The organism is Mesorhizobium sp. WSM4310, from assembly GCF_007003935.1.
In the GTDB taxonomy this organism is placed as follows: Bacteria; Pseudomonadota; Alphaproteobacteria; order Rhizobiales; family Rhizobiaceae; genus Mesorhizobium.
The window spans coordinates 167,586-208,281 of the sequence record NZ_VFTA01000009.1; the positions used below are offsets into that span (position 1 = coordinate 167,586).

A 40,696-nucleotide genomic window follows, 5' to 3' on the forward strand; every position below is an offset into this window, starting at 1 on the left:
AGGATGAAATCTGGCCCGTCCCGGCCGCCCTCGCCTTGGCCGCCATGACGCCTGAGCAGATCCCGCCCTTCCGCCTGGCTGAGACTGTCACCAACGACGACGACATCGATGACTCCGCCCGCCAGCAGCGATTCCGCCTCCCAGGGCTGTCGCGCCTGGCGCACATCATGGCCACGCCGCTCGAGATGGTCGGCAAGTTCGGTCGCGACCACGTCGGCGACGCAAACAAGTGCAATGACGGCTCGTGCAGCCATGTTTTCCAACCGTTCCCTTGCAACCGGATATGAGTGCTGGACATGATGTTTATACCCAATCTACTTTCCACTGAAAGTGGGAGCGAGAGCATCGTGCGGGCAAGAATAGTGATCGTCGAGGACGAGCCCGACCTGAGGGACGCGGTTGCCGAGTATCTCGGCGCCGCCGGCTATGATGTGGCGACCGCTGAAACCGCCGCCGCCGCGCGCAGCCTGATCGAGACCCAAGCCTTTCATCTGGCCATTCTCGACATCGCCATGCCCGGCGAGGACGGGCTGTCGTTGGGCCGCTGGCTGCGCTCGAGAATGCCGATCGGCATCATCTACGCGACCGCCGCCGGCACGGCGCTCGACCGCATCGTCGGGCTGGAGCTCGGCGCCGACGACTATATCGTCAAGCCATACGAACTGCGCGAAGTGCTGGCGAGGGTGCGCAGCGTGCTGCGTCGCGTTCCGCAGCCGACGGAGCTGCTCGACAGGAAGACCAGGACGGACCGCCGTTCCGTCGCCTTCGGCCCGTTCCAGGCCGATCTCGACGGCAGGCTGGTCACCGGCGCCAACGGTACCGTGATCGACATGGCCAAGAGCGAATTCGATGTGCTGGAGGTTTTCCTGACCCGCGCCAACCGGCTGCTGACCCGCGCCGCGATCTCCGAGGCGATCGGCTTCACCGAGGATCCGGAATCATCGCGCGCCGTCGACATCCGCATCATGCGCCTGCGCAAGAAGATCGAGGCGGATCCGGCCAACCCGAAATTCCTGCGCACGGTGCGCGGCGAAGGCTATATCTTCTCGCTGCCGACCGGCGACAGCAACTGAGCGCCAGGCCCACAGGGTCTCGGGTTCACAGCCGTTGCTCGCCGATCGAATGGCCGACCGGATTGGCATACTTTGGAATAACGGCTGAAAATGACGGGCGAAGCAACAAGCAGGGATATGCAGGGTTTCAGGCAAGGTGCTGCGATGGCGGCCGTGCGCGTCGTTCGCCGGCTGCGCGAGGCCGGCGACTGGCAGCGCGAGATGGACGGCATACTGGAAACCCTTTGCCGGGCCATCGAATGCCAGCGTGGCATCCTGTTCCGCTTGCGCGAACTGCCGGGTCAGGGTTTTGCCCAGTCGGTTGCCGCCTACTGGATCGACCCCGACTTTGGCGGCGAACTGGCCTCGCCGACCGTGATCATGCAGTCGATCGTCAATTCGGACCCTCTGCTGGAGCGCGTCGCCGAGGACGAACGGCAGGGCAAGATCTTTGCCGGGCACACGCGCAATCTCGAAGGATTCCTGAGAACCGATTTCGAAAAGCAGAACATCAAGTCGTTCCTGTCGGTGTCGGTCTTCGCCCATGGCCATCTGTGGGGCACGCTCGCCGTCAATGATTGCGTCGACGAGCGCGAGTGGACCGACGAGGAGGAGGCGACGCTGCACATCATCGCGCTCGCCATCGGCGACGCCATCGAGCACTCGCCCTCCGACGCCCATGCCAGCGAAGTGATCCGCCGCACCATGCTGCAGGCTTCGCTCGACGCCATCATCGTCATCGACGAGGCTGGATCGATCATCGAATTCAATCCTGCCGCCGAAAAGATGTTCGGCTTCCAGCGCAGCGACATCCTCGGCAAGGATCTGCTCGACACCGTCGTGCCGGAATACTACCGCAAGGGCTATTCCTCGGGCGCCGACTACATGTCGGGCCGCGGCGCGCCGATGGTCGGCCAGCGGCTCGAGACCGTGACGCAGAATGCCGCCGGCGAGGTGTTTCCGATCGAGCTGACGGCGACCGAGATGCGGGTCGCCGACCGCCGCCTGATCTTCGGCTCGATCCGCGACCTGCGCGACAGGCTGCGTGCCGAGGAAGAGATCAACCGGCAGCGCGAGAAGCTGCACCAGAACGAGAAGATGGCGGCGATGGGCTCGCTGCTGGCCGGCGTTTCGCACGAGCTCAACAATCCGTTGGCGGTGGTGGTCGCGCAATCGACGCTGTTGCACGAATTCGCCTCCGACCCGCAGACCAAGGTCCGCGCCGAGAAGGTGCGCGCCGCGGCCGAGCGCTGCGGCCGCATCGTCAAGAGCTTCCTGTCGATGGTCCGGCTTCACCCCGCGGCCCAGGCCGAGACCGATCTCAACCAGGTGATCCGCGCTGCCCTCGAGGTGACCGCCTATGGCGCACGCTCGAGCGGCATCATCATCGACACCGATTTCGCGCCGGGTCCGCTGCTGGCCATGGCGGACGCCGACCATGTGACGCAGGTGGCGGCCAATTTCCTCATCAACAGCCAGCACGCCCTGGCCGGCATTGCCGGCGACCGGCTGATCAAGGTACGGACCTTCCGCGGCGATCGCGGCAATCCCGGCTTCTCGGTCGAGGACAACGGGCCCGGCATTCCCGAAGCGATCCGCAACCGCATCTTCGAATCCTACTTCACCACCAAGCCGGTCGGTGTGGGCACCGGCATCGGCCTGTCGATCTCGAAATCGATCATCGAGCGGCACAATGGCAATGTCTGGTTCGAGGAAGTGCAGCCCCGAGGCGCGCGTTTCGTTGTCCAGTTGCCAGCCATTTCGGCGGGCATCGCTGCTGCCGGCGAGAGCCAGCCACGCTCGAGCGGCCTGCGCCATGCCTTGATCATCGACGACGAGCCTGATGTCGCGGGCTCCTTGTCCGACATTCTCGAATTGATGGGCATCAAGTCGCGCATCGCGCCGGTCTGGGAATCGGGCACCGCCACCTTGAGCGGCCACATGTCGCCCGACATCGTCTTTTCGGACCTGCGCATGCCCGGCACGTCGGGCATGGCCATCTACCGCGAGCTGCTTGCCGAGCGGCCCGAACTGGCACGGCGTTTCGTGCTGGTCACCGGCGATCTGATCGGCGCCAAGGCGGAAATAGAAGCCTTGCCGGCGCAGCAGCGGCCGCAGATCCTGGAAAAGCCGTTCAGCACGCTGGATGTGCGCAGCGTGCTTTCAACCATTGCCGAGCAGACCGTGTTGAAGGGCTAGAGCGGTTCACCGTTTCATGGAAATGGCGAACCGGCTATAACCCTTTGTTCTGACGCAATTCCAAAGGGAAAGCGCTACGCGCTTTTCCCGGGAAAACCGTTCGCGCTTTTGCTGGAATTGCTAAAAAAGAAGCTCCCGGCCGACTGTGCGGCGGGAGCTGAATGGAGCGCTGGAGGAGCGCTCGGGGAGGTCAGAGCAGGACCCCGAAAGGGAACGGTTCCGGGATCACGCTTCGACGGAAATCAGAAAATGTTTGGCGTGGTGGTCAGCGGCGCGGCATTGGCGATCATCCGGATCGCGCGGGCCTTGTGCGTCCCGGACTGTTGGGCGATGGCGCGCAGGCAATCGACGCTCTCGGCGCCCCATGCCTGCCCCTTGCAGGCAAAGTCGAGCGCCGGCATCGGCAGCCGAGCAGTCTTGACTGTCGTCGGCGCCCCGTCGACCACATTGGCCGGCGGATTTAGCGAGGCGAAGGCCGGCCCGACTGTCGGCGTGAGCGCCATGCCGATGATGGCGCAAGCAGCCAGCCCCATGAACATGGCCATGGGGTGGTCGCTGGCGCGTTGGCGCAGCGCCAGTTTCGGACGGCGGTCAGCGCGCTCTGGAGCCTGGAGGCGGTGTTCGCTGGTGACGATCTCGACTTTCGCATGCATTGCCTTCCCCTTCGCTGTGTTTCTTTTTGATGATGAAACGAACTTAATCGCACTTTGTAACAGCACAAAATTGGTGTGGCTCTGGCAATGTAACGGAATTGAAACAGCGGTATCGGGCAAAACCGGGCAGAATCGGTCATTCCGGCTCACACTTCGCCGAGGCAAGGTAATCCCAGGTCGCCTTCAGCCAGGCAGCGCCACCCCAACGCCTGCCGGACGGCAGATCGACCGCGGCGCAGCGAGCGCTTTTTGCAACCGGCAAGGCGTCTTGTTCGTCTGCTTCCGCGCTTTGTGAAACGACGTCGGACCGACATTTCGGAACCGGGGCTAACACCCGGATTCTCCGCGATTTTTTCGTGCAGTCGCCGCGTCGAAATCATTCGAATTTTCGCAACCCATTGCATTTCAACGCAAAATATGATTTTATTGAATGATTATTCAACAAAAAGAAGAGACGTTTTATGAACCCGCACCTCCGTGACGTGGCGATCCCCAACGGTTGGGACCGGCGGGGACTGCCGGGCTGGAGCTACCATTCCGATGCCCTTCTCGAGCTCGAGAAGGAGCAAGTCTTCCGCAACCATTGGCAGATCGTCGGCCATGTCAGCGACATCCCGAACGCCGGCGACTATCTGACCATGGATGTGGTCGGCGAACGCGCCTTGATCGTGCGCGGCAAGGACGGCGTCGTGCGCGGCTTCAACAATATGTGCCGCCACCGCGGCAGCCGTGTCGTCGCCGACAGCCAGGGCAATTGCAAGAACGCGCTGGTGTGCCCGTTCCATGGCTGGGTCTACAATCTCGACGGCACGCTGCGCGGCGCCGCGCGCCCGCGCTCCTTCCCCGATCTCGACAAGACCGAGTTCGGCCTGATGCAGCTCGACCTCGAAGTCTGGATGGGTTTTATCTTCATCCGCTTCCGCAATGGCGGACCGCAGCCTTCGGTCGCCGAGCTGATGAAGCCGATCGAGCCCGAATTCGCGCATTACAACGCCGCGGACATGGTGCCGTCCTGGGGCATCTGGACCCAGAAGACGCCGGTCAACTGGAAGTCGGTGCGCGATGTCGACAATGAGGGCTATCACGTCGCCATGGCGCATCCTGCCCTGCAGGATCTTTATGGCGCGACCTATTTCGATGAGCCCTTCATCAATGGCGTATCGCGCTCCTTCGCCACCTACAATCCGCATGCCGGCCGCCGCTGGAGCGTCAAGAACTACGTCAAGATCGCGCCGGAGCCGGCGCATCTGCCGGACTATCTGAAAAAGGCCTGGGTCTATTACGGCATCTTCCCCAACGCGGTCATTTCGGTGATGCCGGAATCCGTGCAGTTCTATCAGGAGTTTCCGCTGTCGACGGGCGAGACCCTGCTGCGCGGCGCCATCTACCGCTACCGCGACGAAAGCCGCGAGCAGGCCGCCGCCCGCTACCTCTCCTTCCGCATCGACCGCGACACCATGTCGGAAGATGTCCAGCTGTCGGTGTGGTCGAACGAATCCATGCTGTCCGAAGCCTTCGAGGGTTTTTATCTCTCCGACCTCGAATATGGCGTGCGCACCCACCACGATCATCTGCGCAAGATGCTGCCGGTGCTGGGCCTGGAAACGGCGCCCGAGGAGAAGGACATGTGGAATTTGAACGACGCGCTGAGGTCGCGGCCGTAGCTTCCTTCTCTCTGTCCTACGGGAGAAGGAAGATACTTTACCCCCGCCACACTCCCTCTTTCCTCAGATCATCCATGGTCCGCGAAATGCCCTCGCGCAAAGTGCCGACCATGTCGTCGATCTGCTCACGCGTGATGATCAGCGGCGGCGACATCACGCACATGTTGATCAGCGGCCGCACCAGCAGGCCGAGCTCATGGCAGTGGGCGTCGATGCGTTTGCCGACATCCTTGTCGAGCTGCAGCGGGTCCTTGCTTTCACGATCGGCGACGCATTCGACGCAGCCCATCAGCCCGGCACCGCGCACCTCGCCGACCAGCGGCAGCTCTTCCAGCGTCTTCAGCTGCGCCTGAAAATAGGGCGCGACCGCGCGCGTGTGAGCAAGCACGCCCTCTTCCAGCAGGTCGAGGTTTTTCAACGCCACGGCACAGCCTATGGGGTGGCTGGTATAGGTCAGGCCATGGCCGAACATCGCATCGGGATGGTTCGAACGGCGCAACTCCTGCAGCAGCCGTTCCGAGACGATGACCCCGCCGAGCGGGAAATAGCCCGAGGTGACGCCCTTGGCGAAGGTGATCATGTCGGGATCGATGCCAAACACGTCGCCCGAGGCGAAGACATGGCCGAGCCGGCCGAAGCCCGTCACCACCTCGTCGGAGACATAGAGGATGTCGTTGTCGCGGCAGATCTCGCGGATGCGCTTGAGGTAGCCATCCGGCGGGATCACGACGCCCCCTGATGCCTGCACCGGCTCGCCGACGAAAGCACCTATTTTGTCGGCGCCGACACGGGCGACCGTGTCGCGGAACTGATCGACGAGGAAGTCGGTGAAGGCGGCAAGGCCCATGCTTTGCGGGCGGCGGAACGGATCGGGCGAGGACAGCTTGATCACCAGCTCGTCGGCGCCGTCCATCCAGTCGCGGTCGCGCGGGCGGCCGTTGAGCGAGGCCGACAGATAGGTCGAGCCGTGATAGGCTCCGCCGCGCGACAGGATCAGCTTCTTTTCCGGCCGGCCGCGCACATTGTTGTAGAACTGCATGAAGCGCAGCGCCGTCTCTACGGCGGAAGAGCCGCCGGTGGTGTAGAAGACGTGGCTGAGATCGCCCGGCGCATGGCCGGCGACGCGCATGGCAAGTTCGGCCGACGGCGCGTTCATCGTGTACCAGGGCGTGTTGTAGGACAGCGCCATCGCCTGCTCGTACATCACCCTGGCGAGTTCCTCGCGGCGGTGGCCGATATTGACGCACCACATGCCGGCAGGCCCGTCGATCAGCCGCTTGCCGGTGCTGTCGGTGATGTAGATGCCGTCGCCTTCGCCTATCAGCGCGCGGGCTTCCGTACCGACGGAACCGGCATAAGGCCAGGGCTGGATGAGATGGCGCTTGCCCAGTTCAATGGCATCGTCGCCGCCGGACGCCGCCATTTCGGTCGCCTTCAGGTCCCTCACCGCAGCCATTGTCGCCTCCACATCTCTGTCGATTTTTTCTTGAGCTTAGAATTCGGCGGCAAAGGCCGGAAATGACGGCTTTCCTCACCTAATTTTGAATGTCCGTTCAATCAATATCTCAGAAATAGCGCTTGATTTCAATCCACGGATGCGCGCAAGATGAAAGAAAGCCGGCAAGCTAGGAACGCGACCAGAACAAGCGGTCACCGGTTTTGTGTTCAATCGCGTTCCAAGGATAAGTGGGAACAAACGGCCGGCGTCAGCACAATGGGATGCGCATGGCGGAACAGTCCAGGCCAGCAACCGAGATCACGCCCGGAGCCCTGCCCCCCGGAGTCTGGCAATGACGGCGACCGTGGAAGGGTCGCCCCCGTTGCGCATGACGCGGGCCAGACGAAATGCCCTTCTGCAATCCGAACCTGTCCAGGGCTTTGCCCTGATCAGCCCGACCTTTCTCTACGCCCTCGTCCTGCTGGTCCTGCCGATCCTGGTGGTCATCGCCCACTCCTTCTGGACGCAGCACTACCTGACAATCGACCGCACCTTCACGCTGGAAAACTACCGCGTGGCGCTGACCGAGCCGATCTACCGCGATCTGTTGTGGCGCTCGCTCTACATCTCGCTGACGGTGAGCCTGTTTACCGTCATCCTCGCCTACCCGATCGCCTACTTCATTTCCTTCCATGGCGGCCGTCACAAGAGCCTGTGGCTGTTCCTCATCACCATCCCGTTCTGGACCAGCTATCTCCTGCGCGTCATGTCGTGGAAGGTCATCCTCGGCTACAATGGCGTGCTCAATTCCGGCCTGATCGGCCTCGGCATCATCGACGAGCCGTCGACGGCGCTGCTTTACAATTCGAGCGCCGTCATCATTACCCTGACCCATGCCTGGGCGGCCTTCGCCATCCTGCCGATCTTCGTCTCGCTGGAAAAGGTCGACCGCACGCTGGTCGAGGCAGCCACCGATCTCGGCGATGGTCCCTTGCGTTCATTCCTTCGCGTGACCTTGCCGCTGTCGGCGCCGGGCGTCATCTCGGCGGCGCTGATCGTCATGATCCCGACCGTCGGCGACTATGTCACGCCGAAGCTGGTCGGCGGCAAGGACGGCGTGATGATCGCCAACGCCATTCAGGCGCAGTTCGGCAAGGCGGCCAACTGGCCGCTGGGGGCCGCCCTTTCCGTCACCACCATGCTGATCGTCACCCTGATGGCCGGCGCCACGGTGCTGATCATCCGCGCACTGCAGAGGCTGGCACGATGAGGGCGCGGCGCCTCCTGTCGGGCGGCTGGCTGTCGGTCTATGCGTTTCTCTATATCGTCTTCCTCTATCTGCCCGTCATCTTCTTGCCGATCTTCTCGATCAACACGGCGCCGACGCCGAAATTCCCGCTCACCGGCTTCACCCTGCAATGGTATGCGGACCTGCCGCACACGCCGGCGCTGCTCGACGCCGCCTGGAACAGCCTGAAGGTCGGGGTCTGCGCGTCGGTTCTCGCCACCGTGCTCGGCATCCTCGCCGCCCGCTCGATCACCCGCTACCGCTATCCCGGCCGCCGCGCCATCAACGGCCTGATAATGGCGCCGCTGGTGCTGCCCGAGGTGATCGTCGCCATCTCGATGCTGCTGGTGATGCTGCAGCTGGGCTTGAGCCTCTCCCTGTTCACCGTCGTGCTCGGCCATGTCCTGATCTGCATTCCCTATTCGATGACGGTGCTGACCTCCGGCTTCGAGGGCTTCGACCGCAGCCTGGAGGAAGCCTCCGCCGATCTCGGCGAGAGCGCCTTCGGCACCTTCCGCCGCGTGACGCTGCCGATGGTGGCGCCGGCCATCATCTCCAGCCTGCTCGTCTGCTTCACCATCTCGCTCGACGAGTTCATCATCGCCTTCTTCCTGACCGGCACCGAAGCGACGCTGCCGATCTACATCTGGGGCCAGTTGCGCTTCGCCTCGAAACTGCCCGGCGTACTGGCGCTGGGCACACTGCTTCTGGTTGCCTCTTTCGTTTTGATGACCGTCGCCGAAATCCTGCGTCGCCGCGCGGCCAGACGCACCCAGAACGAGGGAGGCCTCTATGCCTGAACAGCCGCCGATCGAGCGCCCCCAATCCGATCCAGCCCAATCTGATCGGTCGATGATCGAGATCCGAAACGTCACCCGCAGCTATGGGTCGTTCAAGGCGCTCGACGACGCGTCCCTGACCATCAAGGAAGGCGAATTCTTCTCGCTGCTCGGCCCGTCCGGCTGCGGCAAGACCACGCTTTTGCGCATGATCGCCGGTTTCGACAACCCGACCAGCGGTTCGATCGCGGTCGGCGGCCAGCCGATGGAAGGCATTCCGGCCAACCGCCGGCCGACCAATATGGTGTTCCAGAGCTATGCGATCTTCCCGCACCTCAATGTCGAGCAGAACGTCGCCTATGGGCTGAAGCGGCTGAGGCTGCAGGGCGGAGAGGAGAAACGCCGCGTCGAGGAGGCTCTGGCGCAGGTCTCGCTGACCGGGCTTGGCAAGCGGCTGGCCACCGAACTGTCCGGCGGCCAGCGCCAGCGCGTAGCACTCGCCCGAGCGCTGGTCATGCGGCCGAAGGTGCTGCTGCTCGACGAGCCACTGTCGGCGCTCGACAAGAAATTGCGCGAGCAGATGCAGGTCGAGCTGCGCCGCCTGCAGCAGGCCGTCGGCATCACCTTCGTGCTGGTCACCCACGACCAGTATGAGGCGCTCGCAATGTCCGACCGCATCGCGGTGATGTTCGGCGGCAGGATCGCGCAGGTCGCCTCGCCCAAGGAAATCTACCAGCGCCCGGTCAACCGCCAGGTCGCCGACTTCCTCGGCGGCATGAACTTCGTCAAGGCCGAGATCGTCGAGGAGAACGGCGCCTCGCTGATCGTCGACACGCTGGGATTCGGCCGTGTGAAAACCGACAAGCCGAAGGCCTTCATGCGCAATGGCGGCGCGGCCACGCTGGGGATCCGCCCCGAGCGTCTGCGCGTGCTGTGGGACAATGCGACAGCTAAATTCGAGGTTGCCGGCAAGGTGGTCGAACGCCACTATTTCGGCGAGATCACCCATCTGATCGTCGAGATACCGGGGCTGGAAAAGCCGCTGTCGGTGACCGAGACCAACGATTTCGGCGCCGACGACATTCCGGTCGGCACATCGATCCGCCTTGCCTACGATCCCGAGGCGCTGGTGGCGATGGGGGATTGAAGCATGATCCCCAAAAGTGGAAACCGGTTTTCTTGGACAAACGGGAAACCGTTTTGTCCAGAGATCATGCTCAGCTAACAAGCTCAGCAATTATGTTTCTCGCTGCGATGCGCCCGGCGACGATCGCGCCTTCGACATAGCCGGGGAATGACGGCGACAGTTCCGAAGCGGCGAAATGCACCGGCGGTGCACCCGCGAGAATCGTCCGCTCGGCATCCCTTGCCGTCGCATCGACGATGAGGTCACTGTAAGCGCCGCCGCTCCAGCGGTCATGGATCCAGTCGCGCTGGCTGAAATCTTCACTATCGGCCGCGCCCGGACCAAGAGCAGCCACCAGCCTTGCCGTCACTTCCGCGCGCAACGCCGCATCGCTGAGTGCACGCCATCGAAACGCTAGCGGTCCGCCGACAAAGACGACGAGCGCGGCATGCTCCGCGTCCCTGCTGGCGTCGCAGGCAAACAGCCCCGGCAGGTCGCGCCACATCACCATGCCGCTCAAACCCTGCTCGCGCCAGAATGGCTTGGGATAGCGCACCAGGATCTTGATCACCGCGCCGCTCTCCCAGACGCCAAGTGCCTTCGCGAGTGTCGCCGGCAAGGCCGGCGCGAAAGCGAGCTTCGCGGCCGTCGCCGGCGGCAGGGCGACCAGCACCCGGCGCGCTTGGGTCACGCCATTATCGGTGACGACACGAACGCCTTGCGACCCATTTTCGACGCGAGTGACCGGTTCGCCAAGCCGCACCCGGTCGCCGAGATCGCCAGCCAGATCCTCGGCCAGCGATTGCATGGTCTCGCGCAGGGAATACTGCAGCTCCGGCACTTCATTGGTGATGCGCCGGTCATTGTCGATCAGGTGCCAGAGCGGCACCTTGTCCATTGGCAGGCACCAAAGGCCTTCGATCATCGAGCGGAAAGCCGTCTTGGCATCGATGGGATCAGGCTGCTGTTCCAGCCAGGTCGCGACGCTCATGCCGGCGATCGACGGGTCGTCCGGCTCGACGCCGTTCATGCGCTCGCGGATCGCCATCGCGCCGTGATAGGTCTGCTTGGCGTCCTTGGGCCGCATCGACGGATGTGTGGTGAAGTCGCCCTCGACATAGGTTTCGACGAATGTCTTGCCGCGCGCCTTCGCCAGCGCCATCACTTCGGGCATGTCCTCGCACAGGAATTGGCCGCCGCTGTCGATGCGCTCGCCAAGTCCATTCCGAACGGCTTCCACCCGCCCGCCGACACGATCGCGCGCCTCGAGCAGCACGAAATCGATGCCAGCCTGCTTCAGCTCAAGCGCCGCCGACAGGCCGGTGAAGCCGGCACCGACGATGACGACGTCGGTTCTTTCCAGTTCGTCAGTCAATAGCCGGCCTTGATCTTCTCGAATTCGTCGACCATGCGCTTCTTCAGCTCGGGCGCGACCGGTTGCTGGAACAGCGTCTTGTCGAGGAACTTGTCGATATCGTCGAAACCGCGCTCGGCCAGCACCTTGTGGTCGATCGCGGCCATGCCGGCGCTGTTGCCATGGCCGTAGCCGAATGTCGTGACCATGTATTTCGAAATGTCGGGCGCATTGACCGCGTTCAGGAAATCATAGGCCTGGTCAAGCTTGCCCGGCGCGTCCTTCAACAGCACGTAGCCGCACACCCAGGTGGACATGCCTTCCCTGGTGTCGCGGTTCATGGCGATGGGAACACCTTGCCCGCTCATCGCGATCAGTGTCTGGCCCCAACCCCAGGCAAGGTCGACCTCATTGCCGGAAAAAGCCTGGTCGATGTCGCTCGAGTCGGTCCAGTAGAGACGCACGTTCTTGTGCACCTGGCGCAGGAAATCAGACGCCTCCTTGAACTGCGCGTCGGTCATCTTGGTCCAGTCCTTCAGGCCAATGACCAGGCTCGCCAGCGCGTAGGCATCGTCGACATTGTCGCCGATGGTGACGCGGCCCTTGAATTTCGGGTCGGCCAGGATCCGCAGCGACTGCGCCTCGTCAGCCGTTACATTGTCGGTGCGGTAGAGCAATGCCGTGTTGCCCCAGTCGAACGGCATGAACCAGGCCTTGCCGTCGGGCGTGGTGGCGAGGTTCTTCATCGCCATGATGCCGGGATTGAGGTCTTTCCAGCCCGTGATCCTTGACGTGTCGAGCGGCTGCAGCAGGCCCGCGTCGCGCCACTTCGCCACGCTTTGCGAACAGGGATGCGCGATATCGGTCTTGAAGCCCGCCCGCATCTTCTCGAAGGCTTCGTCCTCGTCGCCGAAGAAGGCGAAGGTCGGCTCGGCGCCGTGTCTGGCGGTATAGGCGGGATGCAGCAGCGGGTCCTCGTAACCGGACCAATCGAACACCACGAGATCGCCGCCGCCTTGCGCCCAGGCATAGGCCGCGCCGGCGCCGATCGTGCAGGCGGCGGCAAGCACCAGGCGGCGTAGCATCGGCGTCATGGCAAACTCCCCCATCGCGAAAAAGCTTCTGCGAGGTTAGGAGAAATCATCCGCTTTGGCGAGGCCCGTCCGCCGTCGTGCCGGCAGCGTGCGGGCAGCCGGGACGAGAGCTTACATTCCTTGTTTGAGCACGATCTCTGGACAAAACGGGCTCCCGTTTGTCCGAGAAAACCGGCCCCCGCTTTTCGGGATCATGCTCAGTACCCGGCCTTGATCTTCTCGAATTCGGCGATCATCTTCAGCTTGAGATCGGACGGCAGCGGCGACTGGAACAGCGTCTTGTCGACGAATTTCTGCACGTCGTCATAGCCCTTTTCCCTGAGGATCGCCTGGTCGACCCCGGCCATGCCCTTGGCGTTGGCCTGGCCATAGCCCCAGTCCTTGACCAGCACCTTGGCGGTCTCCGGATCGTTGATGGCGTTCAGATAATCATAGGCCTTGTCGATGTTGCCGGGCGCACCCTTGAACAGCACATAACCACAGACCCAGGTCGAGATGCCTTCATTCGTATCCTTTATCGACTTGATCGGCACGCCTGCCTTGACGGACTGCACCGTGGCATCGTTCCAGGCCCAGGCAAGGTCGACCTCGCCGCCGCTCAACAACTGCACGATATCGGTGGTGTCGGTCCAGTAGGAGCGGATGTTCTTGTGCACCTGGCGCAGGAAGTCGGAAGCCTGCTTGAACTGGTCGTCCGTCATCTTGGTCCAGTCCTTGAGGCCGATGGCGAGGCTCGCCAGCGCATAGGCGTCGTCGACGTTGTCGCCGATCGACACCCGGCCCTTGAATTTCGGATCGGCAAGCGCCTTCAGCGACTGCACGTCCTTGGCATCGATCTTGGAGGAGTTGTAGGTGAGCTGTGTGTTGCCCCAATCCCAAGGCATGAACCACGCCTTGCCGTCATCGGTGGTGGCGAGATTTTTCATCGCCATGATGCCGGGATTGAGGTCCTTCCAGCCCGTGATCTTCGACGTGTCGAGCGGCTGCAGGAGACCCGCCTCGCGCCACTTCGTCACGCTCTGCGAGCAGGGGTGGCCGAGATCGGCCTTGAAGCCCGAGCGCACCTTCTCGAACGCCTCGTCCTCGTCGCCGAAGAAGGCGAAGGTCGGCGAATCGCCGTTCTTCTCGACATATTTCGGATGGAAGCTCGCATCCTCGTAGCCGGACCAGTCGAACACGATCAGGTCCTTGTCGGCGGCAACGGCGAACGCTGCCGCCGATGCCGCAAGCGCGCCACCCAGCGCCAATGTCAATGTCAGGCGTCGGCTAAGCTTTTTCATGCTGTTCCATCCTCTTTTGGTCTTGCCGGTCTTGGCGGCCGGCTGTTGCTAACCGTAGTGCTTCGGGAAGGCAGCGGCCAAAAAAGCGTTGGCGGCCTGCAAGGCTGTTTCGCGCGTTGTGTCCTCGGTGCCCATCATCAGCCGCAGCCACAGCCCCTCCAGCATGGCCGACAGCGCCAGCGCCATCACCTGCGGCTCATAGGCATACGGGCCGCTGTGCTTGAGCGTCGTGCAGAGATCGACGAAGACCTGCTGGTAATAAGCGTCGCGCGAGCTGCTGAGCGCCTGATAAGTCGGCCGCGACTTGGCCTCGCCCCAGAAGGCCAGCCAGGCGGCGAGCTTGCGCTTGTTGCAGATCGAGCGGTCGAAGTCGGCCCACACCAGCTGCTGCAGCTGCCGCGCCGGATCGTCGCCTGCCTTTTGCAGGGCGGCGCGCCAATGCGCCGAATACTCGTCATACATATGCTGCAGCGTCGCGATCAGCAGCTTTTCCTTGCTCTCGAAATGGAAGTTGACGATGCCGCGCGACAGGCCCGCGCCATCGGCGACATCGGCCATCGTCGTCTCGGCATAGCCGCGCTTGGCCAGCGAATCGATCGTCGCCTCGATCAGCTGCAGCTGACGGACCTCCTTCGAAGCCTTGCGTCCCCGCTTCTCGGTCTCGGCTTTCCCCGCCGGTTCAAGGAGAGCATCCTTGGCGTCTGCCGTTTTCATGGGTGTGATCGTCTCCAGCATCGCCGGCTATCCAATCGCATCCGGCTTCCATCCGCGAAGATGAGTGGGACGGTGCTCGCCACTGTCAAGGACCTTCTGCATGGCCTCCCAGGTTCTGATGTTCTTGTCGACATAGGCAGCGCCGACCACGGCGGCGACCGGCGCATAGAGCGGTCCTTTCAGCCTTTCCAGCTCGCCACGCGCCACCTCGCGGTACCAGGGATTGCGGTCCCTGACGGTGACATTGGCAAAGCCGGCGCGCCGCATCGCTTGCGCATAGCGCGCCGGCGAGGCCATGGCGAAGGACAGCCCTTCCGCCGCGATATAGGCCTTCATCTGGGGCGACGGGTCACCATCATGCGAGATCATCCAGTTGGAGGCGACAAAGACGCCGCCCGGTTTCAGCACGCGGAAGATCTCGGCGAACAGGCCGTCCTTGTCAGGCACATGCAGCAGCGCGTCCTTGGAGAAGACGACGTCGAAACAGCGATCGGCGAAAGGCAGCGGCCCGGGCGGCGCCTGAATGAAGCTGGCACGCTCGGTGCCACGCGCGGCGGCTCGCCGCCTGGCCGCCTCGATCACCGGCTGTTCGACATCGAAGCCGGTGGCGTGGGCGACGCCATGGCGCTCGACCAGATGCAGCGTGATGCCGCCGGAGCCGCAGCCAATATCGAGAATCGTCTTGCCCTTGAGCGAGAGCCCTTCGACAACCCGGTCGACTTCTTCAGGTCCACCCGGCGACAGGTAGCCATCGCCCCACAGCGCCTCGAGGAAGCGGATGGCGGTATCGTCATACTCGGCATCTGCCGTTTCGATCATCAGCCCTCGATCCCCAATCGATGAATGCTCGTTTCGAACGCCGGCAAAGCGTAGCGCATACCGGGGAAAACGCAATATCATTTGTTGAACATTCAATCAGAATGACTGGACAGAATGGCCGATACCATGCCAAATTCCGCGTATTCGGGAACAGATCACGCAAAAATGAACAGCGGGTCGCACAGGGCAATTCCAGGAAAGGTGCGAGCGGTTTTCCCGGGAAAAGCGCGTAGCGCTTTCCTTGGGGAACAGCTTGGAAACAAACAGGCCGGGCCACAATGAAAGCTTGGGACGCGATCGTCATCGGCGGCGGACACAATGGCCTGGTCAATGCCTGCTACCTGCAGCGCGCCGGGCTCGACGTGCTGGTGGTGGAGAAGAACGGCTGGGTCGGGGGTGCGGCCACCAGCCGCGAGCTGACGCCGGGCTTCCTCTATTCCAATTGCTCCTATGTCTGCTCGCTGTTTCGCCCGGAAATCATGCGCGACCTCGAACTGCCGCGCTTCGGCCTGCAGGTCATTTCCTATGAGGGCGGCGCGGTGTTCACGAGGGATGGTGACTATCTCGCCAACTACCGCGACCATGATGCGCACCGCCGCGAATTCGCCCGCTTCTCCAGGCGCGACGCCGAGGCCTATGACCGCTACGCCCGCGACGTGACGCGGCAATGCCGCTTCATCCAGCCGCTGCTGATGCGCACCGCGCCCGACCCGACCAGTTTCAAGCCGCGCGACCTTGGCGAACTGCTCTATCTCGGCAAGAAATTCGCCGGCCTGTCGGCGGAAGAAATGGCGCTGACGCTGCGCTTCTGGACGATGTCGATCTCGGACTTCCTCGATGAGTATTTCGAGACCGATGTCATCAAGGCGAACTTCGCTTTGTCGGGGATCATCGGCACCGCGCTCGGACCGATGTCGCCCGGCACGGCCTACGTGCTCTTGCATCACTATATGGGCGAGGTCGACGGCTCGGTCGGCGCCTGGGGCTATGCGCGCGGCGGCATGGGCGCGGTCACCAAGGCATTGGCCGCATCGTTCAAGGCCTCGGGCGGCACCATCCGCACCGGCGCCGAGGTCGACCATGTGCTGGTGAGCCGAGGCAAGGCCAGGGGCGTGGTGCTGGCCGGCGGCGAGGAGGTTTACGGCAAGCTCGTCGTCTCCAATGCCGACGTGAAGCGCACCTTCCTGAAGCTCGTCGGGGAAAAGGAACTGCCCGACATTTTCCTGCGCCGGGTGAAGAACTTCAAGATCCGCGGCTCCTCCGGCAAGGTCAACATCGCGCTGGATTCGCTGCCGGAATTCCCGGCGCTGCCGAAGGATTCGCCGGTCTATCGCGGCGACATGCATTTCACCGATTCGATGGAGCGCATGGAGCGCGCCTATGACGACTGGAAGGCCGGGCGCTGGTCGGCCGATCCCTTCCTCGACATGGTCATCCCGACGACGCTCGACCCGACCATGGCGCCGCCGGGCAAGCACTTCATGAGCTGCTTCGTGCAATACGCGCCGCCCAAGGTGAACGGCCGCGACTGGACTGATGCCGACCGTGACGGTTTCGCCGAAAGCGTGATCGCGCAGATCGCCGAGCACTCGCCCGGCTTCCGCGACCGCATCGTCCATATGGAGGTGCGCACGCCGCGCGAAATCGAGGCCGAGGTCGGCTTGACGGAAGGCAATATCTTCCAGGGTGAACTGACCTTCGACCAGCTTCTGTTCAACCGCCCGGTGCCGGGCTACGCGCAATACCGCTCGCCGGTCGGCGGGCTCTATATGTGCGGCTCCTCGACCCACCCGGGCGGCGGTGTCATGGGCGCGCCCGGCCGCAATGCGGCAGCCGAAATCCTGCGCGATCTTGCCAAATCCACCTCGCATATGAGCCCGGCCCATGACGTCATTTGATGCAATCGTCATCGGCGGCGGCCACAACGGCCTCGTCGCCGCCGCCACGCTGGCCAAGGCCGGCCGCAAGGTGCTGGTGCTGGAGGCAGGCAGCGAAGTCGGCGGCGCCGCGCGCACCGAGGAATTCGCCTCGGGCTTTCGCGTCTCGTCGATCGCTCACCTGCTGAATCGGCTGCACCCCGACGTGGTGAAGACGCTGGAACTGGAGGCGCATGGGCTGCAATTCGCCCGCGCCGACTTCCTGCCGTCTGTGGCGCTAGCGATGGACGGTCCGGCGCTGATGCTGCATGGCGCCTATGGCGAGGTGCTGACCGGCGCCAGTTCCTCCGAACAGTCCGCCTGGAAGGACTTGCGCGCGCAACTGCTGCGTTATGCCGGCATCCTCAAGCCCTTCCTCTCCCGCCGGCCGCCCGATCTCGCCGGCATGTCGTTGATGGAGACCGCAGGGCTTGGCCAGACCGCGTTGGCGCTGAAAAAACTCGGCAAGGAAGACATGCGCGACTTCTTGCGCGTGCTCTTGATGAACGTCGCCGATCTGCTCGACGAGCAACTTGAAGATATCAGGCTGAAAGGCCTGCTCGCCTTCGACGCCACCCTCGGCAGCCATCTCGGCCCACGCTCGCCAACCTCGTTGCTCGGCCTGTACTATCGTTTGGCCGGCGAGACCGGCGGAGCGGCCGGTGCGCAGGTCCTGCCGCAAGGCGGCATGGGCGCCGTCGTCGCCGCCATTCGGGCCGCGGCGGAGAAGGCCGGCGTCGCCATCCGCACGTCGGTTGCCGTGGCAAGAATCACCGTCGAGAAGGGCCATGCCGTCGGCGTCGCGCTCGACAGTGGCGAGGAACTGCGCGCCAGGACTGTTGTCTCGGCGATCAATCCGGCAACGACCTTCCTCGACCTTGTCGGGCCGCGCGAGATCGACACCGGTTTCGTGCGCAAGATGAAAAGCATCCGCATGAAGGGCGACGCCGCCAAGCTTCATCTGGCGCTCGACCGGCCGCCGCAATTCACCGGTGCCGATGCCGCCGCTCAAAAGGGCCGCCTGGTCATCGCGCCCTCGCCCGATCATGTCGAGCGCGCCTTCAACCCATGCAAGTATGGCGAATTCTCGCCTGAGCCGGTGCTGGAAATCACGCTGCCCAGCCTCGCCGATCCGTCGCTCGCGCCCGACGGCGCCTGTGTGCTGTCGGCAGTGGTGCAATACGCGCCGTACGCGTTGAAGGAAGGCTGGGTTGCCGGCAAGCCGAAATTCCTCGAGGCGATCATGGCGCAGCTCGAGGCTTACGCGCCCGGCATCGGCAAGAGCGTCGTTCACGCCGAGCTTCTGACACCGGCCGATATCGAGATGCGCTACCGCATGCCCGGCGGTCACTGGCACCATGGCGAGTTGCAGGCCGACCAGATGCTGATCTCGCGGCCCGTCTCCGGCTGGTCGGGCTACGACACGCCGCTCAAAGGGCTGTTCCTGGCCGGCGCCGGCTCGCATCCCGGTGGCGGCGTCTCCGGCGCCCCAGGCCTCAACGCGGCGCGGCGCATCATTGCGATGAAGGGATAGGTCATGGCCCAGGCAACCAGGAAGAAGTCCGTTGCAAAGACGGCCGATGCGGCTCTCTGCGCCCGCATCGCCGCGCAATCGCATTTCCGCACGCTGCGCCTCGGCACGCCGTTCCAGCCCCGCCTCGACGCATTGGCCAAGACCCAGGACTGGTACAATTGGGCCGGCTACCGCGCGCCGCATTCGCTGTGGGACGAGGAACTCGAATATTTCGCGATCCGCAGCCAGGCGGCGCTGTTCGACATCTCGCCGATGACCAAATACCGGATCGAGGGGCCGGATGCCGAAGCCTTCCTCGATCGTGTCACCTTGCGTGATGTCACCAAGCTCAGGCCCGGCCGTGTCCATTACACGGCATGGTGTGACGACGGGGGGTTTGTCCTCGACGACGGCACGCTGTTTCGCCTGTCGCCGACGCGTTTCCGCCTGTGTTCGCAGGAGCGGCATCTGCCCTGGCTGCTCGACAGCGCCATTGGTTTCGACGTCATCGTCGAGGAAGAAACCGAGGCCGTCGCCGGGCTGGCATTGCAGGGGCCAACCTCCTTCGCCGTGCTGCGCGATGCCGGCTTCGCTGGTGTCGAGAAGCTCAGGGTTTTCGACCTTGCGGATTTCCCGCACGACCACACATCCGTCACCATCTCGCGCACCGGCTTCACCGGCGATCTCGGCTACGAACTGTTCGTGCCAGCCGACAGGGCGCTGGGCCTCTGGGACCGGGTGATGGCGGCGGGCGAGCTGCGCGGGATCCGCGCCATCGGCTACACCGCCCTCAATCGCGCGCGACTCGAGGCCGGGCTGATCGTTGCCAATGCCGACTTCACCACCGCCGAGCACGCCATCCGCGCCGATCGCTTGCGCAGGCCCGACGAGATCGGTCTCGGCTTCATGATCGATCCGCGGAAAGCCCATTTCAACGGCCGCCGCGCCATCCTCGAGGCGCGCGCCAAACGCAGGCTGCGCCATGTGCTGGTCGGGCTGGAGATCGAGGGCAACATCCCGACCGAACACGCCATCGTCTATCACAGGAAGCATCAGGAGGTCGGACTGGTCAGCGCCGCCATGTGGTCGCCAATGGCCAAGCGCAACATCGCCATCGCCTCGCTGGCGCGGCCCTATGGTGATACTGTCGTGGAAGACCTTTGGGTCGAGATCTACGCCATGCGCGAGCTGCAGTATCAGAAGCTGATGAAACGGGCCACGATGGTGGCGCGGCCCTTCATCAAGCTCGACCGCCGCACCGCCACTCCGCCGGCGGATTTCTGACCATGACCGACGAAGCGGAGCTGGAGGCCGCCGAGCAGTGGGAGCTGGTCAACACGCCGCTCGGCGAAAAATGGTCGGGCCGCACGCGCTATGCCGCCGCCATGTTCTTCTACAAGCGCGGCGAGATGAGCGCCGAGACGCTCGAGGTCTACCGCATCTGCGCGCGGCTCGATAAGGAGAATCCGCTGCCGATCATCCGCGACCGCGGCGTCGGCAAGGATTGGCTCAAAAGGATCGGTTTCGAGTAGCGCCAGCGCGCTACCCAATGGTTCTTTCGAGCATGCTCAGCCAGTTGCGGTAAGCGATCTTCTCGATCAGGGCACGGCCAAAACCACGCGCGGCCAAGGCGTCGATCAGCTTCGGCAGGCCGGCGACGTCGCCGATGACCGCCGGGATCATGGCGCCGTCGAAATCGGAGCCCAGGCCGACGCCGTCCTCACCCAGCGCCTGCAGCAGGGAATCGACATGACGCACCATTATGTCGAGGCTGGTGTCGGCATTCATGCGGCCGTCCTCGCGCAGGAAGCCGGTGGCGAAGTTCAGCCCGACCATGCCGCCGGACTCGCGTATGGCGCCGAGCTGCCAGTCGGTGAGGTTGCGTGAATGGGTGCAGAGAGCATGCACGTTGGAGTGGGTGGCGACCAGCGGCGCGTCGCTGAGACCAGCGACATCGCGAAAACCTTTCTCGTTGAGATGCGAAAGATCGATCATGATCTTCAGTTCGTTGCAGGCCTTGACCAGCGCCTTGCCGGCATCGGTCAGCCCCGGGCCGGTATCCGGCGAGGATGGAAAGCGGAACGGCACGCCGTGACCGAAAGCATTCGGCCGGCTCCAGACGATGCCGAGCGAGCGCAGGCCGGCGGCATGCAACACGTCGAGCATGGTCAGTTCGGGATCGATCGCCTCGACGCCCTCGATATGGAACACCGCGGCGATCGTGCCCTTGGCCATGGCGTTGTGTATGTCGCCGGCTGTACGGCAGACGGCCAGAGCCCCAGCCCGCTCCAGCCGAAACAGGATCGAGGCCATCGCGATTGTCGAGTTGAGCGCATCGGCGCGCGGCACCTCCGGCGGCAGCGGCTCGCTGTCGCTCGGCGCCAAGGGGACGGCGCTGCGCCTGGCTTTCTCGACCGGCGGCGGAAAGATCGCGAACATGCCGCCGGCGAAGCCGCCCGCCTTGGCGCGCGGCAGGTCGATATGGCCGCCCGACTTGCCTTCGACGAACAGCTTTTCGACGTCCCTGTCCTTCGATTGATACAGCCTGAGCAGCGTATCGTTGTGGCCGTCGAAGACGGGGACGAGGTCGGTTTCGGTCATCGGGGGATCATTCAGTTCGTTTGTCGGCACGGCGAGACATCATATCTAGGCAAGATATCCGGTCGCGGCAAATGACAAAGCCAACCGGCAGCGGGGACTGCCCCTTATCCCCGCTGCAGCCTATCGATGACGTGCTGCGCTCCCCTACTGTTTCAGCACGTCGGCCCATTCCGCGTGGCGGCGGAACTGGGCGTTGGCGAACGGGCACAGCGGAATGATCTTCTTGCCCGCCGCGCGCGCATCCTCGACGGCGCGGGTGACGAGCCGAAGCCCGGCGCCCTGGCCGCGAAACGCGTCCGGCACTTCGGTGTGGTCGATGATGATCTGGTGTTCACCGATCTTGGTGAAGGTCATCTCGGCCTCGGCGCCGCCGGGGCCACGCAGCACATAGCGCCCTTTGGAGCCGCGGTCTTCCAGTTCGATTTCAGGCAGTTGGTCGGGCATGTCTAAACTCCTTGAGCGACACCGGCAAAGAGCCGCCGGGCCGCTTCGATTTCATTTGGCCGCACCTCGTGCCCGCCTTCGTGCCATTCCACTGTGACATCGGCACCGTCGGCACGCAAATAGGCCTCGAGCCGCGTCGTCAGGTTCGGCGGGCAGATCGGATCGCGCTTGCCGGCGGTCAGCAGCATGTGGCGGCCAGCGAGGCTGCCCTTGACCCGCGGTTCGAACGGGATCAGCGGATGCATCAGCACGGTGGCGTCGAACAGTTCGGGCTCGGCGAACACCACGGACGCCAGTATGTTGGCGCCGTTGGAATAGCCGAGGCCGAGCACCGCCGTGGGCTTCGCAGCCTCGACATGCGCCCTCACGAAGGCCGCCATCTTGTCCGTTGCCCGCGCAAGGTCGCTCATGTCGTAGACGCCCTCGCCGGTGCGACGAAAGAAGCGCGCCGCACCGTATTCGGAGACATCGCCGCGCGGCGAGATGATGGTGGCCTGGGGCACGAGATCGCGCCCCGGCGACAGAAGCTGGCTCTCGTCACCTCCGGTGCCGTGGAAGACGAAAAGCATGGGACCGCCCGGCGAACCGGGCAGCACCTTGTGGATGTAAGTGTCCTTGCTCATGGCTCAGCCTTCCAGCTTCTGCAGATGCTGTTCGAGATAGGGCCGCAAATGCTGATGCTGCGTCGGCAGCTTCAGCGCTTCACCCAGATGCGCGGTGTCTTCATCCCTGTCGAAACCCGGCTCGTTGGTGGCGACTTCGAACAGCACGCCGCCCGGCGTGCGGAAGTAGATCGCCCAGAAATAGTCACGGTCGATCACCGGCGTCACCCCGTAGCCCGTATCCATCAACGCCTTGCGCACTTCGAGCTGCTTGGCGCGGTTCTCGACGGCGAAGGCCACGTGATGCACCGAGCCGGCGCCAAGGTCGGCGAAGGCCGCGGTCGGCAGCGATTCGATATCGACGACATCGGCGCCGTTGCCGTTCTTCACGGCAAGCCGTCTGACATTGCCCGATTTGTCGACTTCCTCGTAGCCCATGAATTTCAACAGCTCCTCGGTGGCGCCGCCATCCTTCAGCCTGAGCGAAACCGAGTGAAAGCCGCGGATCGCCTCGTCGGTCGCGATGCCGCCTTTGGCCCACGGCGCTCTGCTATCGGCCTTGTCCTCGACAAGCGCGAAACCGTCGCCATCGGGGCCGGCGAATCTGAGGCGCTTCTCACCAAAACTCTCCTCGCGGGAAACACCGCTCACGCCTTCGTCGGCGAAGCGCTTTTCCCAATAGGCGAGCGTGCCTTCCGGCACTGAGTAGACCGTGGTGCCGACTTCGCCGACGCCGGGACGGCCCTTGCCGATGTTGGGAAACGGAAAATAGGTCATCACCGAACCGGGCGTGCCAACCTCGTCGCCATAATAAAGATGGTAGACGTCGGGCGCGTCGAAATTGACCGTCTTCTTGACGCGGCGCAGGCCGAGCTTGTGGGTGAAGAAATCATTGTTCTGCCGGGCATCCCTGGCCATCGAGGTGACGTGATGGAGACCCTTGATCTGGTCGAGCATTGTCTTGCTCCTTCCCTTGTTGTTTGTGCGGCCCTCGCCGCTGTCCACGCCAATATGAGGACGCGACCGCTTGCGGCAAAGGCACCAAACACAGAATGGACTGTGCTGTAAAAGTGAACGATGGAAAGAATTTTGTTCACCAATCGACTAACACGGGCGGTCTTGCGCCCTTGGCGGAAATCGGTTCCATGAATGGCATTCGACCATGCAGCGAAAGGTATCGCGAGTGACAGGAAAAGCCAGGCGCCCGAACGTTCTCCTGATCACTTGCGACCAATGGCGCGGTGACTGCGTGTCGGCCGCCGGCCATCCCGTGGTGAAGACGCCGAATGCCGACGCGCTGGCCGCCGAGGGCGTGCTGTTCAAGCAGCACTATGGCGGCGCGGCCCCTTGCTCGCCGGCGCGTGCCTGCCTCTACACCGGCCTCTACCAGATGAACAACCGCGTCTGCCGCAACGGCTCACCGCTCGACGCCCGTCATGGCAACATCGCGCAGCACGCGCGCGGCATCGGCTACGATCCAACGCTGTTCGGCTACACCGACGTGTCGCTCGACCCGCGTCTGCTGGCTTCAGGTGATCCGAGGCTGAAAACCTATGAAGGCGTGCTGCCCGGATTCACGGTGCGCCAGCTGCTGCCGGAGCATCAAAAGCAGTGGCTCTCCTGGCTGAAGCAGCAGGGCATCGATGCCAGCGCCGGTTCTCCCGACATCCACCGTCCTGCCGGCGAGGAAGACGATGACAGCGTGACCCAGGCGCCGCCAATCTATTCGAAGGACCATACGCCGGCGGCTTTCCTTGCCGGTGAGTTCATCCGCTGGCTCGGCGAGCAGGAACAGGCCACGCCCTGGTTCGCGCATCTGTCCTTCATCAGCCCGCACCCGCCCTTCATCGTGCCAGAGCCCTACAACACGCTATACGATCCGGCCGACGGCCCGGCCTTCCACCGTGCGGAAAGCTGGCGGGCCGAAGCGCAGGGCCATCCCTATCTCGCCTATGATCTCAGCCGGCGGTATCGCGCGAATTTCCGCCCCGGCGCCGCTGGCAAGGTGCACGACTGGAGCGAGGATGATTTCCGCCGCATCCGGGCGATCTATTACGGCATGATCTCGGAGGTCGACACCCAGCTTGGCCTGATATGGCAGGCGCTCAAGCTTTCAGGCGCGTGGGACGACACCATCATCGTTCTCACCTCGGACCATTCCGAGATGATGGGTGACCATTTCATGCTGGGCAAGGGCGGCTACTTCGACGGCAGCTACCACATCCCGCTGATCATTCGCGACCCGCGGCATCGCAAGGCGGCCGGCAGCACGGTCGATCGCTTCACCGAAGCGGTAGACATCTTGCCCACGCTTATGGACCTACTTGGCGAGCCCCCCGAACCGCATCTCGACGGATGCTCGCTGAAACCATTCCTGAGCGGCGGAAGCCCCGCCACCTGGCGCGACGCCGCGCATTGGGAGTTCGATTTTCGCTCGATCGCGGACGGCGACGCCGAAGCGCATTTCGGCATTGCCTCGCGCCAGTGCAACCTGGCGGTCATCCGCACCAAAAAATTCAAATACGTGCATTTTGGCGGCGGTTTGCCGCCTTTGCTTTTCAACGTCGAGGCAGACCCTGGCGAACTGACCAACCTCGCCACCAGCCCTGCGCATCTGTCCACCCGTCTGCAATTCGCCGAGCGGCTTCTCGCCTGGCGCGCCGAACATCTCGACCAGTCGCTGGCGCTGGCGGAGCTGACGGAAAATGGCGTGGTGGGACATGTGAGCAAGGGAATAGGCAGTAGGCAATAGGGCGCGCCTACTGCCTACTGCCCTACTGCCTACTTCACAATCAACCGCTGCTGGTCGCGCTTCTCGGCATAGCTGCCCTTGTCATAGGCAGGCTGCGCCTCGAGCTGTTCCTTGGTGAAGGTCGTGTAGAGGTACTTCTTGCCGTTCTTGTCGGTCATGAACTTCAGATTATCCAGGCCGACCGCCACCTCTTTCTCGCCGATGCCGAGGAAGCCGCCGACGTTGACGATCACCGCATCCGTCTTCTTGTCGGGCGTCAGCACAACATCGCCGATCTCGCCGACCTTGGCGTCATTGGCGCCGTAGACCGTGGTGCCCTTCAGATCGTCGGCCTTGATTTCGCCGACCGGCATCGCGGTCAGTTTGGACTTGTCGATGGCGGCGGTCTGCGTCTGGTCAGGAGCGGTGGCATCAGGGGTCGTAGCCGCCGGTGCTGCGGCCGTCTTGTCCGCTGGGGCGGCGGCGGGAGCGGTGGTCGCGGCCGGAGCTGTTGGCGCCGGCTCATTCGATGCCGTCGTTGCCGGTGCCGGATCATAGGCCTTGCGGTTGAAATCCGGCTGCGCCTGCAGCTCTTCCTTGGTGGTCTGCGCCACCAGCCAGCGGTCGCCGTTCTTCTCCGCCCACTGGGCCTTGTTGAAATCATAGGTGACATTCTTGGCGCCGAGGCCAAGGAAGCCGCCCACGCCGATCACCAGCGATTCGGCCTTGCCTTCCTTGGACAGCACGATGTCGTTGACGCTGCCGATCTTCTGCGCGTCGTCGCCGGTGCCGTTGTAGACAGTCTCACCAATGATGTTGGTGGCTAGGTTGCCGTCGGCGCGCTTCACCGGCTCGGCCGGAGCGGCTGCGGGAGCCTGTGCGGTATCCGTCGTCGCAGGCGCTTTCGGTGCTGCCGCGTCGGTGGAAGTGGCAGGAGCCGGCGCAGGCCCGTAGGGCTTGCTGTCGAACTCCGGATGCGCCTTCAGTTCGTCCTTGCTTGTCTGGGCCACCAGCCAGCGGTCGCCGTTCTTTTCGGCCCATTGCAGCTTGTCATAGTCGAAGGCGACATTCTTCGCCCCGACGCCCAGAAAGCCGCCGACGCCGATGACGACGGATTTGGCCATGCCGTCTTTGTCGAAGACGACATCGGTGACCTTGCCGATGTTCTCGGCGTCGTCGCTGGTGCCGTTATAGACGGATTCTCCAATGATGTTGGTGACGATGCTGCCTTCGGCGCGCGCCACCGGAGCGGCCGCGGCCGGCTCCTGAACGGACGGTGCGGCAGGTGCGGGGGTCGTCGTGCTCTGCGCGAACGCGCCGGTCGCGATCAACGTTGCGAGTGCGGTCGTGGTAAAAAGGGTGCGTATCATGGTAGTCTCTCCTGGTGCCTGACTTCATGCACGCCGCGCCCGATTGAACCGTCGCTGGGAAGATCGGGCGCGGCATCTCCACGGGTTCACAACGTCGTGACCATGCCGTTGTTCCGACAAAACTGGCGTGGATTTCGCGCCGGAAAAACACGCAGCAGTTGCGCGGGCGCTGTTGAACACGCGCTGAATTGCGCCGTTTCCAGCGGAACCTTTCCGGTATCGCCACGTTTCAGCCTGCGGCTGGGTTCGTCCTGGCCCGTTTTGACATAACGGAGCGGGGCATGAAATTTGCAGCGGTGCTGAACCGGGATGGCGGCACCTTGCGCGCCACCGACCTCGCCGCCTTCTCCGACCGGATGCGCCAGACGCTGGAAACGGCAGGCCATTCGCTGAGCATCGACGTGGTTGCCGGCAAGGACGTCGTGGAGAGCCTCGACAGCGCCGCCTCGCGCGGCACCGTCGATGTCGTGCTGGCGGGTGGCGGTGACGGAACCATTTCAGCGGCGGCCGCGAGGCTGATGGGCAAGAAAAAGGCGCTCGCCATCTTGCCGGCCGGCACCATGAACCTGTTCGCGCGTGGCCTCGGCATTCCGCAGTCGCTCGATGCCGCGCTGAAATCCTTCGCCGACGGTGAGATCATCGCCGTCGACATGGCCACCGCCAATGGCCGTCCCTTCGTTCATCAATTCTCGATCGGCATGCATGCGAAGATGGTGCAACTGCGTCAGGGAATGGAATTCGGCTCGCGCCTGGGCAAGATCGGCGCTTCGGCCAAGGCGGCATGGGCGACAATCAAGAACCCGCCGGCGATGAACGTCACGCTCGCTATCGGCAAGGCCGAGATGACGGCGCGGATCTCAGGCATCGGCGTCACCAACAATCTGTTCGGTGAAGGCCATCTGCCCTATGCGGACAATCCTTCGGGCGGCGTGCTCGGCATCTACGTCACGGTGGCGCAACAGCGCGCCGAACTGATGAAATTCCTATTCAACGTGGCGCGCGGAAAATGGCGCGACAATGAACATGTCGAGATCCACCAGGCTGACCGCGCCGTCCTGAAAATCCATTCCGGCAGCAGAAAGTTCCGCGCCGTCATGGATGGCGAACTGGTCAGGCTCGAGCCTGAGACGACGATCGAAATCCAGCCCGGCGCGCTGAATGTCCTGGTGCCGGCCAGCATTGCCGCGGCAAAGGCCGCCTGATGAAATCTCCAACCGTGACGGCCGAAAATCTAGCCGCTCGGCGCACTTCCTTGCTGCGTCGCCGGTGTCTTGGCCACCTCGCCATAGATTTCGGCGATGCCCCAGGCCGCAAAGGCCAGAAGCAACCCGGCGATCAGGATGCGCAGGCCGTGCCAGCCCCACCGCCCCTGCCGCGCTTTGTCCTCGGGAATGATCTTGGGCATGGCCGATCCTTGTTTCATTTTGCGCCCGTTGGCGCACTCGGCAAATCACGGTCGGGTAACGGTTCCTCGCTAGGATGGTTCCGGGGCAAGCTTGTCACGGGCCGGTGCGTCGGCAGGACGGCGAAGACCGGCATGGGCATTTGGGGTTTGGGGTGGATAACAAGGTAGAAATACGAGCGAGCCTGCCGGCTGAGGTGGCGCTCGCGGTCAATGCCGAAGACCGGCTGGACGTGCTGCACCGGCTGGAGATGCTCGATACGGCGGCTGACCCGGATTTCGACCGCATCACCAGCCTTGCCGCGGCCGTGATGCAGGCGCCCACCGCCCTTGTCACGCTCGTCGATATCGAACGGCAATGGTTCAAGTCGTGCTTTGGTCTCGACGAGACCGAAACCGCGACCGGCATCTCCTTCTGCGCCCATGCCATCGCCGCCGGCGACGAGCCCATGGTGGTGACGGACGCAGCGACGGACCCGCGTTTCAGAACCAACCCGCTGGTCACCGGCAAACATCATGTGCGCTTCTATGCCGGCGCGCCGATGGTGGTGGCAGGCGCCAGGATCGGCACGCTGTGCGTGCTCGACCGCAAACCGCATGCCTATCCCTCCGGGGCCAAGCTCGACCAGTTGAAGACGCTGGCCGGCCTCGCCGCCAGCCTCTTCACCTTGAAGCACGCCACCCGCAGCGGCGCCATGGCCGAGGCAGCCCTGGCGCGCGAGGAAAAGCGACGCGCCATCGCGCTCGATGCCGCTTCGCTCGCCAGCTGGGCATGGGACATCCGCACCGACATGATCGAATGCGATGTCCGGCTGTCGGAACTGTTCAACCTGCCGCGCTCCACCCGGCTGCGGGCGCACGACATCCTGACCGCCATCGATCCGCGCGATGTCTACCAGACCGAAACCCGCTTTCGCGATGCCCTGTCCGGCAGCGACGACTATTTCGGCGAATACCGGGTGAAAGACTTTCATCCGCCGCGCTGGGTGGCCACGCGCGGCCGCGTCATCGAACGCGACGGCGACGGCAAGCCGACGCTGATCTTCGGCGTCAACTACGACATCTCCGAACGCAAGCTCGGCGACGAGCGGCAGCGGCTTCTGCTGCGCGAGCTCAACCACCGCGTCAAGAACACGCTGGCGACCGTCCAGGCGCTGGCGACGCAGACCGTGCGTCATGCCCGCCAGCCAAGCGAATTCCTCGAAGCCTTCGGCGCCCGGCTTCAGGCGCTGGGCATCGCCCACAACCTTTTGTCCGACCGCGAGTGGCGCGGCATCGGCATCCGCGAACTCGTCCAGATCGAGATCAGGCCGTTTGACACCGCCGACCAGCCGCGCATCGCGATCTCCGGCGCCGATCACTTGCTGTCGCCGGACCAGGCCGTCGGGCTCGGGCTTATCCTGCACGAACTGGCCAGCAACGCGCTGCAGCATGGATCGCTGTCGATTGCATCGGGCAAGGTCGCCCTCGACTGGAAGGCGCAAGGCAGGAAGGGCAACCGCCGCCTGGTGCTGACCTGGCGCGAAAGCGGCGGCCCTGAAGTCGCCCCGCCGGAGCGCCACGGCTTCGGCTCGATCCTCATCCGCCGCAGCTTGGCCAAGGTCATCTCAAGCGAAGTGACCCATGAATTCCGGCCGGAAGGTGTATTCGCCGAAATATCGATGCCGCTGGAAGATCTGTCCAAGTGAGGGATCTTTGATCTCAGGCTGGGGTGCCGGCACTATTTCCCCTCGCCGGCATCCGGATCGTCGGGCTTCACATTCTCGCGGTAGATGGCATAGGCGGCGAGCGCCACGACCGGGCCTAGAATGACCCCCAGGCCGCCTTTTCCCTTGAGCAAGGTCGGCAGCACGGCGAGTGCGGCGGTGATGCCGATCGCCTTCATGTCGGCGCTGCGCTGCCTTGCCTCGCGGCGGGCACGGGCGCCCGACGTCAAACGATGGACCAGGAGAACGAGACCGGCGATCACCAGAAAGCCGACACCGAAGTCAAGCGCCGCGGCGAACGATCCATAGCGGGCGGCGGCCCAGATATAGGCTGCCCCGATCAGAAAGCCGAGACCGCACAAAGCCGCCAAAGCGGCGAGCGCATAGACGATGGCCGCCGTACGTACGCGACGCACGGCGGCCACGGTTTCGCCCGAGGCGAAACCCGAGAGCAGGGATGCCAGAAGTCCCATTTGGGGAACTAGCGACGTGCGAGCAGCGCGAAAAGGAAGCCGACACCGGCGGCGATCGCCAGCGACGTCACCGGCTTTTCGCGGACATTTGCCAGCAACTGCGCCTCGATGTCCTTGGCACTGCCGCGCAGGCTGTCGAAGGCGGCTTCGCCCTGCGCGCGCAATTGCTCGACGCCCTCGGTGGCCGCGCGGCGGGCAGTGCCATAGCCGTGTTCGCCGGTCTTGGCCAACTGCTTGGTGAGCTTGTCGATATCGGCCTTCAACTGCCTGATGTCGGCTTCGAGGTCCGAATTCGCCCGCGCCTCGTTGGCGGTCTTCCCTGCGGCGGTTGCCATTGCTTAACTCCTTGTGATTGCTCGATTTCAAACGCGCCTTGCGTCTCATGGTTCCGGCATCGTGGCAAACTAGCCGAAAACACGCGCATACGCACCAATCGTCGATCCATGGCCAGAAGCGTCTCAGATCAGGGGGCGACGCCCCTCGCCCAGCCCTTCCCAGCCGGCGAGCTGCTTGAGCCTTTCCGCATCGACCACCTCGCAACCGCCATCGCGCCAGAGGATCAGCTTGCGATCCATCAGTTTTCGGATCGTCTTGTTGGTATGAACCAGCGAAAGGCCAAGCGTGTCGGCGATATGTTGTTGGGTGATCGGAATCTGGATGGATTGCTTGCCGTTCAGCCCCACGACCTTGGCACGGCTGCCGATGAAGGCAATCAGATAGGCGGCGCGCTCGATCGCGCTGCGGCGGCCGACACTGAGCAGGTTCTCGTCCAGCATGCGTTCTTCGCGCGACGCGATCCAGGTGATGTCGTAGGCGAGACCCGGATGGTTGCGGTAGAGTTCATGCAGGCTGTCGCGCTCGAAGACGCAAAGCAGCATCGGCGACAGGGCCTCGACGGAATGCTGCATTTCCCCCATGACGCTGCCTTGCAGGCCGATGAGATCGCCGGGCATGAGATAGTTGAGGATCTGTCGGCGACCGTCCGGCAACAGCTTGTAGCGGAACGCCCAGCCGGACAGCACCGTGTAGAGATGGGCGCTGTGGCTTCCTTCCACGAGGACCGTGGCGCCCTTGTCGACCGCCAGTTCGCCCTTCTTGAAGCTGCTGATGAAGGCCAGTTCCTGCTTTTCGAACTCGCGGAAAACCGGCAATGGCCGCAAAGGACAATTCTCGCAAGGATACTGCCGACTGGATAAGTTACGCCCATTCTGGCCTGGCATTTCGACCCTCTTCGAAAGCCTGCCGGTCAGCAGGTGTGCCTAAACGTTTTGCCTGAATCGGAGTTCCGCGAAAGGGCATGTCTTTTTTAAATGACAGTGCGCCGAATTGCGATCATGACTCCCCAGCGTTTCAAGGAGCGAATTACCCGTGCCCCACTTGCTTGACGGATTGCGAATTCTTGTCCTGGAGGATGAATTCCTCATCGCCATGGATGTCGAGCAGCTCTGCCGCGACCACGGCGCCGGCGAGGTGGTGGTTGCCCGCGACCTGGCCGAGCTCAATGGCCGAAAGGTCGCGACGCAATTCGACGCGGCCATCGTCGATCTGATGCTGGGCGGCACATCGACGCTCGAATTCGCCGCCGGCCTGCGTGAAACAGGCGTGCCTTTCGTGTTTGCCTCCGGCTATTCCGATGCGGACGAGATCAAGGCATCCTTTCCAGGGGTGAAGCTGGTCACCAAGCCCTATTCAGGCGAAGATCTCGTCGAAGCGGTGGCGCTGGCCTATGGGCGCGGCTCTCCAGGGTGAGATAGATCCGGGTTCCGCGACCCGGATCCACCTCAATGCGCCGCAGTCCCCGTGACCTGGGCCGAGATCGCATCGGGACCGTATTCGTCCTCGCCGGAAATCTTGAGAATCTCCTGCAGGCGCGTGCGCGCCCTGCTGACCCGGCTCTTGATCGTTCCGACCGCGCAACCGCAGATTTCAGCGGCCTCCTCATAGGAAAAGCCGGATGCGCCAATGAGAATGATGGCCTCGCGCTGGTCCTCCGGCAACTGCTCCAGAGCGCTGCGAAAATCCTTGAGATCGAGTTGGCCGTGCTGGGCCGGATGCACCGCGAGCCTGGCCGTCATGATGCCGTCGCTGTCCTGCACTTCGCGGCCGCGTTTGCGCATCTGCGAATAGAATTCATTGCGCAGGATGGTGAAAAGCCATGCCTTGAGGTTGGTGCCGGGCTGGAAGCTCTCATGCTTGTCCCAGGCCTTGACCAGCGTTTCCTGAACGAGGTCGTCGGCCTTGTCCGCATTCTGCGTCAGCGACACGGCAAAGGCCCGCAAGCTCGGGATTGCCCCAAGCAGATCGGTCTTGAAGCCTTGGGAGACCGCTGCCATGCCTCAGTCCTTCTTCTGTGCGGGTTCGGCTTGTTCCAGCTGGCTGAGCAACTGGGCAAAGCGATCCGGCACATCGTCGGAGACCAGCTCGTCATAATATTGTTTGAGTTTGCGTCCGATTTCGGAGTTGGGCCCGAGCGGGTCGCCGACACCGTTCCGGCGCCTGCCCTCGGCGCCAGCCAAAATATCTTTCGTCATATCCTTCATTTCGCCCTTATATTCCCAGCACTAGGCCGCCCATACTCAAACTCAACACAAGCGGCACCCTCGTCTGGTTGCCCATCCCGACCCCAAACGCCGTTCCCGGCTTTTCGTTCCATACCGGCCGGAACTTTTTGAGAAAGCCCGCGTTGTATTAGTGGGGCTTGCGATCAGCTTGGCCTGCATTTCGGGCAATCGCGTCATACTGAGGGAGACGTCTTATCATGAGTTTATCCGCCACCATCGCACCGCACCTGCCGTTCCTGCGCCGCTTCTCGCGCGCCGTCTCGGGATCGCAAGAGAGCGGCGACGCGCTGGTCGCTGCGATGCTTGAGGCCATCATCGCCGATGTCGACATCTTCCCCGAAGCATCGAGCGACCGTATTGCTCTTTACAAGGTCTTCGCAAAACTTTTCACGTCCGTCGCCATCCGCGTGCCGCAGGAGCAGGCCCAATCGGCGTGGGAACAGCGCGCCGCCGCCAATCTCAACGCCATCGCGCCCCTTCCGCGCCAGGCCTTCCTGCTGGTTGCCGTTGAGGGTTTCAGCGAGGACGAGGCAGCCGAGATCCTTGACGTCGGCGACCAGCAATTCTCCGAGTTGCTTGCCCAGGCAAGCAACGAGATTTCCCGCCAGGTGGCGACCGATGTGCTCATCATCGAGGACGAACCGCTGATCGCCATGGACATAGAGGAGATGGTCGAGAGCCTCGGTCATCGTGTTGTCGGAACCGCGCGCACGCACGCCGAAGCGGTGACGATGTTCGGCAAGACGCGGCCGAAAATGGTGCTGGCCGACATCCAGCTCGCCGACGGCAGTTCGGGCATCGAGGCGGTCAACGAGATCCTGTCGTCAACCTCTGTGCCGGTGATCTTCATCACTGCCTTTCCCGAACGCCTCCTGACCGGCGAGCGCCCCGAACCGGCCTTCCTGGTGACCAAGCCGTTCAATCCCGACATGGTCAAGGCACTGATCAGCCAGGCGCTGTTCTTCGACCGTCAGGCGAAGGCCGCCGCATAGGTCGCTTCCAGCCGGGAAGCCAAACCCAAAGGCCGCCCGATGCGATGCGTCGGGCGGCCTTTTTGGCAAACCGGACCCATCCGTCGCGAATTTCGAGGCGCTTTGCCTCGAGCGGTTCACCGGTTTCACGGAAACGGCGAGCTGCTCTAAGTTGTTGTTTTGGCGCAATTCCCAAGGGAAAGCGCTCACATTTTTCCTGGAATTGCTCTAACGGTTTGCAAGCATCGCCTTTTTCGGCAAAGGGTGGAACAAACCGCACCCACCCACGTTTTCCATGCAGCATTCGGAAGGAGATGAACCATGCTTTACTGGGCGCTCGTATTTCTCGTTGTGGCGATTATCGCCGGCGCGCTTGGTTTCGGCGGCATCGCCGGTACATCCGCCGGCATAGCGCAGATATTGTTCTTCATCTTTCTCGCCTTCTTGGTCATTTCGCTCCTGGCCGGCCTGTTCAGACGGGCGTGAGGCGAACGCTTCTCCGAGCGAACACTGGAAGCCGCACCCCTCAAACGGTTTCCAGCCACCGCCGGGCGGTATCCTTCAAAGGAGACCGTCCGGCGGACCGTTTTTAGGGGGATGGTTTCTCGGAAACTTCATTTGGGAACCCATTTCATAGTGAGCCGTTCAGCGTGAGTTGAGTGGACAGATCGGCCGATGCGTTCCAGGAGTGAAGATAAGACGGAAGGCGCACGGAGCGACGAAGTCATCGCCATGCATCCGGCCGAAAGTGGCATGCAGCTTGGCCGGGCGCTTCTCCACGCGCTACACAATGCCGGCATTTCCGTCCTCTATCAGGACCGCGACATGAAAACCGTCTGGGCCCGCAATATGCGCGCGCCCTGGATTTCGGACAGCTCCGACGGCAATGGCATCCTGCCGATAGCGCAGGCCGACCGCATCAGCACCGCCAAGCGCGACGTGGTCGCCACCGGCAACCCGGAGCGCCTTGAGATCAGTGTCCCGGTCGAAAACGGCGTACGCTGGTTTCAGGTTTGGGTCGATGCCGACCGGGGCGACGTCGGCGACGTGCAAGGTGTCGTCACCACCATGGTCGAGACGACCGAGCAGAAGCGGCGTGAACAGACGCTGACGACGCTGCTGCGCGAGGTCAGCCATCGCTCGAAGAACCTGCTGGCGATCATCCAGAGCATCGCGACGCAGACCGGTCGCTATTCCGACGGCATCGGCGACTTCCTCACGCGCTTTCGCGGCCGGCTGCAGTCGCTCTCCTCCTCCCAGGATCTGGTGACATCCTCCAACTGGCGAGGCGCGGCCCTTCATGAACTGGTGACGAGCCAGGTCGGGCGCTATGGGACGAACACATCGCACAGCCTTCGCCTCCGGGGTGCCAACCCCTATCTCAATCCCAATGCCGCGCTGCATATCGGCCTGGCGATGCATGAGCTTGCCGTAAACTCGGTCAGCTACGGCGCTCTCTCCCGGCCGGATGGATTCGTCGAAGTGACCGCCAATCTCGACATCATCACCCCTGGCGAGGTTACACTCTCGCTGACATGGGCCGAAGCCATCGGAACCAATGGCGGCCGGGGGAGTCAAAAGCGTTTCGGCAGCATCGCGCTGGAGCGGGTGGTGCCGGCATCCCTGAGCGGAACCGCAAGGCTCGACATCGCGGACGGCCGCCTTGAATACCGTCTTGTCGTCCCACACAGCAATTTCGAGACGCACTGAACGGCCGGCGCAATCAACGATCCTTAACCGGCTGTTCACCATAAGGGCGGATGCTGTTTTACCCAGATGCCGCTGCAATCCGCTGGGTTGCGGCACGGTATGGGAGGAATGCTTGACGGTCACCGACATGAACAGACTGGAACAGGCTGCCCGTGTTTCGATGGGCGAATTCCAGGATCCCGAAGCGTCCGCGGAGCCGCTTACGCCGCATCACACATTGCTGTGGGGCATCGTCCTGGCGGCAGCCTCGACAATTCTCCTCATCGCTATGTTCCAGCTGACCTGACCGAATCCCCTGCTGGCAACAGTGCGCGCTGTTAACCGTTTGCAGCGCCGGGCACTATTCGCATGTCACGCCGCCCGCTCAGGAACTTTTGGCCGATATGGGCCGTTGTTGTGGCGAGAGGACATGTCGCCATGGAACACATCGCTGCATTGTTGCTTGTCATCGGCTGCAGCAACTCGATGACCGATTGTCGTGAGCTTCAGGTGCCGGTGAGCATTTTCGAAACCGCCGACGAATGCACTGCCGAACGACCGTTTGCCATGGGCGACGTGCAGGGGCAGGCGCAGCACATCGTCGCCAGATGTCTCGCTGTCGATCCAGCACTTGAGGATGACTACGACCAGGTCGTCTGGAAGGTGCGTCCCGACGGGAGCCTCGACGCCTCTCTTGCCATTTCCAGCCTTGTCATGGCATCGAATGCGGTGCGCCCAGAAAAAGACTATCTTAGCCAAGAATAAATTCGCGCGGCAAAGGCCGTCATTTCATGCTAAATGACTGCTGGAGCTTACCAAAGTGTGGACACAAGTGAGGAGTGACTCAATGCGGAAGATGATTATTGCCATGGTTGCGGTGGCCGCTCTCAGCGGCTGCACCACCACCGAGCAGGACGTGGTTGGCGGCGGCTTGATTGGCGCCGGCGTCGGCGGTCTGGTCGGTGGCGGCAAGGGCGCGCTGATCGGTGCGGCTGTCGGTGCCGGTTCCGGCCTGCTAGTGCGCAACCTGCGCAACGGCTATTGCCAGTATCGCGATCATCGCGGCCGGATTTACACGGCGCGCTGCAACTGATTCGGCGACAGTCGAAACTTCGATCCGGAGGCCGGTCCGCCGGCCTCCGGATTTTCCACGTATGGGCGTGCCGTTTGCCATCGCCCTGAATATTCGTCTCAGCCTGTCAGCGGAATTTTGATTTCTACCTTCAGACCGTCGGCCCGAAAATCGCGCCTGATCGTGCCGCGCAGTTCGCGCGTGACGTTGAGGTCGATCAGCTTGGTGCCGAATCCGGTCTCGGCCGGCGCCTCGACTTTTTTCTTCCCGGCCTCCCGCCAGTTCAGCACCAGTGTCCGCTCCCGCCCGCGCCCTTCCACCGACCACTCGACCTTGAGCGCCCAGTCGCTCCTGAGCGAATTGGCGGAATTGCCGGCTTCGCCATATTTCAGCGCATTGGTCGCCAGCTCATGGAAGGTCAGGCCAAGCGCCTGCGTCGTGGTCTCGTCGAGCAGCACCTCCGGTCCCGACAACAACCCCTCGGGCAGGTCCTTGCCGAACACCTGGCCAAGCTCGATGCGCAGGAGGTCTGCGAGATCGGCCTTCTGCCAGCGCGAGCGCGTCAGCATGTCCTGGGAGGCTGCCATCGCCTGCAGCCTGGCCGAAAAAGACGCCGAAAACTCGTTGACGTCGGTCGCCCGCGACGCCGTCTGCCGCGCGATCGCCAGCACCCGGGTGATCGAATTCTTGATGCGATGCTTCATCTCCTGCAGCATCAGATCCTTTTCGAGCAGGCTCTTTTCGGTCGTCTCGTGCAGGCGCGAGGCCGCCTCATAGGCGCGCTCCTGATAGCGTGCCACCAGCGCGATGGCGCCCGCCGCGAGCAGGCCGAACAGCCCCAGCATCATCGGGATGGCGCGCGAAGACGGCTGCGCGAAGGCGCTGGTCGGCCGGAACAGCACAGTCCACGGGCGGCCGGCCACCGTGATCTTGCGGGTGACCAGCAGCCGGTCGCCAAAGGCGGAGGCCGGCGGCGTCTCCGACCGGAACAAGAGATTGTCGCCGTTCACCGCGCCGTCATAGATCTCGGTGTTGACCGGCAGCAGCGGCGCGCGGCTGAGCGCGATCTGGAACAGGTCGCTGGCCCGGAAAGCCGCATAGAGAAAGCCCGCGGTCGAGGATCGTGATGCGTTGATGACCTCCGGCGCGGTTTCGACGTTGAGCCGCACGATAACCAGAAAGCCGGGGAAGGTCTGTTTCGCGCCTGTGCCCTGGCCCAGTTGCACCAGCCCGCTCGCATGCTGGCGGTCGTCGGCCATCGCCTTTTCGATCGCCGCGCGCCGCACCGGTTCGCTGAACATGTCGTATCCGATGCCGCTCTGGTTGGACGGATCCAGCGGCTCGAAGAGCATGATGGGCGCACGCCAGGGCTGCGTCGTGTCCGGATAGACCGGATGGCTGGCGCCAAAATCGTGCAGGATGTCGCGTTCGACCGCCGCCTCGTCACCTGTCTTGACCAGCCTGAGGAATCCGATGCCACGCAGGCCGGCGAAATTGTTGTCGATGTCCAGCGCGTTGAAAAACGCCTTGAACTCGCTCTGAGAAATATCCCCATTGCGGGCGTCGAACAGGGCCTGTGTCGACCGCAGCAGCGACAAATGCAGGTCGATACGGCTCTCGATCCGGTTGAGGGCGTCGTCGGCCGCCGCCTCGAACTTGATGCGGGAGGCTTCCTGTGTCGCGAAATAGGCGAACCCCGCCATGGTCATGCTGATCAGCGCTACGGCGATGAACGCAACGATTGGAAAGAGTTTCTTCAACGGATGATGCGGTCCATGAGCAATACCGGACCTTTATGGGCAAGTCATCAGGCCAACACAATGGCAAGGCCAAGCCATCGCGATCACTGGCATATCACGTGAGCGGCAACCGGCCATGCCGATCAGCCCATTTCGGGCCGTCGGCAGGCCTCAGGCGGCGATCTTCAGCGCACCCGGCCCGGGGATGGCGCCCGGAGGACATTTGCCCAGGATGATCATGCCCAGCACCTCGTCCTGGGTGACATCGGTGGTACGAGCGGTGCCGACGACCTGGCCGTTCTTCATCACGCAGACCCGGTCGGCCAGCTCGAAGACATCGTGGATGTCGTGGCTGATCAGGAAGATGCCGATACCATCGGATTTGAGCTGCCTGACCAGTTCGCCGACCTGCGCCGTCTCCTGCGGACCAAGGGCTGCCGTCGGCTCGTCCATGATCAGGATGCGGGCGTTGAACAAGATCGCGCGCGCGATCGCCACCGACTGGCGCTGGCCGCCCGACAGCTTGATCACCGGCTCCTTGAAGCGCTGGAAGCGCGGATTGAGCCGGCCCATCACCTTGCGCGCCTCGGCCTCCATGGCAACGTCGTCGAGCGTGCCCCAGCCCGTCATCAGCTCGCGGCCGAGGAACAGATTGGCGGCGGCGTCGACATTGTCGGCCAAGGCGAGCGTCTGGTAGATGGTCTCGATGCCGTATTTCTTGGCGTCTCGCGGGTTGGAGATCGAAGCCTCCTCGCCATTGACGAAGATCTGGCCGGCATCGCGCTTGTAAGCGCCCGACAGGATCTTGATCAGCGTCGATTTGCCGGCGCCGTTATGGCCGAGCAGCGCCACCACCTCGCCGGGGAAAAGATCGATCGAGGCATCGTCGACGGCGCGGATGCCGCCAAAGGCGATCGAGATGTTGCGCATGTCGATCAGCGGCGTGCCAATGGGGGCAGTTGTGGGAGCGATTTTGTCGGCCATGATCGTTTCTCCCCTAAACCCGCTTGCGATAGACGGTGTCGAGCCACACCGCGATGACCAGCACGGCGCCGACGACGATGCTCTGCAGCGGTGAGTCGATGCCGAGCAGCACCATGCCCGACTGCAATGACTGCATCAGAAGCGCGCCCAGCATGGCGCCCATCACCGTGCCGGAGCCGCCGGCGAGCGACGTGCCGCCGATGACGGCGGCGGCAATGACCAGAAGCTCGTCCAGCGTGCCCAGCGCATTGGTCGACGCGTTGAGCCGGGCCGACGAGATCGCCGCGCTGACCGCGGCCAGCACGCCCATGATCATGAACACCTTCATGGTCACCCAGCGGGTGTTGATGCCGGCAAGTTCGGCCGCCTCCGGATTGCCGCCAATGGCGAAAACATAACGGCCGAAACGCGTGCGCTTGGTGATGAAGGTCATGATGATGCCCACGGCCACCGCCATCAGCACCGGTATGGCAATGCCATGCGCGATGTACAGCCCGCCTTCGGGAACGGTAATGCCGTTCTGCTGGGCGTACTGGCGCACGATGCCGATCGGCCATGGATAGGAATTGGCGATCCAGACGGCGCCAAGGATAGCGGCGCAGGCAACCACGCCAAGCAAGGTCTCGGCCCAAACGGGGCGCAGCGGAAAGTGGAACCGCTTGCGCTGCGACCTGCCGTTGAGCAGCATGAAGGCGACCGCCACACAGGCGACGACACCGACGATCCAGCTGGCGGTGGCGCCGATCGAGCCGCGTGGTCCGCCGCCCATCAGCTGGAAGGTCGTGTCGAGCGGCGCGACCGTGCGCCCGCTGGTGATCAGCCATGCCATGCCGCGCCAGACCAGCAGGCCGCCCAGCGTCACGATGAAGGCCGGGACCTCCATATAGGCGATGATGAAGCCCTGGAACGCGCCGATCAGGAGACCAAGCGCCACGCCGGCCGCCAGCGCGATGATCCAGAGCCAGGGGTTTCCAAGCTGGAAACCGACGACGCGGATCAGGAATTCGGCCTGCGCCACGCCCATGATCATGCCGATCACGCCTTCGACGGATCCGACCGAGAGGTCGATGTTGCGCATGACGATAACCAGCACCATGCCTGTCGCCATGATCGCGACCGACGAGGTCTGCACCGACAGGTTCCACAGATTGCGCGGCGTCAGAAAAAGCCCGCCCGACAATATGTGGATGCCGACCCAGATGACCAGCAGCGCGCCGATCATGCCGAGCATGCGCGTGTCGAGCTCGGTAGCCTTGAGGAACCGTCCGACGGCGCTGAGTTCGGATGCACGCGCCCTGTCCGCTGCCGTGCTGCCGACCGGTTGATTAGAGGTCGTGTCGGTCATGCTGTCCTCCCACCGGTTTACCGTCTGGCGCGGGTACCGAACATGGATGCTATTTGCTTTCCGCGGTCATTTGAAGCGGGAAGCCCCTTGAGAAACGCCCCCGCGTTTTGGGCGCGG

42 protein-coding genes (1 of these 42 running past the window's edge) are annotated in these 40,696 nt (G+C 63.3%); 20 read left to right on the forward strand and 22 right to left on the reverse strand.

Features of this window, described 5'->3' with window-relative positions; all coding sequences use genetic code 11:
- Positions 1–254, reverse strand: the beginning of a protein-coding gene (locus FJV80_RS12930; protein WP_095772355.1) for a response regulator transcription factor. Its footprint begins 448 nt before the window's first position; only the first 254 of its 702 coding nucleotides appear in the window; it begins with the start codon at positions 252–254; its stop codon lies beyond the left edge, outside the window.
- 45 nt (positions 255–299) lie between these two features.
- On the opposite strand from FJV80_RS12930, the gene FJV80_RS12935 reads away from it, so the two are divergent.
- The gene (locus tag FJV80_RS12935) at positions 300–1,073 is read left to right on the forward strand and encodes a response regulator transcription factor (protein WP_171880411.1); all 774 of its coding nucleotides are present in this window, start codon (positions 300–302) and stop codon (positions 1,071–1,073) included.
- 90 nt (positions 1,074–1,163) lie between these two features.
- The gene (locus FJV80_RS12940; protein WP_185975199.1) at positions 1,164–3,251 is read left to right on the forward strand and encodes a PAS domain S-box protein; all 2,088 of its coding nucleotides are present in this window, start codon (positions 1,164–1,166) and stop codon (positions 3,249–3,251) included.
- 242 nt (positions 3,252–3,493) lie between these two features.
- Here the strand turns inward: FJV80_RS12940 and FJV80_RS12945 are convergent, their stop codons facing one another.
- On the reverse strand, positions 3,494–3,904 hold the full coding sequence (locus FJV80_RS12945; RefSeq protein ID WP_142876555.1) for a hypothetical protein: 411 nt from the start codon (positions 3,902–3,904) through the stop codon (positions 3,494–3,496).
- 461 nt (positions 3,905–4,365) lie between these two features.
- Between FJV80_RS12945 and FJV80_RS12950 the strand changes: the two genes are divergently transcribed.
- Positions 4,366–5,568 (forward strand): aromatic ring-hydroxylating dioxygenase subunit alpha, encoded by a 1,203-nt coding sequence (locus FJV80_RS12950; RefSeq protein WP_095793169.1) that lies wholly within the window; start codon positions 4,366–4,368, stop codon positions 5,566–5,568.
- Positions 5,569–5,605: 37 nt separating this feature from the next.
- On the opposite strand, the gene FJV80_RS12955 is transcribed toward FJV80_RS12950, so the two are convergent.
- The gene (locus FJV80_RS12955; protein ID WP_142876556.1) at positions 5,606–7,024 is read right to left on the reverse strand and encodes an aminotransferase; all 1,419 of its coding nucleotides are present in this window, start codon (positions 7,022–7,024) and stop codon (positions 5,606–5,608) included.
- Between the two features lie 334 nt (positions 7,025–7,358).
- On the opposite strand from FJV80_RS12955, the gene FJV80_RS12960 reads away from it, so the two are divergent.
- Genes FJV80_RS12960 through FJV80_RS12970 form a run of 3 tightly spaced genes read left to right on the forward strand, consistent with a single transcriptional unit; the run spans position 7,359 to position 10,220 of the window.
- Positions 7,359–8,276, forward strand: coding sequence for an ABC transporter permease (locus FJV80_RS12960; protein ID WP_142876557.1), 918 nt, complete (start codon positions 7,359–7,361; stop codon positions 8,274–8,276).
- Positions 8,273–9,094: an ABC transporter permease gene (locus tag FJV80_RS12965; RefSeq protein WP_142876558.1), complete on the forward strand. Its 822-nt coding sequence runs from the start codon at positions 8,273–8,275 to the stop codon at positions 9,092–9,094. Before FJV80_RS12960 ends, FJV80_RS12965 begins: the two co-directional genes overlap by 4 nt.
- Before the next feature lie 52 nt (positions 9,095–9,146).
- The gene (locus tag FJV80_RS12970) at positions 9,147–10,220 is read left to right on the forward strand and encodes an ABC transporter ATP-binding protein (RefSeq protein WP_142876559.1); all 1,074 of its coding nucleotides are present in this window, start codon (positions 9,147–9,149) and stop codon (positions 10,218–10,220) included.
- A 70-nt stretch (positions 10,221–10,290) separates the two neighbouring features.
- On the opposite strand, the gene FJV80_RS12975 is transcribed toward FJV80_RS12970, so the two are convergent.
- The 5 genes from FJV80_RS12975 to FJV80_RS12995 form a co-directional block, all read right to left on the reverse strand.
- Positions 10,291–11,574, reverse strand: a complete 1,284-nt coding sequence (locus FJV80_RS12975) for a flavin monoamine oxidase family protein (protein WP_246688955.1) — start codon at positions 11,572–11,574, stop codon at positions 10,291–10,293.
- The gene (locus tag FJV80_RS12980; RefSeq protein ID WP_142876561.1) at positions 11,571–12,647 is read right to left on the reverse strand and encodes an extracellular solute-binding protein; all 1,077 of its coding nucleotides are present in this window, start codon (positions 12,645–12,647) and stop codon (positions 11,571–11,573) included. The genes FJV80_RS12975 and FJV80_RS12980 overlap by 4 nt, the downstream gene beginning before the upstream one ends.
- 197 nt (positions 12,648–12,844) lie before the next feature.
- Complete coding sequence (locus tag FJV80_RS12985; protein ID WP_142876562.1) at positions 12,845–13,927, reverse strand: ABC transporter substrate-binding protein; 1,083 nt, start codon at positions 13,925–13,927, stop codon at positions 12,845–12,847.
- 48 nt (positions 13,928–13,975) lie between these two features.
- Complete coding sequence (gene betI, locus FJV80_RS12990) at positions 13,976–14,641, reverse strand: transcriptional regulator BetI (protein WP_245318091.1); 666 nt, start codon at positions 14,639–14,641, stop codon at positions 13,976–13,978.
- 27 nt (positions 14,642–14,668) lie between these two features.
- Complete coding sequence (locus tag FJV80_RS12995; RefSeq protein WP_142876563.1) at positions 14,669–15,460, reverse strand: methyltransferase domain-containing protein; 792 nt, start codon at positions 15,458–15,460, stop codon at positions 14,669–14,671.
- 278 nt (positions 15,461–15,738) lie between these two features.
- Here FJV80_RS12995 and FJV80_RS13000 point away from each other — a divergent pair, with 278 nt between their 5' ends.
- Genes FJV80_RS13000 through FJV80_RS13015 form a run of 4 tightly spaced genes read left to right on the forward strand, consistent with a single transcriptional unit; the run spans position 15,739 to position 20,421 of the window.
- Entirely contained in the window at positions 15,739–17,358 is a 1,620-nt protein-coding gene (locus FJV80_RS13000; protein ID WP_142876564.1) for an NAD(P)/FAD-dependent oxidoreductase, read from the forward strand.
- A complete protein-coding gene (locus tag FJV80_RS13005; RefSeq protein ID WP_142876565.1) occupies positions 17,345–18,910 on the forward strand; it encodes an NAD(P)/FAD-dependent oxidoreductase in 1,566 nt (521 codons plus the stop codon). Before FJV80_RS13000 ends, FJV80_RS13005 begins: the two co-directional genes overlap by 14 nt.
- A 3-nt stretch (positions 18,911–18,913) precedes the next feature.
- The gene (locus tag FJV80_RS13010) at positions 18,914–20,173 is read left to right on the forward strand and encodes an aminomethyltransferase family protein (RefSeq protein WP_142876566.1); all 1,260 of its coding nucleotides are present in this window, start codon (positions 18,914–18,916) and stop codon (positions 20,171–20,173) included.
- Between the two features lie 2 nt (positions 20,174–20,175).
- A complete protein-coding gene (locus tag FJV80_RS13015) occupies positions 20,176–20,421 on the forward strand; it encodes a hypothetical protein (protein ID WP_095772169.1) in 246 nt (81 codons plus the stop codon).
- 10 nt (positions 20,422–20,431) lie between these two features.
- Here FJV80_RS13015 and FJV80_RS13020 read toward each other — a convergent pair whose 3' ends face one another.
- The 4 genes from FJV80_RS13020 to FJV80_RS13035 all read right to left on the reverse strand — a co-directional run bounded on the left by FJV80_RS13020 (position 20,432) and on the right by FJV80_RS13035 (position 23,493).
- The gene (locus FJV80_RS13020) at positions 20,432–21,490 is read right to left on the reverse strand and encodes a dipeptidase (RefSeq protein WP_095772168.1); all 1,059 of its coding nucleotides are present in this window, start codon (positions 21,488–21,490) and stop codon (positions 20,432–20,434) included.
- Between the two features lie 144 nt (positions 21,491–21,634).
- Entirely contained in the window at positions 21,635–21,934 is a 300-nt protein-coding gene (locus FJV80_RS13025; protein ID WP_095772167.1) for a GNAT family N-acetyltransferase, read from the reverse strand.
- A gap of 2 nt (positions 21,935–21,936) precedes the next feature.
- Positions 21,937–22,557 (reverse strand): alpha/beta hydrolase, encoded by a 621-nt coding sequence (locus tag FJV80_RS13030; protein WP_095772166.1) that lies wholly within the window; start codon positions 22,555–22,557, stop codon positions 21,937–21,939.
- A gap of 3 nt (positions 22,558–22,560) precedes the next feature.
- Positions 22,561–23,493, reverse strand: coding sequence for a VOC family protein (locus tag FJV80_RS13035; RefSeq protein WP_142876567.1), 933 nt, complete (start codon positions 23,491–23,493; stop codon positions 22,561–22,563).
- A gap of 226 nt (positions 23,494–23,719) precedes the next feature.
- On the opposite strand from FJV80_RS13035, the gene FJV80_RS13040 reads away from it, so the two are divergent.
- Positions 23,720–25,288, forward strand: a complete 1,569-nt coding sequence (locus tag FJV80_RS13040; RefSeq protein WP_142876568.1) for an alkaline phosphatase family protein — start codon at positions 23,720–23,722, stop codon at positions 25,286–25,288.
- Positions 25,289–25,317: 29 nt separating this feature from the next.
- On the opposite strand, the gene FJV80_RS13045 is transcribed toward FJV80_RS13040, so the two are convergent.
- Entirely contained in the window at positions 25,318–26,637 is a 1,320-nt protein-coding gene (locus FJV80_RS13045; protein WP_142876569.1) for a PRC-barrel domain-containing protein, read from the reverse strand.
- Between the two features lie 281 nt (positions 26,638–26,918).
- Between FJV80_RS13045 and FJV80_RS13050 the strand changes: the two genes are divergently transcribed.
- Positions 26,919–27,839, forward strand: coding sequence for a diacylglycerol kinase family protein (locus FJV80_RS13050; RefSeq protein ID WP_095772163.1), 921 nt, complete (start codon positions 26,919–26,921; stop codon positions 27,837–27,839).
- Between the two features lie 29 nt (positions 27,840–27,868).
- Here FJV80_RS13050 and FJV80_RS34525 read toward each other — a convergent pair whose 3' ends face one another.
- Entirely contained in the window at positions 27,869–28,042 is a 174-nt protein-coding gene (locus tag FJV80_RS34525) for a hypothetical protein (RefSeq protein WP_095793270.1), read from the reverse strand.
- Between the two features lie 152 nt (positions 28,043–28,194).
- Here FJV80_RS34525 and FJV80_RS13055 point away from each other — a divergent pair, with 152 nt between their 5' ends.
- Entirely contained in the window at positions 28,195–29,727 is a 1,533-nt protein-coding gene (locus FJV80_RS13055; protein WP_142876570.1) for an HWE histidine kinase domain-containing protein, read from the forward strand.
- A gap of 32 nt (positions 29,728–29,759) precedes the next feature.
- On the opposite strand, the gene FJV80_RS13060 is transcribed toward FJV80_RS13055, so the two are convergent.
- From FJV80_RS13060 to FJV80_RS13070, 3 genes are all read right to left on the reverse strand, one after another.
- Positions 29,760–30,218, reverse strand: coding sequence for a hypothetical protein (locus FJV80_RS13060; protein ID WP_142876571.1), 459 nt, complete (start codon positions 30,216–30,218; stop codon positions 29,760–29,762).
- 8 nt (positions 30,219–30,226) lie between these two features.
- Positions 30,227–30,553: a DUF883 family protein gene (locus FJV80_RS13065; RefSeq protein WP_069090305.1), complete on the reverse strand. Its 327-nt coding sequence runs from the start codon at positions 30,551–30,553 to the stop codon at positions 30,227–30,229.
- 123 nt (positions 30,554–30,676) lie between these two features.
- Positions 30,677–31,438 carry a Crp/Fnr family transcriptional regulator gene (locus FJV80_RS13070; RefSeq protein WP_095772159.1) on the reverse strand — a complete coding sequence of 254 codons (762 nt, stop codon included), beginning with the start codon at positions 31,436–31,438 and terminating at the stop codon, positions 30,677–30,679.
- Positions 31,439–31,586: 148 nt separating this feature from the next.
- On the opposite strand from FJV80_RS13070, the gene FJV80_RS13075 reads away from it, so the two are divergent.
- Positions 31,587–31,967 (forward strand): response regulator, encoded by a 381-nt coding sequence (locus tag FJV80_RS13075; RefSeq protein ID WP_245438011.1) that lies wholly within the window; start codon positions 31,587–31,589, stop codon positions 31,965–31,967.
- 32 nt (positions 31,968–31,999) lie between these two features.
- Here FJV80_RS13075 and FJV80_RS13080 read toward each other — a convergent pair whose 3' ends face one another.
- Both FJV80_RS13080 and FJV80_RS13085 read right to left on the reverse strand, forming a co-directional pair.
- Positions 32,000–32,551 (reverse strand): RNA polymerase sigma factor, encoded by a 552-nt coding sequence (locus FJV80_RS13080; protein WP_095772158.1) that lies wholly within the window; start codon positions 32,549–32,551, stop codon positions 32,000–32,002.
- A gap of 3 nt (positions 32,552–32,554) precedes the next feature.
- The gene (locus tag FJV80_RS13085; RefSeq protein ID WP_010911884.1) at positions 32,555–32,758 is read right to left on the reverse strand and encodes a NepR family anti-sigma factor; all 204 of its coding nucleotides are present in this window, start codon (positions 32,756–32,758) and stop codon (positions 32,555–32,557) included.
- A 218-nt stretch (positions 32,759–32,976) separates the two neighbouring features.
- On the opposite strand from FJV80_RS13085, the gene FJV80_RS13090 reads away from it, so the two are divergent.
- The 6 genes from FJV80_RS13090 (at position 32,977) to FJV80_RS13110 (ending at position 36,532) form a co-directional block, all read left to right on the forward strand.
- The gene (locus tag FJV80_RS13090) at positions 32,977–33,771 is read left to right on the forward strand and encodes a response regulator (RefSeq protein WP_064990804.1); all 795 of its coding nucleotides are present in this window, start codon (positions 32,977–32,979) and stop codon (positions 33,769–33,771) included.
- A gap of 300 nt (positions 33,772–34,071) precedes the next feature.
- Positions 34,072–34,236, forward strand: a complete 165-nt coding sequence (locus FJV80_RS13095) for a DUF1328 domain-containing protein (RefSeq protein WP_010911886.1) — start codon at positions 34,072–34,074, stop codon at positions 34,234–34,236.
- Positions 34,237–34,425: 189 nt separating this feature from the next.
- Positions 34,426–35,460 (forward strand): sensor histidine kinase, encoded by a 1,035-nt coding sequence (locus FJV80_RS13100; protein WP_095787969.1) that lies wholly within the window; start codon positions 34,426–34,428, stop codon positions 35,458–35,460.
- A 112-nt stretch (positions 35,461–35,572) separates the two neighbouring features.
- Complete coding sequence (locus FJV80_RS34530) at positions 35,573–35,746, forward strand: hypothetical protein (protein ID WP_179295874.1); 174 nt, start codon at positions 35,573–35,575, stop codon at positions 35,744–35,746.
- 131 nt (positions 35,747–35,877) lie between these two features.
- A complete protein-coding gene (locus FJV80_RS13105; protein ID WP_095787970.1) occupies positions 35,878–36,204 on the forward strand; it encodes a hypothetical protein in 327 nt (108 codons plus the stop codon).
- Positions 36,205–36,286: 82 nt separating this feature from the next.
- Complete coding sequence (locus FJV80_RS13110; RefSeq protein WP_095772156.1) at positions 36,287–36,532, forward strand: YMGG-like glycine zipper-containing protein; 246 nt, start codon at positions 36,287–36,289, stop codon at positions 36,530–36,532.
- A 98-nt stretch (positions 36,533–36,630) separates the two neighbouring features.
- Here the strand turns inward: FJV80_RS13110 and FJV80_RS13115 are convergent, their stop codons facing one another.
- The 3 genes from FJV80_RS13115 to FJV80_RS13125 all read right to left on the reverse strand — a co-directional run bounded on the left by FJV80_RS13115 (position 36,631) and on the right by FJV80_RS13125 (position 40,579).
- The gene (locus FJV80_RS13115) at positions 36,631–38,271 is read right to left on the reverse strand and encodes a CHASE domain-containing protein (protein WP_142876572.1); all 1,641 of its coding nucleotides are present in this window, start codon (positions 38,269–38,271) and stop codon (positions 36,631–36,633) included.
- Positions 38,272–38,421: 150 nt separating this feature from the next.
- Positions 38,422–39,234, reverse strand: a complete 813-nt coding sequence (locus FJV80_RS13120; RefSeq protein ID WP_095772154.1) for an ATP-binding cassette domain-containing protein — start codon at positions 39,232–39,234, stop codon at positions 38,422–38,424.
- Between the two features lie 13 nt (positions 39,235–39,247).
- Positions 39,248–40,579: a sugar ABC transporter permease gene (locus FJV80_RS13125; protein ID WP_095787972.1), complete on the reverse strand. Its 1,332-nt coding sequence runs from the start codon at positions 40,577–40,579 to the stop codon at positions 39,248–39,250.
- Positions 40,580–40,696: the final 117 nt, after the last annotated feature.

Bases quoted from the DNA above. Each gene is read 5' to 3' on its own strand.
- FJV80_RS12960 (WP_142876557.1), top strand. From the start codon at position 7,359: ATGACGGCGACCGTGGAAGGGTCGCCCCCGTTGCGCATGACGCGGGCC.
- FJV80_RS12970 (WP_142876559.1), top strand. From the start codon at position 9,147: ATGATCGAGATCCGAAACGTCACCCGCAGCTATGGGTCGTTCAAGGCG.
- FJV80_RS13120 (WP_095772154.1), bottom strand. From the start codon at position 39,234: ATGGCCGACAAAATCGCTCCCACAACTGCCCCCATTGGCACGCCGCTG.
- FJV80_RS12980 (WP_142876561.1), bottom strand. From the start codon at position 12,647: ATGACGCCGATGCTACGCCGCCTGGTGCTTGCCGCCGCCTGCACGATC.
- FJV80_RS13090 (WP_064990804.1), top strand. From the start codon at position 32,977: ATGAGTTTATCCGCCACCATCGCACCGCACCTGCCGTTCCTGCGCCGC.
- FJV80_RS12985 (WP_142876562.1), bottom strand. From the start codon at position 13,927: ATGAAAAAGCTTAGCCGACGCCTGACATTGACATTGGCGCTGGGTGGC.
- FJV80_RS13020 (WP_095772168.1), bottom strand. From the start codon at position 21,490: ATGACCGAAACCGACCTCGTCCCCGTCTTCGACGGCCACAACGATACG.
- FJV80_RS13105 (WP_095787970.1), top strand. From the start codon at position 35,878: ATGGAACACATCGCTGCATTGTTGCTTGTCATCGGCTGCAGCAACTCG.
- FJV80_RS13015 (WP_095772169.1), top strand. From the start codon at position 20,176: ATGACCGACGAAGCGGAGCTGGAGGCCGCCGAGCAGTGGGAGCTGGTC.
- FJV80_RS12935 (WP_171880411.1), top strand. From the start codon at position 300: ATGTTTATACCCAATCTACTTTCCACTGAAAGTGGGAGCGAGAGCATC.
- FJV80_RS13005 (WP_142876565.1), top strand. From the start codon at position 17,345: ATGACGTCATTTGATGCAATCGTCATCGGCGGCGGCCACAACGGCCTC.
- FJV80_RS13000 (WP_142876564.1), top strand. From the start codon at position 15,739: ATGAAAGCTTGGGACGCGATCGTCATCGGCGGCGGACACAATGGCCTG.
- FJV80_RS13110 (WP_095772156.1), top strand. From the start codon at position 36,287: ATGCGGAAGATGATTATTGCCATGGTTGCGGTGGCCGCTCTCAGCGGC.
- FJV80_RS13045 (WP_142876569.1), bottom strand. From the start codon at position 26,637: ATGATACGCACCCTTTTTACCACGACCGCACTCGCAACGTTGATCGCG.
- FJV80_RS13125 (WP_095787972.1), bottom strand. From the start codon at position 40,579: ATGACCGACACGACCTCTAATCAACCGGTCGGCAGCACGGCAGCGGAC.
- FJV80_RS12995 (WP_142876563.1), bottom strand. From the start codon at position 15,460: ATGATCGAAACGGCAGATGCCGAGTATGACGATACCGCCATCCGCTTC.
- FJV80_RS13030 (WP_095772166.1), bottom strand. From the start codon at position 22,557: ATGAGCAAGGACACTTACATCCACAAGGTGCTGCCCGGTTCGCCGGGC.
- FJV80_RS13025 (WP_095772167.1), bottom strand. From the start codon at position 21,934: ATGCCCGACCAACTGCCTGAAATCGAACTGGAAGACCGCGGCTCCAAA.
- FJV80_RS13085 (WP_010911884.1), bottom strand. From the start codon at position 32,758: ATGAAGGATATGACGAAAGATATTTTGGCTGGCGCCGAGGGCAGGCGC.
- FJV80_RS12940 (WP_185975199.1), top strand. From the start codon at position 1,164: ATGACGGGCGAAGCAACAAGCAGGGATATGCAGGGTTTCAGGCAAGGT.
- FJV80_RS13070 (WP_095772159.1), bottom strand. From the start codon at position 31,438: ATGCCAGGCCAGAATGGGCGTAACTTATCCAGTCGGCAGTATCCTTGC.
- FJV80_RS34525 (WP_095793270.1), bottom strand. From the start codon at position 28,042: ATGCCCAAGATCATTCCCGAGGACAAAGCGCGGCAGGGGCGGTGGGGC.
- FJV80_RS13100 (WP_095787969.1), top strand. From the start codon at position 34,426: ATGCGTTCCAGGAGTGAAGATAAGACGGAAGGCGCACGGAGCGACGAA.
- FJV80_RS13050 (WP_095772163.1), top strand. From the start codon at position 26,919: ATGAAATTTGCAGCGGTGCTGAACCGGGATGGCGGCACCTTGCGCGCC.
- FJV80_RS13080 (WP_095772158.1), bottom strand. From the start codon at position 32,551: ATGGCAGCGGTCTCCCAAGGCTTCAAGACCGATCTGCTTGGGGCAATC.
- FJV80_RS13060 (WP_142876571.1), bottom strand. From the start codon at position 30,218: ATGGGACTTCTGGCATCCCTGCTCTCGGGTTTCGCCTCGGGCGAAACC.
- FJV80_RS12965 (WP_142876558.1), top strand. From the start codon at position 8,273: ATGAGGGCGCGGCGCCTCCTGTCGGGCGGCTGGCTGTCGGTCTATGCG.
- FJV80_RS13065 (WP_069090305.1), bottom strand. From the start codon at position 30,553: ATGGCAACCGCCGCAGGGAAGACCGCCAACGAGGCGCGGGCGAATTCG.
- FJV80_RS13035 (WP_142876567.1), bottom strand. From the start codon at position 23,493: ATGCTCGACCAGATCAAGGGTCTCCATCACGTCACCTCGATGGCCAGG.
- FJV80_RS13010 (WP_142876566.1), top strand. From the start codon at position 18,914: ATGGCCCAGGCAACCAGGAAGAAGTCCGTTGCAAAGACGGCCGATGCG.
- FJV80_RS12945 (WP_142876555.1), bottom strand. From the start codon at position 3,904: ATGCATGCGAAAGTCGAGATCGTCACCAGCGAACACCGCCTCCAGGCT.
- FJV80_RS12955 (WP_142876556.1), bottom strand. From the start codon at position 7,024: ATGGCTGCGGTGAGGGACCTGAAGGCGACCGAAATGGCGGCGTCCGGC.
- betI (WP_245318091.1), bottom strand. From the start codon at position 14,641: ATGAAAACGGCAGACGCCAAGGATGCTCTCCTTGAACCGGCGGGGAAA.
- FJV80_RS13095 (WP_010911886.1), top strand. From the start codon at position 34,072: ATGCTTTACTGGGCGCTCGTATTTCTCGTTGTGGCGATTATCGCCGGC.
- FJV80_RS12950 (WP_095793169.1), top strand. From the start codon at position 4,366: ATGAACCCGCACCTCCGTGACGTGGCGATCCCCAACGGTTGGGACCGG.